Origin of the sequence: Pseudomonas sp. ChxA (assembly GCF_030263855.1) — a bacterium.
GTDB classification, from domain to species: Bacteria; Pseudomonadota; Gammaproteobacteria; order Pseudomonadales; family Pseudomonadaceae; genus Aquipseudomonas; species Aquipseudomonas fluorescens_CB.
The window spans coordinates 1141424-1199094 of sequence record NZ_JARPMK010000002.1 but is presented as its reverse complement, the minus strand read 5'-3'; the positions used below and the strand labels follow the sequence as shown (position 1 = coordinate 1199094).

Below are 57671 nucleotides of genomic sequence, written 5' to 3'. Positions count from 1 at the left end.
CTGCAGGAACTGACCGGAGATGTTGATGCCGTTTTCTGCGAAGACCTTGTTGATCTCCATCATCACGCCAGGGATGTTCTGGTGGATGTGCAGCAGACGGTGCTTGCCAGGGTGAGCCGGCAGCGCCACTTCCGGGAAGTTGACCGAAGACACCGAGGTACCGTTGTCGCTGTACTTGACCAGCTTTTCCGACACTTCCAGGCCGATGTTGGCTTGGGCTTCCGCGGTGGAACCGCCGATGTGCGGAGTCAGGATCACGTTGTCCAGGCCACGCAGCGGGCTTTCGAAGATGTCATCGTTAGAGCGTGGCTCTACCGGGAACACGTCGATAGCGGCGCCGATCAGGTGCTTGTCCTTGATCGCGTCGGCCAGGGCGTCCAGCTCAACCACAGTGCCGCGTGCCGCGTTGATCAGGATGCCGCCTTTTTTGATGGCGCGGATTTCCTTCTCGCCGATCATCCACTGGGTTTCAGCGGTTTCCGGTACGTGCAGGGTCACGATGTCGGACATCCCCAGCAGCTCGGTCAGGCTGGCCACTTGGGTAGCGTTGCCCAGTGGCAGCTTGGTCAGGGTGTCGTAGAAGAACACCTGCATCCCTAAGCCTTCAGCCAGCACCGACAGCTGCGTGCCGATCGAGCCGTAACCGACGATACCCAGCTTCTTGCCACGGATTTCGAAGGAATTGGCCGCGCTTTTGATCCAGCCGCCACGGTGGCAGGAAGCGTTTTTCTCAGGAATGCCGCGCAGCAACAGGATCGCCTCGGCCAATACCAGCTCAGCTACGGAGCGGGTGTTGGAGTACGGTGCGTTGAACACCGCGATACCGCGCTCGCGCGCAGCGTTAAGGTCGACCTGGTTGGTGCCGATGCAGAAACAGCCGACAGCCACGAGTTTCTTGGCGTGGTCGAAGATCTCTTCGGTCAGCTGAGTGCGGGAGCGAATGCCGATAAAGTGCGCGTCGGCGATCTTTTCCTTTAACTGGGCTTCCGGCAGAGAACTGGTGATGTACTCAATGCTGGAGTACCCAGCGGCTTTCAGTACGTCGACAGCCGATGGGTGGACGCCTTCCAGAAGAAGGAACTTGATCTTGCTCTTATCGAGAGAAGTCTTGCTCATCTGCGTAAACCTGTATCCCGGAGAAAAATGGCAGGGAATCGAGCAGTTAGTGCCTTGAATCAGTGCACAAGAGCTGACCCGGACGGCAGGAAAGCCGTCACCGCAGAACGCCCTTGGGCTCTGTCCTGCGGGGGCGGTATGCTAGCATACGTGCCCCGCTAAACACCCATTCCTGCGACGTGAAGCGTTCTCAGGATGACCATGAATTGTTCGAGAGTTCTGTCGATGACCCATCCTGCCCTGATTGATGAGCTGAAGACCCTGGTTGAGCCTGGCAAAGTGCTGACCGATGCAGACTCCCTGGAGGCTTACGGCAAGGATTGGACCAAGCACTTCGCGCCCGCACCGACCGCTATCGTGTTCCCCAAGACCATCGAGCAGGTGCAGGCCATCGTCCGTTGGGCCAATGCACACAAGGTGGCGCTGGTGCCATCGGGCGGGCGTACCGGCCTGTCGGCCGCTGCGGTGGCGGCCAATGGCGAAGTGGTCGTCTCGTTTGATTACATGAACCAGATTCTCGACGTGAACCTCACCGACCGTACCGCCGTGTGCCAGCCGGGCGTGGTCACCAAGCAATTGCAGAACGTCGCCGAAGAAAAAGGCCTGTACTACCCGGTGGACTTCGCTTCGTCGGGTTCGAGCCAGATTGGCGGCAATATCGGCACCAATGCCGGCGGGATCAAGGTGATTCGCTACGGCATGACCCGCAACTGGGTGGCCGGCATGAAAGTGGTCACCGGCAAGGGTGATGTGCTGGAACTGAACCGCGACCTGATCAAGAACGCCACCGGCTACGACATGCGCCAGCTGTTTATCGGCGCCGAAGGGACGTTGGGCTTTGTGGTCGAAGCCACCATGCGCCTGGACCGTGCGCCGAAAAACCTCACCGCGATGGTGCTCGGTACCACTGATTTCGACTCGATCATGCCGGTCTTGCACGCGTTCCAGAGCAAGCTGGACCTGACCGCCTTCGAATTCTTCTCCGACAAAGCCCTGGCCAAGGTCATGGGCCGTGGCGATGTGCCGGCGCCGTTCGAAACCGAGTGCCCGTTCTACGCGCTGCTGGAATTCGAAGCCACCACCGAAGAAGTCGCCAACCACGCCCTGGAAACCTTCGAGCACTGCGTAGAGCAGGGCTGGGTGCTGGACGGCGTGATGAGCCAGAGCGAAACCCAACTGCACAACCTGTGGAAACTGCGCGAGTACATCTCCGAGACCATTTCCCACTGGACGCCGTACAAGAACGACATTTCGGTAACTGTCTCCAAAGTGCCGGCGTTCTTGAAGGAAATTGACGCGATCGTCGGCGAACACTACCCGGACTTCGAAATCGTCTGGTTCGGCCACATCGGCGACGGCAACCTGCACCTGAACATCCTCAAGCCGGAAAATCTCAGCAAGGACGAGTTCTTCGCCAAGTGCGCTACCGTCAACAAATGGGTGTTCGAGACCGTCGAGAAATACAACGGCTCGATCTCCGCCGAACACGGCGTGGGCATGACCAAGCGTGATTACCTGACTTACAGCCGTTCCCCGGTTGAAATCGAATACATGAAAGCAGTGAAAGCGGTGTTCGACCCGAACGGGATCATGAACCCTGGCAAGATCTTCGCTGTTTAACCGCCCTGAAGGAGTCGTTTCATGAGCTACCAGCACAAGTATGTCGACGGCACCAACATCCACTTTCCCCTGGGCAAAGTGGTGTGCATCGGGCGTAACTACGCCGAACACGCCAAGGAACTGGACAACCCGGTGCCGACCGAGCCGTTGCTGTTCATCAAGCCGGGCAGTTGCGTGGTCGCGCTGGAAGGCGGTTTCGCCATTCCGACCGAACGCGGCTCAGTGCATTACGAGGCGGAAATCGCGGTGCTGATCGGCAAGCCGTTGTCGACCAAACCCAGCCGTGAAGAAGTGTTGGACGCCATTTCCGGCTTCGCCCCGGCGCTGGATTTGACCCTGCGCGACAAGCAGGCCGAACTGAAAGCCAAAGGCTTGCCGTGGGAAATCGCCAAGTCCTTTGACGGCGCGGCGGTCATCGCACCGTTTGTGGTGAGCAGCACCTTTGCCGACGTGACCGACATCGGCATTCGCCTGACCATCAATGGCGAAGTGCGCCAGGACGGCAACAGCTCGCAGATGCTCAACCCGATCATCCCGATGATCCAGCACATGGCCGGCTGCTTCTCGCTGCAGGCCGGTGATGTGATCCTCACCGGCACCCCGGCGGGTGTAGGCCCGCTGAATGTGGGCGATGAGCTGGTGCTGGAATTGGGTGGCGGTAGCCGTTTCGAAAGCGTCGTTCGCTAAGAACCAGGCAAAACGGTCAAAAATGTGGGGGCGGGCTCGTGTGGGAGCTGGCTTGCCTGCGATAGCCTCGCCTCGGTCTAACTGAAAGACCGAGTCGTCTGCATCGCAGGCAAGCCAGCTCCCACACAAATCAGTTCCCACACTGGTTTACGCGCGCTTGGTTTTGCATTTTTTTCACACGCCATCCGGATAATCCCCAGCCTCCTGCGCGCAGGCCTGTTGATCCTGTGCTATCACCTAAAGCTGACTCTGCGGAAAAGCGCTCAATGGCCGTGTCCCTGCCTACCCTCACCTCCAAGCCCCGTTCACGTTTCGCCCTGCGCTGGTATTCCTGGCTGTTGCTGGTCGGGACCATTGTGTATGGCGTTGCCTGGGCGATGCATTGGGACGACCGTGGGGTGCTGTGGATCGCCGAGCGCTTCGAAACCCCGGCCGAACGCCAGGCCAGCGTGTGGCTGCCGGATTACCATGCGGTGATCGATGGCAAGTTGCTGCCGGGCATGGAAAAGGACGAGGCTTCGGACCTGTCCTATAACCCGCAGACCAAAACCCTGTTTTCCGTGATGGGCAAAAACCCCTTCCTGGTTGAGCTGAACCTGCAAGGCGACGTGCTGCGCAAGATGCCGCTCAACGGCTGGAACAACCCGGAAGGCGTCACCGTGATGGAAAACGGCCTGCTGGCCATTGTCGATGAGCGCATGCACACCCTGAGCGTGGTGAACGTCGACGCCAGCACCCAGCAACTTAACTACGCCGATTTCAAGCACTATGACCTTGGCCCGTCCAAGAACCAGAACAAGGCGTTTGAAGGTGTGACCTGGGACAAGCGCAACCAGCAGATCGTGCTCGGCGAAGAGCGCCCACCCGCGTTGTTCACCTGGAAAAGCGATGGCGCCACGCTGACCGGCGATAAGCAGAAGATCGCCAGCACCGAGTTGGACATGCGCAACCTCTCGGCCCTGGCCGTCGACCCGCGCACCGGGCATTTGCTGGTGTTGTCGGCCGATTCCCACCTCCTGCTGGAGCTGGACGAGCAGGGCGAGCAAGTCAGCTTCATGACCCTGCTCGGCGGCTTCAATGGCCTCAAACACACCATCCCGCGTGCTGAAGGCGTCACCATGGACGAAGCCGGCACTTTGTACATGGTCAGCGAACCCAACCTGTTCTATCGTTTCGAGAAGCAGAAATAGCCGACGATTACGTCGGATACTTCGCTATCAACGGCATTCGCCAGACAGTCGACTGCGTTTAAGTTTAAATTCAGACGGGCGTGATACTTATTCGCCACTTTTTGACTTTGAGCTTGCCTGATGCGTCGACTCGCCCGCCCCAAACCCGCGTTTTTTATCCTGTTGCTGCTCGCCCTGGTAATTGCCGGGGCGGTCGCGCAGAACTTTCGCTTGTTCGAGCGGGCATGGTTCAACCTTCAACACTGGCGCCATCCTGCCGATGAGCGCTCCATTGGCCTGAATGATTACCGGGTCAGCCTGGAAGCCAAGGTCATCGAAGGGCTCGACGATGACGTCTCGGCGCTCACTTACGACCCGATACGCAAAAGCCTGTTTACGGTGACCAACAAAAACGCCGAGCTGATCGAGCTGTCCCTGGACGGCAGGATCCTGCGGCGTATCCCGTTGGTGGGCTTTGGCGATGCCGAGGCAGTGGAGTTCATCAGTGACAACATTTATGTGATCAGCGATGAAGCCCAGCAGCGGCTGATCAAGGTGCACGTGAATGACGACACCCAATTTCTCGACGCCGCCGATGCGGAGCAGATGACCCTGGGCGTACACCTTGGCGGCAATAAGGGTTTCGAAGGGCTGGCCTATGACTCGGTGGGCAAGCGCCTGTTCGTGGCCAAGGAGCGCGACCCGATGCTGATTTACGAGGTACACGGGTTTCCCCATTTCAAACCGGAAAAAACCTACTCGGTGCATGTGATCAACAACCCCAAGCGCGATGCCGGGCTGTTTGTGCGCGACCTGTCGAGCCTGCAATACGACGAGCGCAGCGGGCATTTGCTGGCGCTGTCGGATGAGTCATTCCTGGTGTTGGAGCTGGACATCGATGGTCGCCCGTTAAGCAGTCTTTCCCTGCTCAACGGGCGCCATGGCCTGAAAAAACGCGTGCCTCAGGCCGAGGGGATCGCCATGGATGACGAGGGCTCGCTGTACCTGGTCAGCGAGCCGAACCTGTTTTACGTGTTCAAGAAGCCCTGATCAGAACATCCATTGCACGCCCAGCGAGTAGCCGGTCTGGCTGCCCTCGGCATGCCCAAGGCGGCTGTTGACCTCGGCGTATACGCCTAACTGCGGGGTGATCGCCAGCTGGCTGCCGATTTGTGCGCGGCCAAAGCTTTTGTCCACGTAACCCAGCTTGGCGGTGCGCGCCTGGCCATCGGCGCGGGCGGTTAACTGCAGGTCATCGAGGCGCCCATCGGCCAGTTCCTTGACCCAGGCGATGTCGCCGTAAGGCAGCAGGCTCAGGCCATAGGGCAGGGCGACCGCACCGCGCACGCGCCAGCCGAGGCTGGCTTCCAGAGAGTCGAAAGACTGTTCTTCGTACTCCAGCGCGGTGCGCAGGTTCTGTTTCTCGTGGAATTTATCGATGCGCGAGTGGCTGTAGTCCAGACCGGCAAACGGGCCGCTCTTGATTGCGCCGAAGTCGAAGTCATAACCGCCGAGTACGCGCGCGCCCAAGGACAGCGCGTCGGTGTTGCCGCTCAGTTGTTGATTGAGCAGCACCGGGCCGCCATTGGCTTGGATCAGCAGGTTGCGCTTGGCCTCAAAACGCGTATGGCCGGCGCTCAAATCGCCCGCCAGCCAGCTTGGCCCGCCATCGTTGAGCAAGGCATAGACCGCGGCCTGCCAGGTGTCGCTGTCGAGTTTGCCGCGTTGCTCCAGCTTGTCGCGACCATTGAGGTAGCTGAGGCTGGCGCCGATGTTCAGGCTGGAGGTGAGCTGGTAGTCGCCCAAGGCGTGTACGCCCAGGCGTCGTGCGTCGCGGTTGAGCGGGCTGTCGAAGCCGCTGTCCGGGGTGTATTCGCCGTCCATGCCGATTTCGCCATCGAAGCTTCCGACCTCGCGGCTGGCCGCTTGCAAGGTCAACCAACGGCGATCATGCAGGCGCACCATGGCCTGATGCTGGCGTTGCAGGTTGTCCTGCATGTTGCGCGCAACGGCGCCACCCGAGGCGGTCGAGGCCAGCAGGTCGGCGTTGGTCAGCTCCAGCACCAGGCGGCTGAGCAGGCGCGAGTAATCGCGCAGGCGCTGGTCGATGCGTTCCTGGCCGAAGGCATTGGTCAGCACGGTTTTGTTGTCTTCTGCCGGGTCGTGCCAGGTGGAGCCGCCGGGGATTTTCGGGTTGTTGGTCTGGGTGTAGCCGTCCAGATCGCCCAGCTCCCAGTTGGTGGCTTCGATGTACAAAATCGGGATCTTCAGTGGTTCGAACGGCTCGCCGTCACTGCAGCAGCCGGTGCCCTTGGGGTATTGCGGGTCCAGGCCGGGGTTGGTGAACAGTGGGATGTTCAATTCCTTGGCGATCTGGAAGGTGTGTTCGCGCAGCGATGCCAGCGCGGGGTTGGCGGTGCTGTTCTGGCCGGCGTGGGCGTACATCATGTCGCCGGTGATCAGGCTGTCGAGGTTGATCATCGCCAGCATGTTCGCGCGTTGGCTGGCGCTGAGCGAGTCGACAAAGGCTTTGGAGCCGCGCAAGCCTTCTTCTTCGGCGCCGAAGGCGACCACTTGCAAGCCGTTTTCCAGCTGCAAGCCGCCAAGGTTCTTCGCCACTTCGGTCAACACGCTGGCGCCGGAGCCATTGTCGTCCAGGCCTTGCAAGGTCGGGCGGCCAAAGTAAGTGTCGAAGTGCGCGCCAATCACCACGTATTGCGGTTTAGTGCCCGCAGCATAGGCCACCACGTTTTGCGCAGCACGGCTGCCGTTGTTCCAGGTGAAGTTCTGGCGACTGAGGCTGTAGGCCGAACCCATCTGGCTTTGCATCCAATCCGCCGCGCCGGCGAAATTGGCCGTGCCGCGATACCGACCGGGGTAATCGTTGATCAACTTTTCCAGGGTGGTATTGGCGTGCTGGCCGTAATCGTAGGCCTGGGTTTGCGCCGACAGCAGGCTGCCGACCACGCTGATCGCGAGGGCGAGGGGCTTTATCACAAGGTCTTCCTTGAGGTGATTGAAGTTTTCTGGCCCAGACCCTTTGCACAATGCGCGCCTCATTCCATGGGCGAGCGCGAAGTGGCGCATTGTTAAACGCGTGGGTCGCCTGACTGTAATTTGTAACGGATTTGATACCAATAAAGGCGCGGGATGCCGTGACGTGGCGCACGGTTTTGGGCGGGGGTGCTGCGAAAAGTAGCGGTTTTGTTACACGGATCTTCTAAGCGATGAGGCCTCCTGTGGGAGCTGGCTTGTGTGGGAGCCGGGATTGCCCGCGATGCAGACGCCTCGGTCTTTAAGTCAGACCGCGGTGATGCTATCGCAGGCAAGCCAGCTCCCACATAAAGCCAGGCAATGCGTTTTAGACCTTGAGGGTTTTCACGCCTTCAGAAGTGCCCAACAGCAATACATCCGCCGGGCGCGCCGCGAACAGGCCATTGGTCACCACGCCAACGATCGCATTGATCTGCTTCTCCAGCTCCACCGGGTTGGTGATCTGCATGTTGAACACGTCAATGATGATGTTGCCGTTGTCGGTCAGCACGCCTTCGCGGTACACCGGGTCGCCGCCCAGTTTAACCAGCTCGCGGGCCACGTGGCTGCGGGCCATCGGGATCACTTCCACCGGCAGCGGGAAGGCGCCGAGCACCGGCACCAGCTTGCTGGCGTCGGCGATGCAGATAAAGGTCTTGGCTACGGCTGCTACGATCTTCTCGCGGGTCAGGGCTGCGCCGCCGCCTTTGATCAGGTTCAGGTGCTCGTCGCTTTCATCGGCGCCGTCGACGTAGAACTCCAGGTCGCTCACGGTATTGAGCTCGTACACTGGAATGCCATGGCCTTTGAGGCGCGCGGCGGTGGCTTCGGAGCTGGCCACGGCGCCATCGAATGCGCCCTTGTGCTGGGCCAGCGCGTCGATAAAGCAGTTGGCGGTGGAGCCGGTGCCGACACCGACGATGCTTTTATCGTCGAGTTTAGGAAGGATTAAATCGACAGCGGCTTGGGCCACTGCCTGTTTGAGTTGATCCTGGGTCATGCGGGCTCCGGAACGGGCGGGGAGTTATCGAGGGCGGCGAGTATAACCCAACAAAACCTCGGGATTCGTGTGGTCGCCCGGCCAAAAGCCGGGTTAGACTCCTTGGCCCTGCCCAACTCGCCCAGTGATTCCCGCCGATGCTTGAACAGTACGTCAAAAAGATCCTTACCTCGCGCGTTTACGACGTTGCCGTAGAAACCCCATTGCAGACCGCTCGCCAGCTCTCCGAGCGGCTGGGCAACAAGGTCTGGCTCAAGCGTGAAGACTTGCAGCCGGTGTTCTCGTTCAAGATTCGCGGTGCCTACAACAAGCTCACGCAACTGAGCGCCGAAGAACGCGCGCGCGGTGTGGTCACCGCCTCGGCGGGCAACCACGCCCAGGGCCTGGCCCTGGCGGCCAAGGTGCTGGGGGTGAAAGCCACCATCGTGATGCCCAAGACCACCCCGGAAATCAAGGTTGAAGGCGTGCGCTCGCGGGGCGGCAAAGTGGTGCTGCACGGTGATTCCTTCCCGGAAGCCCTGGCCTACTCGCTCAAACTGGTCGACGAAAAAGGCTACGTCTACATTCACCCCTACGATGATCCTCACACCATTGCCGGGCAGGGCACCGTGGCGATGGAGATTCTGCGCCAGCACCCAGGGCCTTTGGACGCGATTTTCGTACCCGTGGGCGGCGGCGGGCTGATCGCCGGGATTGCGGCGTACGTGAAATACCTGCGCCCGGAAATCAAGATCATCGGCGTCGAACCGGACGACTCCAACTGCCTGCAAGCCGCCATGGCCGCAGGCGAGCGCGTGGTGCTGCCGACGGTCGGCATCTTTGCTGATGGCGTGGCGGTGGCGCAGATCGGCCAGCACACCTTTGATATCTGCAAAGACTATGTAGACGAAGTGATCACCGTCAGCACCGACGAAATCTGCGCGGCCATCAAGGACATCTACGACGACACCCGCTCCATCACCGAGCCTGCAGGCGCACTGGGCGTGGCGGGCATCAAGAAATACGTGGAAACCCGTGGCGTAACCGGGCAGACCCTGGTGGCCATCGACTCCGGCGCCAACGTCAACTTCGACCGCCTGCGCCATGTGGCCGAGCGCGCCGAACTGGGTGAAGGCCGCGAAGCCATCATCGCCGTGACCATCCCCGAGCAGCCGGGCAGCTTCAAGGCGTTCTGCGAGGCCGTGGGCAAGCGTCAGATCACCGAATTCAACTACCGCTACCACTCCGGCCGCGAGGCGCACATCTTCGTGGGCGTGCAGACTCACCCGGAAAACGACCCGCGCAGCGCGTTGATCGCTAGCCTCACCCACCAGGGTTTCCCGGTGCTGGACCTGACCGAAAACGAGCTGGCCAAGTTGCATATTCGCCATATGGTTGGCGGCCATGCGGCCAAAGTCAGCGACGAGCTGGTGTTTCGCTTCGAATTCCCCGAGCGTCCGGGCGCGCTGTTCAACTTTCTTAACAAATTAGGCGGGCGCTGGAACATCTCGATGTTCCACTATCGCAACCACGGCGCGGCCGACGGCCGTGTGGTCGCAGGCCTGCAAGTGCCGGCAGATGAGCGCCACCTGGTGCCGGCCGCGTTGGCAGAAATCGGCTACCCGTATTGGGATGAGAGCGAAAACCCGGCTTACCAGCTGTTCCTCGGTTGAGCGACTACGCTGACTGGGCGGCCTTTAAGGAATCAAGACCATGGAAACGCTGACTACCCTCAAGGTTATCCACATCACCGCCACCGTGTTGCTGTTGCTCAGCGGCCTCGGGCTGGCGGTACTGGCCTGGCGCAAACGCAGCGCCGGCCCGACGGTTACCGTGCAACGCCCCTGGGCGTTCGTGTGGTTGCTGATGGGGGTTTGCGTGGTGAGCATGCCGTTCACCGGCTGGTGGCTGGTGCATCTGCTCGGCTGGCCGCTGGGGCAAACCTGGATTTTGGGTTCCAGCATTCTTTACACCGTGGCGGCACTGGCGTGGTTCTGGCTGGTGGCGCGGCTTAATCGCCTGCGCAAGGGCGAGGGCGGTAGCCTGAATTTCACCCTGGTACTGGCAGTGGTCAGCCTGGTGGGGTTTGTGGCGATTGCCGGGTTGATGGGTGCCAAGCCGGTTTAACGGCATGAATATCCTGCTCGTCGGCGCCACCGGTTTTGTCGGTGGCCACTTGGTGCGCGCCCTGCAGCAGGCTGGGCACAATGTGATCGCGACGTGTCGCAAGCCTGTCAGTCAGGGCTGGCCAGGGGTGCAATGGCAGGCGCTGGATTTGGGCCGGTTGGCTGCCGACCCAGGTTGCTGGGTGTTTCCTGAGTCGGTCGATTTAGTCATCAATGCGGCGGGGTTGCTGAGCGTGGATGCGGCCGAGCTGAGCCGCGTCCAGGATCAGGGCGCCCGCGTGCTGTTTGATCTGGCCGCTCGGCACGGTGTACGGGTGTTGCAGATCTCTGCCCTCGGCGCCTCAGCGCAATCCGATGTGCCATTTCTGGCCAGCAAAGGTGCTGCCGACGACTATCTGCTGGGCCTGGGCATACCCGCCGTGGTGCTGCGGCCTTCGCTGGTGGTGGGCGAGGGTGGCGCCAGCAGCGCCTGGTTGGCGGGGCTGTCGCCCTGGCCGCTGATTCCATTACTGGATCTCAACGCTCAACTGCAGCCGGTGCATATCGACGACCTCGTCGGGGCGGTGCTGGCCGTGTTGCGCCAGTGGCCCGCCGAATCAATGGTACTGCCGTTGGTGGGGCCAGCGCCGATGCGGCTCGCTCAAGTCATTGATCACCTGCGCGTGGCTCAAGGCTGGCGCGCAGGCCGATACCTGCAAGCGCCATTGCTGGGGTTGGGCGGCTGGCTGGGTGATCGCCTGGGCTGGCGCGCCTTGAACGCTCAAAGTATCGCCCTGGCTCAACGGGATAATGTCGCCGACCCCGAGGTGCTGGCGTCGGTCTGCGGCTACACCGCCGCGCCGCTCGCCTCGCGCCTGCAAGGCTGGCCCACGGCGGCCCAAAGCAGCCAGCGCACCATTCGCCCGCTGATGCTGGCGGTATTGGTGCTGATCTGGCTGGGTACGGCGGCGGTCTGCGTTGGGCCGGGCTACGCCTGGGGCCTGCGCATCATGGCTGAGGCCGGTGTGCAGGGCACCTGGGCGACAGTGGCCGTGATCGCCGGGGCGGTGTGTGATGGCCTGTTGGGCCTGGGGTTGCTGGTGGCGCGCTGGCGCAGGCCGGCGCTGATCCTGCAATTGCTGTTGATGGGCAGTTATACCGTGATTATCAGCATAGTCCTGCCCCATTACTGGTTTGATCCCTACGCGGCAGTCGCCAAAAATCTGGTACTCATGGTGGCGACCCTTTGGCTGCTCTGGACTGAGCCTTCTCTGGATTGAATTTTTTTTGACCGAGCCCCACCGATGAGCGCTTACCTGCTGTTGAAAACCCTGCATATCCTGTCCTCGACCATCCTGTTTGGCCTGGGTGCGGGCTCGGCGTATTACGCCTTGCGCGCCTGGCGCAGCGGCAAGGTGGAAGTGATCGCGGTAACCTTCAAACATCTGGTGTTCGCGGATTGGGCATTTACCACGACCACGGCGGTTTTTCAGCCGTTGAGTGGCATCGGCTTGATGTACCTGGCGGGCTGGTCGATGCAGCAGAGCTGGTTGCAGTGGACGTTTGCGTTGTATGTGCTGGCGGGTGTCTGCTGGCTGCCGGTGGTGTGGCTGCAGATTCGAGTGCACAAGATGGCGGAGCAGGCGCTGCGCGATGGCACGGCGATGCCGATCAAGGCCGCGACCTATATGCGCTGGTGGTTTGGCCTGGGCTGGCCGGCGTTTCTGGCGTTTCTGGTGATTTTCTATTTGATGGTGGCCAAGCCGATGTAGGGCTTGGGATCGAGGTGACTTCATCGCAGGCAAGCCAGCTCCCACATTTAGATCTGTGAATACATCCAAATGTGGGAGTTGGCTTGCCTGCGATGGCGTCATCAGCCGCGCAGGGTAATCACCGGCCAGCCACGTTTTTCAGCTTCAGCGCGCAAATTGGGGTCCGGATCCACCGCCACCGCATGCGCTACTTGCTCCAGCAACGGCAAGTCATTCATCGAATCGCTATAGAAGTAGCTGTCTTCCAGGCTGTACCCGGTTTCTTCCAGCCAACGGTTCAGGCGCGTCACTTTACCTTCACGGAAGCACGGGATATCCGTGCTGCGCCCGGTATACCGGCCGTTTTCCATCTCGCACTCTGTGGCGATCAGGGTTTCAACCCCCAGCAACTCGGCAATCGGCGCGGTCACGAAACGGTTGGTGGCGGTAATGATTACCAGGTTGTCGCCAGCGGCGCGGTGTTTGGCCAGCAGCTCCATGGCGAGCGGCAGCATCAGCGGGGCGATGCAGTCGCGCATGAAGTCGCGGTGCCATTCGTCGAGCTGGGCCATCTCGGTGCGGCCGAGGATCTCCAGGCTGAAGTTCAGGTAGGCGGCATTGTCCAGCTTGCCGGCCAGGTAGTCCTGGTAGAACTCGTCGTTGCGAGCTTTGTAGGCCACCGGGTCAAGAATCCCACGCTCACACAGGTAATCGCCCCACGCGTGATCGCTGTCACCGCCGAGAAGGGTGTTGTCCAAGTCGAATAAAGCCAGGCGCATTGCAGTTACTCGCTGAAAAGTCTGTAAAAAGGCGTCCAGAATACGGTCTTTTCACAAGAGTGCACATAAGGTAAGAAGCCTCGTTGCCGCTGGAACAACCTTTGTGGAACAATGCGGCGACATGCGTTTGCGAGGTTGTTGCCGTGATCGACCCCGATGGTTTCCGTCCTAATGTCGGGATTATTCTTACGAATGATGCCGGACAGGTGCTATGGGCTCGCCGAATCAACCAAGATGCCTGGCAGTTTCCTCAAGGCGGAATCAACCCCGACGAAACCCCTGAAGACGCCTTGTACCGTGAGTTGAATGAAGAAGTCGGCCTTGAGCGCGAAGATGTGCAAATTCTGGCCTGTACCCGAGGCTGGTTGCGCTATCGTTTGCCGCAACGCCTGGTACGTACCCACAGCCAACCGCTGTGCATCGGCCAGAAGCAGAAATGGTTTCTTTTGCGCCTGATCTCCAACGAGCAGCGGGTGCGGATGGATTTGACCGGTAAACCGGAGTTCGATGGCTGGCGCTGGGTCAGCTATTGGTACCCGTTGGGCCAGGTGGTGACATTCAAGCGCGAGGTTTATCGTCGCGCTCTCAAAGAGCTTGCCCCGCGCCTTTTAGCGCGCGACTGACGACGGAGTTCGACCCCGAGCCATGCTCAATACGCTGCGCAAGATCGTCCAGGAAGTTAACTCCGCCAAGGATCTCAAGGCGGCGTTGGGGATTATTGTGTTGCGCGTCAAGGAAGCCATGGGCAGCCAGGTCTGCTCGGTTTACCTGCTGGACCCAGAGACCAACCGTTTTGTGCTGATGGCCACCGAGGGCTTGAACAAGCGCTCCATCGGCAAGGTCAGCATGGCGCCCAATGAAGGTCTGGTGGGCCTGGTGGGGACGCGTGAAGAACCCCTGAACCTTGAAAACGCGGCCGATCACCCGCGTTATCGCTACTTTGCCGAAACCGGTGAAGAGCGCTACGCCTCGTTCCTCGGCGCACCGATCATTCACCACCGCCGCGTCGTCGGCGTGTTGGTCATCCAGCAAAAAGAGCGTCGCCAGTTCGACGAAGGCGAAGAAGCCTTCCTCGTGACCATGAGCGCGCAGCTTGCCGGGGTTATTGCCCACGCCGAGGCGACCGGTTCGATCCGTGGCCTGGGCCGTCAGGGCAAGGGCATCCAGGAAGCCAAATTCGTCGGCGTGCCAGGTTCGCCGGGCGCTGCGGTCGGTACGGCGGTGGTCATGCTGCCACCGGCCGACCTCGATGTGGTGCCGGACAAGACCGTCGACGACATCGACGCTGAAATCAAACTGTTCAAGACCGCTCTGGAAGGCGTGCGCGCCGACATGCGCAACCTGTCGACCAAGCTGGCCACGCAACTGCGCCCCGAAGAGCGCGCGTTGTTCGACGTGTACCAGATGATGCTCGACGACGCGTCCCTGGGCAACGAAGTCAAAACCGTGATCAAGACCGGCCAGTGGGCACAGGGCGCGCTGCGCCAGGTGGTCACCGATCACGTCAACCGTTTCGAACTGATGGACGACGCCTACCTGCGTGAGCGCGCCTCGGATGTGCGCGACCTCGGCCGCCGTCTGCTGGCCTACCTGCAGGAAGACCGCACCACCAACCTGGTTTACCCCGACAACACCATCCTGATCAGTGAAGAACTGACCGCCACCATGCTCGGCGAAGTGCCAGAGGGCAAACTGGTGGGTTTGGTGTCGGTATTGGGTTCGGGTAACTCCCACGTTGCGATCCTGGCTCGGGCCATGGGTATTCCGACGGTAATGGGCCTGGTGGACCTGCCGTATTCAAAGGTCGACGGCATCGACATGATCGTCGACGGCCATCGTGGCGAAGTCTTTACCAACCCCAGCGAGCTGCTGCGCAAGCAATACGCCGAGGTGGTGGAAGAAGAGAAACAACTGGCGCTGGGCCTCGATTCGTTGCGCGAACTGCCGTGCGTAACCCTCGATGGCCACCGTGTGCCGCTGCTGGTCAACACCGGCTTGCTGGCCGATGTGGCCCGAGCGCAACAGCGCGGCGCTGAAGGCGTGGGGCTGTACCGCACCGAAGTGCCGTTCATGATCAACCAGCGTTTTCCGAGCGAGAAGGAGCAGCTGGCGATTTATCGCGAGCAACTGTCCGCCTTCCACCCGTTGCCGGTGACGATGCGCAGCTTGGACATTGGCGGCGATAAGTCACTGTCGTATTTCCCGATCAAGGAAGACAACCCCTTCCTTGGCTGGCGCGGCATCCGTGTAACCCTCGACCACCCTGAAATTTTCCTCGTCCAGACCCGTGCCATGCTCAAGGCCAGCGAAGGCCTGAACAACCTGCGCATCCTGCTGCCGATGATCTCCGGCACGCACGAGCTGGAAGAGGCGCTGCACCTTATCCACCGCGCCTGGGGCGAAGTGCGCGACGAGGGCGCCGACGTACCGATGCCGCCGATTGGCGTGATGATCGAAATCCCGGCGGCGGTGTACCAGGCCAAAGAGCTGGCGCGGCAGGTGGACTTCCTGTCGGTCGGTTCCAACGACCTGACCCAATACCTGCTGGCGGTAGACCGCAACAACCCACGGGTGGCCGACCTCTACGATTACCTGCACCCGGCGGTGCTGCAAGCCTTGCAACATGTGGTGCGCGACGCCCATGCCGAAGGCAAACCGGTAAGTATCTGCGGCGAAATGGCCGGCGACCCGGCGGCGGCGGTGCTGTTGATGGCGATGGGCTTTGACAGCCTGTCGATGAACGCCACCAACTTGCCGAAGGTAAAGTGGATGTTGCGCCAGGTTGAACTGAGCATGGCCAAGGACCTGCTGGCCGAGTTGATGACCATCGACAACCCGCAAGTTATCCACAGCTCGCTGCAACTGGCGCTGAAGAACCTGGGGCTGACACGGATGATCAACCCGGCATCTGCGAAAACCCTCTAAACCGCTATCGCAGGCAAGCCAGCTCCCACATTTGACTGTGTTCGCAGTTCAAAATGTGGGAACTGGCTTGCCTGCGATAGCGTCAGTCCAAACATCATCAAATGTTCAGCTCTACTTCACCCAACCGCCCACCCAGCGGCCCGAAACTACGCTCCACCATCCGCCGCGTCCCATCGGCATTCACAATCAGCGCCGTACTCGCCCGCGTCCCATAACTGGGGCTGGCGATAAACACGCTGGAGAGCAGGCTCTCGGTCGCCAAGCCCACGCCGGTATCCGGCAAGTCGGCAAATGGCGCAGTCTGCGGGTCGCTCAAAATATCCAGCAAGGCCTGCGGCTGCGGGTTCTCCAGCAACTCACTCAACGCCGCCCTGGCCTTGAGCAATTTGGGCCAGGGCGTATTCAGCCCGGCATTCGACAGCCCATAAACCCCAGCCTCCAACCGCGTAGGCTCGGTCTGATTGGCGTTGTAATGCCACAGCTCATCCCGCGTACCCACCAGCAGGTTAAACCCGGAATATTCAATCGAACGGCCATTAACATCAGCGAGATAGTCGTCAATGGGCAGCGATCCACTGAGAAAACGCGCCACCAACTCCCCGCGTGACTTGCGCGCCGGTGGCTGGTGCGGGTCGCGAATATTGGTCAGCGCAGCAAAACGACCGTCGGCGTTCACCCCAAGCCAAGTACCGCCCGCCTCCTGGTCGCGACCGGCGTAGACATGCGGCGCATCCGGCCACTGAGCCAGCGGCAGGCTGGGGCGGGCGTAGAACTCATCACGGTTGGCCGCGACAATCAGCGGCTGGGCGTGGCCCGGCCGCCAGGCGAAAACAATCAGGCACATAGGCGTTCCCTTTGTGTTTTGCTCACTCTACCCATACAACGGATGGCTATCCATCGTATCGAAGTTGGGCCGAGCGCCTTCCATCCGTTAACATGCTGGGCTACTGGGCGCGTGTTGACTTTTAATTTCGAAACGGCGGCTTAATTTGAAATTGCGGCTGTAACGCAGGCTTAATCCCACACCGGCATGGTCCGGTGCGCCATGACTAATGATTTAACGAGGAGTCGCAATGCTGCCTTACCCGCAGATCAACCCGGTGGCCGTGGCCATCGGTCCGCTGCAAATCCACTGGTACGGGTTGATGTACCTGATCGGCATCGGCGGTGCCTGGCTGCTGGCTTCCCGGCGCTTGAACCGTTTCGACCCGACCTGGACCAAGGAGAAGCTCTCCGACATGGTCTTCTGGATGTCGATGGGCGTGATCGTCGGCGGACGCCTCGGGTATGTGCTGTTCTACGATCTTCCGGCCTATATCGCCAACCCGACGCTGATTTTCGAAGTGTGGAAGGGTGGCATGGCGTTCCACGGCGGCTTTGTCGGTGTGATGATCGCCGCATGGTGGTTCGGCCGCCGCAACGGCAAGTCGTTCTTCCAACTGATGGACTTCGTCGCACCGTTCGTGCCGATTGGCCTGGGCGCCGGGCGTATCGGTAATTTCATCAACGCCGAGTTGTGGGGCAAACCGAGCGACGTGCCGTGGGCCATGGTGTTCCCACCCTTCAGCGACCCGGCGCAACTGCCGCGCCACCCGTCGCAGCTCTACCAGTTCGCCCTGGAAGGTGTGGCGCTGTTCCTGATTCTTTATATCTTCTCGCGCAAGCCACGCCCAACTATGGCGGTTTCCGGCATGTTTGCGTTGTTCTACGGGATCTTCCGCTTCATCGTCGAGTTCGTCCGCGTGCCGGATGCGCAGCTGGGCTACCTGGCGTGGGGTTGGCTGACCATGGGGCAGATCCTCAGCATGCCGATGATCCTGGCGGGCCTGGGCCTGCTGTGGTGGGCTTACAATCGCCCGCAAGGCATCAAGAACGCAGCGCTTTAAATTCGAATGCCGAGGCTTTTGCGAGCCTCGGCTTCTTTGATACGGGTAAAAACATGAAGCAATATCTCGAACTACTGAACGACGTCGTGACCAATGGATTGACCAAGGGCGATCGCACCGGCACCGGCACCAAAGCCGTGTTTGCCCGTCAGTATCGGCATAACTTGGCCGACGGCTTCCCGCTGCTGACCACCAAGAAGCTTCATTTCAAAAGCATCGCCAACGAATTGATCTGGATGTTGAGTGGCAATACCAACATCAAGTGGCTGAACGAAAACGGCGTGAAAATCTGGGACGAATGGGCCACCGAAGACGGCGACCTCGGCCCGGTATACGGCGAGCAGTGGACCGCCTGGCCCACCAAGGACGGCGGCACCATCAATCAGATCGACTACATGGTCGACACGTTGAAGAACAACCCCAACAGCCGTCGCATCCTCTTCCACGGCTGGAACGTCGAATACCTGCCGGACGAAACCAAGAGCCCGCAGGAAAACGCGCGCAACGGCAAGCAAGCCCTGCCGCCGTGCCACCTGCTGTACCAAGCGTTTGTGCATGACGGCCATCTGTCGATGCAGTTGTACATCCGCAGCTCCGATGTATTCCTCGGCCTGCCGTACAACACCGCCGCGCTGGCGTTGCTGACCCATATGCTGGCCCAGCAATGCGACCTGATCCCGCACGAGATCATCGTCACCACCGGCGACACCCATGCCTATAGCAACCATATGGAACAGATCCGCACCCAGCTGGCGCGCACGCCGAAGAAGCTGCCGGAACTGGTGATCAAGCGTAAGCCGGCGTCGATCTATGACTACAAGTTCGAAGACTTCGAGATTGTGGGCTACGACGCCGATCCAAGTATTAAAGCCGACGTCGCCATCTAAAGACCGCCTCGGTCAAAAATGTGGCAACTGGCTTATGTGGGAGCTGGCTTGCCTGCGATAGCCATAGGTATCTACACAACGTTTGAAGGCAGCCAATTTCTCCTGTGGCGAGCAGGCTTGTCCTGCGTTGGGCTGCGAAGCAGCCCCTAACCCAGACGCTGAGTTCTTTCAGGAAAAATGCGCTGCCTTTACTGGGGCCGCTTCGCAGCCCAACGCAGGACAAGCCTGCTCGCCACAACAACCCACCTGTCGCAGACTTCGTGTTAACCGGTTGTGTAGATACCTATGCTGCTATAGCGGAGTGTCAGGCGATACAAATGCCTCTGACCCACCGCCATCGCAGGCAAGCCAGCTCCCACAGTTGTTTTGTGTGCACCTTAATGCCCATGGCTTCTGCCCACATGCGAAGGCTCGGCCTCGCTGGCCGCCACACTGCCGCTGACCTCCAGCCGCTGCAAAATCCCGCATTGATCCAGATCCGGTCCGCCGCCGCAGCGTTGGCGCAGGTCGAGCAATTGCACCTGCAACGCCAACAGCCCATCGATCCGCGCTTTCACATGGTGGATATGCTCGTCGATCAACGCATTCACACTCTCGCACTGGTCCTGCGGGCTGTCGCGTAGCCCCAGCAGGCTGCGGATTTCTTCAAGCGTCATGTCCAGGCTGCGGCAGTTGCGGATAAAGATCAGCCGTTCGGTGTGCGCCTGGGTGTACACGCGATAATTGGCGTCGGTGCGTGCCGGTGGCGGCAGCAGGCCTTCTTTCTCGTAATAACGGATGGTTTCCACCTGACAATCGGTCAGTTTGGCCAATTCGCCGATCTTCATCGCAGCAATCTCCAAATGGGTGCTTGACCCTATAGTGGCTACAGGGTCTTTACTTGGCAACAGGCACCTTTACGGACGCGACAGAATGAGCGATTCCATCCACACCCCGAAAAAACATGATCACCCGCACGATCATGCTCATGCTCATGACCATGCTCATGACCATAGCCACGAACATGGACACGACCACGGCGCCAAGCTGACGCCGGTCAAAAAGCATGAGCATGGCAGCCATGGCGATTCCTGCTGTTCCAGCAAGGCAGCGCCTGCTGTGGTCACGCTGGACGAAGCGCCGACGGCCGGCTCGCGCCTGAGCACCTTTCGCATCGAGGCCATGGACTGCCCCACCGAGCAGACGCTGATCCAGAACAAACTGGGCAAGCTCGCCGGTGTGCAGCAGCTGGAATTCAACTTGATCAACCGCATCCTCGGCGTCACCCATGACCTGCCGAGCACTGCGCCGATCATCGCGGCGATCAAATCCATCGGCATGCAGGCCGACCCTATAGAAGAGGGGACGCCTGCTGCCGCGCCGCCTGCCAAGAAGCATTGGTGGCCGTTGGCGGTGTCCGGCGTAGGCGCGTTGGGCGCCGAGGTGCTGCATTTTACGGGTGTGGCACCGACCTGGGTGATTGCCCTGGTGGCGCTGGTGTCGATCCTCAGCGGCGGCCTCACCACCTATAAGAAGGGCTGGATCGCCCTGAAAAACCTCAACCTGAACATCAACGCGCTGATGAGCATCGCGGTGACCGGCGCGATCCTGATCGGCCAGTGGCCGGAAGCGGCCATGGTGATGTTCTTGTTCACGGTGGCTGAGCTGATCGAAGCCAAGTCTCTGGACCGTGCGCGTAACGCCATCAGCGGCTTGATGCAGATGACGCCGGAACAGGCTACGGTGCAGCAGGCCGACGGTTCGTGGCTCGAACAGGAAGTAAAAAGCATTGAATTGGGCGCTATCGTGCGGGTAAAACCCGGCGAACGCATTGGCCTGGACGGTGAAGTCACCGCCGGTCAATCCACCATCGATCAGGCGCCGATCACCGGCGAAAGCCTGCCGATTGAAAAGACCGTGGGCGATAAAGTCTTCGCCGGCACCATCAACCAGGCCGGTTCCCTTGAATACAAGGTCACCGCAGCGGCCAACAATTCGACCCTGGCGCGCATCATTCACGCGGTGGAGCAGGCCCAGGGCGCACGGGCGCCGACCCAGCGCTTTGTCGACAGCTTCTCGAAGATCTACACCCCGGCAGTCTTCCTGTTTGCCTTGGGCGTGGCGATTATCCCGCCGCTGTTCATGGCCGGCGTGTGGTTCGACTGGATCTACCGCGCCCTCGTATTGCTGGTGGTCGCGTGCCCATGCGCCCTGGTGATTTCCACCCCGGTGACCATCGTCAGCGGCCTGGCGGCTGCGGCGCGCAAAGGCATCCTGATCAAGGGCGGCGTGTACCTGGAGGGCGGTTACAAGCTCGACTACCTGGCCCTCGACAAGACCGGCACCATCACCCACGGCAAACCGGTGCAAACCGATTACCTGGCGCTGTTCCCCAACGTCGAAGACAGCGCACCCGCCCTGGCGGCCAGCCTGGCCGGGCGCTCCGACCACCCGGTGTCGCTGGCCATCGCCAAGGCAGCTGTGGATAAAAATCTGCCAAGCCACGTTGTGGATAACTTCGAGGCGCTGGCCGGTCGCGGTGTGCGTGGCGACATCAATGGCGAAACCTACCACTTGGGCAACCACCGTCTGGTGGAAGACCTGGGCCTGTGCTCGCCGGCGTTGGAAGAAAAGCTGTTCGCCCTGGAAAAACAAGGCAAGTCCGTGGTACTGCTGCTCGACAAGTCCGGGCCGCTGGCGTTGTTCGCCGTGGCCGACACGGTAAAAGACAGCAGCCGCGAAGCTATCCAGCAACTGCACGAACTGGGCATCAAGACCCTGATGCTCACCGGTGACAACACCCACACCGCCCAGGCGATTGCGGCGCAGGTTGGCATCGATCAGGCCCAGGGCGACCTGCTGCCCACCGACAAGCTGCAAGCCATCGAAACCCTCTACGGCCAAGGCCACCGGGTGGGCATGGTCGGCGACGGCATCAACGACGCTCCGGCCCTGGCCCGCGCCGAAATCGGCTTTGCCATGGCCGCAGCCGGCACCGACACGGCGATCGAGACCGCTGACGTGGCGTTGATGGACGATGATCTGCGCAAGATTCCGGCATTCATTCGTCTGTCGCGGCAAACGTCGAGTATCCTCAAGCAGAACATCGCCCTGGCGTTGGTGATCAAGGCGATCTTCCTGGCGGTCACCTTCTTGGGCATGGCGACCATGTGGATGGCGGTGTTCGCGGACATGGGCGTAAGCCTGCTGGTGGTGTTCAATGGTCTGCGCCTGTTGCGCAAATAGAGGATGAGAGGGCGGTGTGCTGAGTGCTGAGTTAAAGGCGTTTTTTATGGTCGCCCGCCTGGGCAGCATTACCCAGGCGGCGAAAAAACTCGGCTTGAGCCAGCCCACCGTCACTACCCAGATTCGCAACCTGGAAAGCCAATACGGCGTTGAACTGTTCTACCGCGGCGGGCGGCGCCTCACTGTCAGCGACGACGGCGCGCGCTTGCTGCCGATGGTCAAGGTGCTGTTGCAGCAGGAAGCCGATATCGAGTTTTTCCTGCGCAATACTGGCCAGGTCCAGGGCGCCTTGAGGATTGCCGCCACGGCGCCGTACTACATCCTTGATCTGGTCAAAGCCTTTCGTGAACGCCTGCCCCATGTGGACGTCTCGGTGGAAATCGGCAATTCCCAACAGGTGCTCGAGGCGCTGGACGATTATCGCGTCGATGTCGCGGCCTCCTCGCAACTGCTCGAAGACCCACGCCTGATCCGTCGCGTGCTGGGCACCGACCCGCTGGTGCTGGCGGTGCATCGCAATCATCCCCTGGCCAAGCTTGAGCATGTGCCGCTGAGCGCGCTGGCCGGGCACACCTTGCTGATGCGCGAGGCCGGTTCCACCACGCGACGGCTGACTGAAGATATGTTGCACGGCGCTGGCGTGAGTTACGGGCCGTTACTGGAAATCGGCAGCCGTGAGTCGATTCGTGAAGCGGTGCTGCGCAATATCGGCATCAGCATCATCGCCCGCCAGGAAGTGCCCCATGACCCGCAACTGCGGGTGCTGACCATCGAGAATGCACCGCAGATTCCCGAGTATTTGTACTGCCTCAAAGAGCGCAAAGGCGCGCGGTTGCCGGCGGCGTTTCTGGGGTTGGCGCAGGAAATGTCGCCACTCTGATCGTGTCGCGCCACAAGGGGAGCCGGTCCTACACAAATCCACCAATACCACTATCACTGCCTTTTGCCTTTCTGCCACAAGAGGGACGCATTGCCCGCCTAGCATGACCTTCATCAGTTTGATGAGGTGCCTTGCATGAACACAGCCCTGACCCAACCCGGCGCGCCAATGAAGGTGCGCGGTATCCAGAAACGCTTCGGCGCCTTCACCGCGCTGGACAACGTGTCCCTGGAAGTCGCTGCCGGCGAGCTGGTGTGCCTGCTAGGCCCGTCCGGCTGCGGCAAGACCACCTTGCTGCGCTGCATCGCCGGCCTGGAGCGCCAGGACAGCGGTGAGCTTTACCTGGGCAACCGCGATGTGTCCCTGCTGCCGCCGCAGGCGCGGGACTACGGCATTCTGTTCCAGTCCTACGCGCTGTTTCCCAACCTGACCGTCGAAGCGAACATCGGCTACGGCCTCACCGGCAGTGGTCGCGACGAAGTGCGCAAGCGTGTCGGGCAGATGCTTGAACTGGTCGGCTTGGTCGGCAGCGAAAAAAAATACCCCGGCCAACTCTCCGGCGGCCAACAACAGCGCGTCGCCCTGGCTCGCGCCCTGGCACCGGCGCCGTCATTGCTGCTGCTGGATGAGCCCATGTCGGCCCTCGACGCCCGTGTGCGCGAGCATCTGTGTACCGAGCTGCGCCAATTGCAGCGGCGCCTGGGCATTACCACGCTGATGGTCACCCACAACCAGGACGAGGCCATGCTGATGGCCGACCGCATCGCCGTGATGAACAACGGTAAGGTCGAGCAGTACGCCACGCCTCAGGAAATTTACGACCGCCCGGCCACGCCGTTCGTGGCGGAGTTTGTCGGCCAGGGCAACTGGCTGCCGTTCAGCCGCAGCAGTGACAGCCATGCCCAGGTCGGCGGCTTGCACATGCGCCTGGATGACAGCGCCAGCAAGGCCAGGTCCGGCCGCTTGTTCTGCCGCCCGGAAGCCATCAGCGTCAACCCGCTGGTGCATGAAGAAAACCTGTTCCCGGCCAAGGTCCGCGAAATAACCTTCCTCGGCAACCGCTGCCGCATGAGCTTTGAGCTGGAGCAATTGCCTGGCCACCCGCTGTTGGCCGAACTGGCCCCCGAAGCCATGCCGCGCCTGGGCGCGCAGGATATCTGGGTGGCTTTGCCGCCGCGCAGCCTGCAGGTGTTTGCCTGAGATGGCTGCTGATATGAGTCTGCCGATACCCGACCACGTGGCTCGTCAGGTTTCCCGCGCTGAGCTTGGCGACCGCATTTTTGTTGTCGGCGGCAAGCTGCTTTGGTTACTCCTGCTGGGCATGGCGGTGTTGTTGCCGTTGCTGGCGATCTTCTGGCGCGGCTTCAGCAGCGAAGCCGGGCAGGGCGGCGGGCTGGTCGCGGCGCGGGAGCTGGTAACCAGCGAAAACTTCCATTGGCTGTTGGGCAATAGCCTGAAAGTTTCCCTCAGCGTGGCGGCCATCGTCGTACCGCTGGCCTACCTGTTTGCCTACGCACTGCAACGCACGCTGATCCCCGGCAAGCCGATCTGGCGCGGCCTGTCACTGCTGCCATTGATGGCCCCGTCGATGTTGCCGGGTATTGCGCTGGTCTATCTGTTCGGCAACCAGGGCATGTTGCGTGGTTTGCTCTCGGACAATATCTACGGCTTCTGGGGCATTGTGCTGGGTGAAGTGATCTACACCTTCCCACACGCCTTGATGATTCTGCTGTCGGCGCTGTCCCTGGCGGATGCGCGCCTGTTCGATGCCGCCTCCAGCATGGGCGCCAGCCCGGCCCGAGCGTTTCGCAGTATTACCTGGCCGGCCACGCGTCAGGCGGTATTCGCGGCGTTTTGCCTGGTGTTCACCCTGACCATCACCGACTTCGGCGTGCCCGTGGTGGTGGGTGGCGATTATCAGGTATTGGCGCTGGAAGCCTACAAGGCGGTGGTCGGCCAGCAACAGTTCGGTCGCGGCGCCTTGATCGGCATGGTGTTGTTGCTGCCGGCGCTGTTCAGCTTTGCTGTGGATGCCTGGCTGCGCCGCCGTCATGGTGACGCCATGAGCGGCCGCGCCCAGGTGTTCCAACCGGCGCCGTCGCGCTTACGGGATGGCTGCTACCTGGCGATTGTGCTGTTGATTTGCGCCGTGTTGCTGCTGGTGTTCGGCATGGCGGTGTACTCCTCGCTGGTGAAGTTCTGGCCGTACAACCTGTCTTTATCGCTCAATCACTACCAGTTTGAAGACACCGCCGGCGGCGGCTGGCTGGCGTATCGCAACAGCCTGACCATGGCGCTGTGCACCGCGCTGATCGGTAGCGTACTGATCTTCACCGGCGCCTACCTGATGGAAAAGACCAAGGGCCAGAAAGGCCTGAACCTGGCGCTGCGCATGCTCAGTTTTGTGCCGATGGCCGTGCCCGGCTTGGTGCTGGGCCTGGGTTACGTGTTCTTCTTCAACCTCAACGGCAACCCGCTGCACGTGTTCTACGGCACCATGACGTTGCTGGTGGTATGCACCATTGCGCACTACCTGACCACCGCGCAAATGACCGCAACCACCGCGTTGCGCCAACTGGATGCCGAGTTCGAAGCCGCTGCGCTGTCTCTGAAGGCACCGCTGTACCGCCACTATCTGCGCGTCACCGTGCCGATCTGCCTGCCGGCGTTGCTGGACATCGTGCGCTATCTGTTTGTGTCGGCGATGACCACCGTGTCCGCCGCAATCTTCCTCTACAGCCCCGACACCATCCTTGCCGCCGTCGCCGTGTTGAACATGGACGACGCCGGCAATGTGGGCGGCGCCGCGGCCATGTCGACCCTGATCCTGTTCACGTCGGCCGGCGTCTCGCTGCTGCTGGCGTGGGCCTCACGTGGCGCCTTGCGCCGCTCCCAAGCCTGGCGCCAAACCGCGCCCGGCCAATAAAAATCCCTGAAGGAGGTGCTTCATGTTCAAGCCCTTGGCCCTGGCCGCTGCTTTGCTCAGCGCATTCAGCCTGAATGCCTTTGCCGCTAAAACCGAGTTAACGGTGTACACGGCCCTCGAAGCCGAGCAGTTGAAGACCTACAAGCAGGCCTTCGAAAAAGCCAACCCGGATATCGACATCAAGTGGGTGCGTGACTCCACCGGTATCATCACCGCCAAGCTGCTGGCTGAAAAAGCCCGCCCGCAGGCGGATGTGGTGTGGGGGCTGGCTGCCTCCAGCCTGGCGATTCTCGACCAGCAGGGCATGCTGGATAACTACGCGCCCAAGGACTTGGACAAGATCGGCAAAAACTACCGCGACGCCGCCAACCCTCCGGCCTGGGTCGGCATGGACGTGTGGGCTGCGACCATTTGTTTCAACACCGTCGAAGCCGAGAAACAAGGCCTGACCAAGCCGGTGAGCTGGCAAGACCTGACCAAGCCTGAGTACAAGGGCAAGATCGTGATGCCGAATCCGGCGTCGTCCGGCACCGGCTTTCTGGATGTGAGCGCCTGGCTGCAGACCTTCGGCGAGAAGCAGGGCTGGCAGTACATGGATGACCTGCACCAGAACATCGGCCAGTACGTTCACTCCGGCTCCAAGCCGTGCAAGCTCGCGGCTTCCGGGGAATTCCCGATTGGTATTTCGTTTGAATACCCGGCCGTGCAGCTCAAACGCCAAGGCGCGCCGCTGGACATCATCCTGCCCAAAGAAGGCCTGGGCTGGGACATCGAAGCGACTGCCGTGATCAAGGGCACCAGCCACGCCGATGCGGCGAAGAAACTCGCTGACTTCTCCGCCAGCCCCGCTGCGATGGAGCTGTACAAGGACAACTTCGCCGTCCTCGCCCAGCCGGGTATCGCCAAGCCGCAGACCGAATTGCCGGCTGACTACGAACAGCGCCTGATCAAGAACGACTTCGCCTGGGCCTCGAAAAACCGCGACAGCATCCTGACTGAATGGCGCAAGCGCTATGACGGCAAGTCCGAGAAGGTAGCGGGTCAGTAAGGTTTTCGTTTTGATGATCGTTCCCACGCTCCGCGTGGGAATGCCGCCCTGGACGCTCCGCGTCCGCTCATGGAAGTCGTGACGCAAAGCGTCACTGGATGCATTCCCACGCAGAGCGTGGGAACGAGAGGAACACATGAGTAGCGATCTGTTAATCATCGGCGCCGGCATCCTCGGGCTGTCCCACGCCTACGCCGCCGCCAAACGCGGCCTCAAGGTCAAGGTCTTCGAGCGCAGCGCCACACCGCTGGGCGCCTCCGTGCGCAACTTCGGCCAGGCACTGGTCACCGGCCAACCCCCAGGGCCGATGCTCGACCTGGCACGGGAAAGCCGTGATATCTGGGGCCAATGGGCAAAGGTGGCGGGCTTGCAGCTCAAGCGCAACGGCTCCTACCTGTTCGCCCGCACCGAAGCCGAAGAACATCTGCTGGAAGCCTTCTGCGCTGGCCGGGCGCAAGAACACGACTACAACGTCGAGCTGCTGCAAGGCGCGGCGATGAAAGATCTGTACGGCGGCCAGTTTCGCCATCACCGTGCCGCGCTGCATGGCAAGGATGATCAGCAACTGTATTCGCGCGAAGCGATTCCGGCGCTGATCAATTATCTGGCCCAGGAATTGAAGGTGCAGTTCTATTTCTCCACCCTGGTGCGCGACGTTGAGCCTGGCCAGGTACACACCACCGCGGGCAGCTTTCGCGGTGAGCAGGTCATTGTGTGCTCCGGTCATGACTACCAAACCTTGTTGGCCGATTCGATGGCCGGGCTCAACCCGAGCATCTGTCGCCTGCAAATGCTGCGCGCCCGGCCTGCGCTCAACCTGAACCTGCAACACGCATTGCTCACGGGCCTCAGTTGCGTGCACTACGGCGCGTTTGCCGACCTGCCGGAAGCTGCGCCGGTGCAGGCGCAGATCTTGCGCGAAGCGCCGCATTTGCAAGAGCATGGGATTCACTTACTGATCAGTCCGACACCGCAGGGCGAGCTGATCATCGGCGACTCCCATGACTACGGCAGCGACGCATCGCCGTTCAATGCCGAGCAAGTCGATGACTGGCTGATCGAGTTGGCGGAGCAGACGCTGGGCTGCAAAATCCAGGTAGTGGAACGCTGGCAAGGTGTGTATGGCTCTCGCGGCCCGGCGCCGTTTTCATTCCTGCGTGCGGCGCCGGGCGTGAGCGCGGCGTTGATGCACTCCGGCGTAGGCATGAGCGTTGGCCCGGCGATGGCCGAGCGAAATATCACAGCATTGTGGGGAAGTGCATGATGAACCCGGAACAGACCATCGCCGAAGTCTTCGGCTTATACGAACAGCACGGCGCGGCCGATTACATCGGTGAGCCGGTGTCGCAGATCGAACATATGTCCCAGGCTGCGCAGTTGGCCATGGCCGAGGGCTTCGACGATGAAGTGGTGCTGGCGGCGTTTTTCCACGACATAGGGCATCTCTGCGGCCAGGGCGGCGAGAACATGGGCGGTTATGGCGTGGTCAGCCACGAGCGCCTGGGCGCGGATTATCTACGCCGCGCAGGTTTCAGCGAGCGCATGGCCAAGTTGGTGGAGTATCACGTGCAGGCCAAGCGCTACCTGACCTTCAGTCAGCCGGACTACTACGCGCGCTTGAGCGAAGCCAGCCGCCGTACGCTGGGTTACCAAGGTGGTGTGATGACAGCCGAAGAGGCGCGCGCCTTTGAACAAGACCCGCTTTGCGCCGTCAGTTTGCGCATGCGCCATTGGGATGAACAGGCTAAGGAAATGCACGTGCCGCTGCTGGATTTGCAAATACTCAAAGCCAAGGCTTCAAGGCTACTAGTTGCGTAGACAGGCCTTACGCGAAACGCAGATGCGCCATCTGGAACACTGCTTGCTACGTCAATAAGGTGCTTGCTTCTTCAACTTAAGGAGCAACGCCGATGCGCTATTTAAAAACTATCGCTCAGAGCAAGAGCTGCCATGGCCCCGCTGATACCGTCGTCCTGCAGTTTTATCAACATCACGCCGACTGCCCGGATGAAATGATTTACGAGTTCATCGGTGTGGATACGACAGCTGATGGTGAGGTGGATTTTTTGCAGTTGGGCGATCTGAATCCTCACGCCCACCTCGAAGCATTGGACCTGGATATACGCAAGCTTGGGGCCTTTGCCAATAGCTGCTTGAAGCTCAACTGGTTTAACGCAGAGGGCCAATCGCAGCGATCGCTGGTCCTGTATGTCGACCATTTCGGCAAAACCAAACGGCCAAATGCGGTCAAGCTCGACTTCTTTGAAATCAGTGCGTCGGGAGGCAAAACGTCGTTGATCTACACGGCCGCTGCCTATGACGGTGACAGCGATGGCGTGTTGGAGTCATTTACCAACAGCGATATCGACCGTAGCGGGATGGCCAACAAGGCCGATAAGGAATTGACCCGCTCGCTCTGCACGGCCTTCCTGGCTTTGGCATGGTATGAGGTGTAACTGCGTTACCTATCACCAAGGCGTGCAGCCAAGATCTCGATCTGTTCTTGGCGCTCGGCCTGACTCAACCTGGCGTGAGGGTTGAGCGACGACCATTGCGGATGAGCGCGCGCCTTATGCAGCGGATCCGGCAGCTTGCCTTCGCGCCAGGTTTTGTCCTGCGGCGTGTCAACCTTGATGCTGTGCATCGCCGCATGGCCGCGCAGGTTCAGGGCCTTGAGCAGTTGACGTTGGCGCAGGGCGAGCAGGCGTAAAACGCTGTCGTCGACGGTCAGCTCGCGCTGGCCCTTGATCTTGCCCAGCAGGCGGCTGCCGTAGCTGCGTGCGGTTTGCAGCGCGCCACCGGCAATGGCACCGGCAATGGCGGCGGCGCCGAGGGTGAGACCGCCGACCAGCAGGTCCACACCCGCACCGGCTGCCGCGCCTGCGGCGATCCCGCCGCCGACCCGAACGCCGAGTTGTTTAAGGGTTTCGGGGTTGAACAGGTCATCGCCCCAGCGGCCGTCCAACAGCGGCAAGTCGCTGGCGGCGGCGTCCTGCGGGCGGAAGCCGAACAGTTTGAGCAACGCTTCCACACACTTTTGCTCGCGCTGGCGCACAGCCTTGCGCAAGTCGCTGATGGCTTGCTGTTCATCCTCGGTGACCACGCTGCGCCGGCATGCGGCGCAGTCGATCAACAATTCGGCGATCAAGCGTACGGCGCTTTGCTGGCGGGCCTGGCGATGAGCTTGCTGATCGAGGATCAGGCGTTCCAATTGCGGCCGTGAGTTTTCCAGCAGCAGTGCCAGGCTTTCATACAAGCGGCGTTCGCCATCTTCCGGCGGCGCCACGCTGTCGAAGCGCACCAGCGCATGCAGGCCGAGGCGGGCCAGGGCTTCGCGCCAGTCCGGCTCGCGGTGGTCGCTGCTGCTGACGAAGTTGAGCACCGGCAGTAATGGCTTGCCGCAACTGGCCAGCACTTGCAGCTCGTCGCGGTACTTGGCCAGCACTGGTTCGCGGGCGTCGATCACATACAAACCGGCGTCCGAGGCCAGCAGTTGGCGCAGCACTTTGGCTTCCTGTTCGAAACGCTGGCGGGCTTCGCTGCCTTCCAGGAACCGCGCCAGGCGAGCCGGACCATCGAGGCGTTCGCCGGGTCGGTCCAGGCGTTCGAGGTAATCGAGCAGGGCGATGGTATCTTCCAGGCCGGGCGTGTCGTACAACTCCAGCAAGGCTTCGCCATCGACCGACAGGCGCGCGCCTTCGACATGGCGGGTGGTGCTGGGGCGATGGGAGACTTCGCCAAAGCCCACATCACGGGTCAACGTGCGCAGCAGCGAGGTCTTGCCGACATTGGTGTGGCCGACCACGGCGAGCTTCAGCGGTTTAGTCATGACCGGTCTCCAGCCAGTTCAGCGGCGCACAGTCGGCGAAAGGCAGCTCCAGCTGTTGCAGCGCGGCGTGCCAGTCGCCCAGGCGCTCGGCGTCCAGCGCCTGGCCGGGTGGCGCCTGCAACAGCCATACGCGGGTGGCGGTGGCGCTGCGGGCCAGCTCGGCGATCAACGCCAGGCTGCCGCGATCCGGCGAGCGGCGCGGGTCACAGGCGATGGCCAGGCGTGCGGGCGGGAAGCGCGTGAGTTGTTCCAGCAGTTTGTGGCGCGACTCACGGCTGTCGAGGATGCCGGCGTTCTTGACGCTGCTCGGCAGCTTGGGCGGCCACGGGTGCTGATCGTCGAGTTCGATGGCCACCAGCAGGGCGCCGTTGCTTTCCAGCTCGCTGATGCCGCCGGTGATGTGGTGCAGTTGTTCGGGCGCGGCGTCGTTGACGCCCAGCCGTTCACTGCTCGGCGTCAGACGTTCGCGCAGTTGGCTGTAGCCGGGCAGGTTGAAGTCCAGGCGCAACGCAGCGCGCCCGCGTTTCCAGCGCCACAGGCACAGCAGGGCGAGGAGCAATCTGGGCAGCAGGCCGTACACCAGCAGCACGCCTACCAGCCACGCGGCCCAGGCTTGGCGGGCGCTTTCGATATTCAGGGCCGAGTCGCCGCTGGCGCGGATCATCTCCACCGTCGGCACATTAAAGCCCAGCAAGGCGGGCAGGCTGCCGAGGGCTTGGGTCACGGCAACAAAGGTATCGGCGCCGAGGATGGTGGTTTCCCACACAAAACCGTAACGCCGCGTGGCCAGCAGTGTCAGCAGAATCACCATGGCGCTGAGCAGCGCCAGCAACCACAGGCTGTTGACCAGCACACCCACGGCCCAACGATTGAGTTTCTGGCGCTGCAACAACAGCAGCAAGGCTGGCGCCAATTGCGCGGCTTTGGCATCGCGGGCAAGCTTTTCGCTGAGCCACAACCACAGTCGCCCGAGGCTGGCGCTGTGTTCACCGGCAAACAGCAAGCCCAAGGCCCAGCTGATTAACAGGATCAGGTTCAAGCCGAGCAGGCTGCCCAAGGCCCAGAACACGTTTACCGGCGTCAGGCCATTACCCAAGGCGGCAAAGGCCAGCCCGGCGCCACTGATAACCGCGACCACCGCCAGCAGCACCAACGCCAAACGAGCGCCTTGCAGCCAGCGGGTGAGGGCGGCAGTCAGCCCATCGCGCTCGGCCAGGTGCAGGGCACGCTGCTGGATGCGCGTCGGCAAATCGCCACCGGCCGTGCGCGCCAGGCGGTTGGCTTCCAGGTCCTCCAAAGGGCCTGCGTGTTCTTCGCGCAGGCGCACGGTTTCGGTCAGCCAGAGTGTGTGCAGCGGGTTCAGTGCAGTCACGCGCCGTCCTGTTGAGCAAGTGAGCTTGGAGCATAACCGCAGACTCGTGGCTCTGGTATTCTCGTCGGCATGAAAAAAACTCTCCCTTTAAGCCTGATCGCAGCCCTCGGTGAAAACCGCGTGATCGGCGTCGACAACAGCATGCCCTGGCATTTGCCGGGGGATTTTAAATATTTCAAGGCCACCACGCTCGGCAAGCCGATCATCATGGGGCGCAAGACCTGGGATTCCCTGGGCCGACCGTTGCCGGGGCGCTTGAACATTGTGGTCAGCCGTCAGACCGGCTTGGCGCTCGAAGGTGCGGAAGTTTTTCCGTCACTGGACGCGGCGGTTGAGCGGGCTGAAGCCTGGGCGCTGGAACAGGGCGTGGATGAGCTGATGCTGATCGGCGGTGCGCAGCTGTATACGCAGGGGCTGGAGCAGGCGGACCGCCTGTATTTGACGCGGGTGGCGTTGAGCCCGGAAGGCGATGCGTGGTTTCCGGAGTTTGATTTGAACCAGTGGAAGCTGGTGTCGAACGTCGAGAACCTGGCTGAAGGCGATAAGCCTGCCTACAACTTCGAAGTATGGGAAAAAGCCTAAAGATCTGGCGCGCTTAATGTGGCGAGGGAGCTTGCTCCCGCTGGAGAGCGAAGCGCTCCCCAAGATTCTAGGGCCGCTACGCAGCCCAGCGGGAGCAAGCTCCCTCGCCACAGAGGCAGTGTTAAACCTGCGCTAACTCAGCATGCTCATCGGCATCCAGCAGCGCTTTATCCGTCTGGCCCATGACCTGGCTGGTAATCGCCCCGGCCGTCATCGAACCGTTCACGTTCAACGCCGTGCGGCCCATGTCGATCAACGGCTCCACGGAAATCAGCAGCGCCACCAGTGACACCGGCAAGCCCATCGCCGGCAGCACGATCAGCGCGGCGAAGGTTGCACCGCCGCCCACGCCTGCCACACCGGCCGAACTCAAGGTCACAATCGCCACCAGCGTCGCGATCCACAGCGGATCCAGCGGGTTGATGCCCACGGTCGGTGCAACCATTACCGCCAGCATGGCCGGGTAGAGACCGGCGCAACCGTTCTGGCCGATGGTGGCGCCAAACGAGGCGGCAAACCCGGCGATGGATTGCGGAATGCCCAGACGACGGGTCTGCGCTTCAATGCTCAGCGGAATGGCCGCTGCGCTGGAGCGGCTGGTGAAGGCAAACGTCAGCACCGGCCACACCTTGCGGAAGAACCGCAGCGGGTTGATCCCGGCCAGCGACAGCAACAGGCCATGCACCACAAACATCAGGCCCAGCGCCAGGTACGAAACCACCACAAAGCTGCCGAGCTTGATGATGTCTTGCAGGTTGGAGCCGGCGACCACTTTGGTCATCAGGGCCAGCACGCCGTACGGCGTCAGCTTCATCACCAGGCGCACCAGGCGCATCACCCAGGCTTGCAGGGTGTCGATGGCGTTGAGCACTTTCTGGCCTTTTTCCACGTCATCCTTGAGCAGTTGCAGTGCGGCAACCCCCAGGAATGCAGCGAAAATCACCACGCTGATGATCGACGTCGGCTTGGCGCGCGCCAGGTCGGCAAACGGGTTGGCCGGCACAAATGACAGCAGCAACTGCGGGATATTCAGGTCGGCCACCTTGCCGGCGTAATCACTCTGGATCACATGCAGGCGTGCCATCTCCTGGGTGCCCGCCACCAGACCTTCGGCGGTAAGGCCGAACAGATTGGTCAGGCCGATACCGATCAGCGCCGCAATCGCGGTGGTGAACAGCAGCGTGCCGATGGTCAGGAAGCTGATCTTGCCCAGGGACGAGGCGTTGTGCAGGCGCGCCACAGCACTGAGGATCGAGGCGAACACCAGCGGGATCACGATCATTTGCAGCAGTTGCACGTAGCCATTGCCGACCAGATCAAACCAACTGATCGAGGCCTTTAGCACCGGGTTGTCGTCGCCATAAATGGTGTGCAACACCGTGCCGAACACCACGCCCAATACGAGTGCAAACAGCACCTTCTTGGCGAGGCTCCAGTTCGTGTGACGGGTTTGTGCTAGGCCCAGCAACAGGGCCACGAACACCAGTAAGTTGAGAATCAGGGGCAGATTCATTGAAGCTCCGTTGAGAAGGCAGCCAATCGCGTGAGCCTGCGATTGCGAACCGGGAAGCCTAACAGTTTGAAATATATTGATTTAATACCAATATGGAATTGCGACTGTCGTTTTTGGAATAAGCATTTGACGCTCAGGCACATGCCCTTGGCGTTATCACGACGCAAGCGGTCGTGCTCGGGCGATAACTGTCATACAGATTTGTTAGCGTCGATGTCTTTCACTCAGGGAGAAAACGCTTATGAAGCTCGCGCCAAAACTACTTGCCGCCGCCTTCTGCCTCGGCCTCGTCAGCCAGGCATTTGCCGCCACCGAGTTGAAACACTGGCCGGCGCCTGCCGCCGAGCAACTGAACAAGATGATTGCCGCGAATGCCAACAAGGGTAACTTCGCGGTGTTCGACATGGACAACACCAGTTACCGCTACGACCTCGAAGAGTCCTTGTTACCCTACATGGAAAACAAGGGCCTGATCACCCGCGAGAGCATGGACCCGTCGCTGAAGCTGATGCCGTTCAAGGACACCGCCGACCACAAGGAAAGCCTGTTCAGCTACTACTACCGTCTTTGCGAAGTCGACGACATGGTCTGCTACCCATGGGTTGCGCAGATTTTCTCGGGCTTCACCCTCAAGGAACTCAAGGTCCAGGTGGACGAGCTGATGGCTTCCGGCAAGCCGGTGCCGGTCACCTACTTTGAAGGCGACGTGGTGAAGAAGTCTGAGGTGCAGCCGCCGAAAGTCTTCACCGGCCAGGCCGAGCTGTACAACAAGCTGATGGAAAACGGCATCGAGGTATATGTGATGACCGCCGCCTCCGAGGAGTTGGTGCGCATGGTCGCCGCCGATCCGAAGTACGGCTACAACGTCAAACCCGAGAACGTGATTGGCGTGAGCACCCTGCTCAAGGACCGCAAGACTGGCGAGCTGACCACGGCGCGTAAGCAGATCACTGCGGGCAAATACGACGAGAAGGCCAACCTTGGCCTGGAACTCACGCCGTACTTATGGACACCGGCAACCTGGATGGCCGGTAAGCACGCAGCGATCCTGACCTACATCGACGAGTGGAAAAAACCGGTGATCGTCGGCGGTGATACACCGACCAGCGACGGTTACATGCTGTTCCACGATGTGGATGTGGCCAAGGGCGGCATTCACTTGTGGATCAACCGCAAGGACAAATACATGACTCAGCTCAACGGCATGATGGCCAAGCACGCGGCGGCGCAGGCCAAGGAAGGGCTGCCGGTGACGGCGGACAAGAACTGGGTGATCGTGAAACCTGACGAAATTCAGTAATACCGAGGCGCCTGCTTCGCGAGCAAGCCCGCTCCCACATTCGACCGCATGCTCATGTTGGAACTCGGTCAAGTGTGGGAGCGGGCTTGCTCGCGAAAGCAGTGTGCCAGGCCATACATGAGTCGGCTGGCCCACCGCCATCGCAGGCAAGCCAGCTCCCACAGTTGATCGCTGTTGTCTGGGGGAGTTTTATTCAGACAAAAAAATGCCCCGCACATGGCGGGGCATTTTTATGCGCGGGGCTTACAGACCTTCAAGCATCGCCTTGTTACGCACAGCACCTTTGTCGGCGCTGGTGGCCAGCAGGGCATAAGCCTTCAGCGCGGTGGTGACTTTGCGCGGACGCTTCTCCACCGGCTTCCAGCCTTTCTTGTCCTGCTCGACCCGGCGTGCAGCCAGTTCTTCGTCGCTGATCAACAGATTGATCGAGCGGTTCGGAATGTCGATCAGCACCTTGTCGCCATCCTGTACCAGACCGATCGCGCCGCCGGCAGCGGCTTCCGGCGAGGCGTGGCCGATGGACAGGCCCGAAGTACCCCCGGAGAAGCGACCATCGGTCAGCAAGGCGCAGGCTTTGCCCAGGCCTTTGGACTTCAGGTAGGACGTCGGGTAGAGCATCTCCTGCATACCCGGGCCGCCTTTAGGGCCTTCGTAGCGGATGATCACGATGTCGCCTTCTTTTACTTCGTCGGCGAGGATGCCGCGAACCGAGCTGTCCTGGCTTTCGTAGATCTTGGCGCGGCCTTCAAAGACGTGGATGGATTCATCCACACCGGCGGTTTTCACCACGCAGCCATCCAGCGCAATGTTGCCGTACAGCACGGCCAGGCCGCCTTCTTGCGAGTAGGCGTGCTCGACACTGCGGATGCAGCCGTTTTCACGGTCGTCATCCAGGGTTTCATAGCGGGTCGACTGGCTGAACGCGGTTTGCGTCGGAATGCCCGCCGGGCCGGCTTTGAAGAAGGTGTGAACGGCTTCGTCGTCAGTCTGGGTGATGTCCCACTTGGCGATGCCTTCGGCCAGGGTTTTGCTGTGCACGGTCGGCAGGTCGGTGTGCAGCAGGCCACCACGGGCCAGCGAACCGAGGATCGAGAAGATCCCGCCGGCGCGGTGCACGTCTTCCATGTGGTACTTCTGGATGTTCGGCGCGACTTTGCACAGCTGCGGCACGTGGCGCGACAGACGGTCGATGTCGCGCAGGTCGAAATCGATCTCGGCTTCCTGGGCTGCAGCCAGCAAGTGCAGGATGGTGTTGGTGGAACCGCCCATGGCGATGTCCAGCGTCATGGCGTTTTCGAACGCCTTGAAGTTGGCGATGTTGCGCGGCAATACCGACTCATCGTTGTCGTGGTAGTAGCGCTTGCACAGCTCGACGATGGTGCGGCCGGCCTGCAGGAACAGCTGCTCGCGGTCACTGTGGGTGGCCAGCGTGGAACCGTTGCCCGGCAAGGCCAGGCCCAGGGCTTCGACCAGGCAGTTCATCGAGTTGGCGGTGAACATGCCTGAGCACGAACCGCAGGTCGGGCAGGCGCTGCGCTCGTATTCCGCAACCTTCTCGTCAGAAGCGCTGGAATCGGCGGCGATGACCATGGCGTCGACCAGGTCGAGGCCGTGGGAGGCGAGCTTGGTTTTGCCGGCTTCCATCGGGCCGCCGGAGACGAAAATCACCGGGACGTTCAGGCGCAGGGCGGCCATCAGCATGCCGGGGGTGATTTTGTCGCAGTTGGAGATGCACACAATGGCGTCGGCGCAGTGGGCGTTGACCATGTATTCCACGGAGTCGGCGATGATCTCGCGGCTCGGCAGGGAATACAGCATGCCGTCATGGCCCATGGCGATGCCGTCGTCCACGGCGATGGTGTTGAATTCTTTCGCTACACCGCCGGCGCGTTCGATTTCGCGGGCGACCAGCTGGCCGAGGTCCTTGAGGTGGACGTGGCCCGGTACGAACTGGGTAAACGAGTTGGCAATCGCGATGATCGGCTTTTTGAAGTCGTCATCCTTCATCCCCGTGGCACGCCACAATGCGCGCGCGCCGGCCATGTTGCGGCCGTGGGTGGATGTTTTCGAGCGGTAATCTGGCATGGAGCACTCCGGGCGGCTAATCAGGTAACTACTAATCAGGTACTACTGGGGAGTGAGCTTCTATTGACGTCTGGAACACTCAGAAAATGGCCGTGTGTCCAAAAGTTGCCACTCGCGTCGCGGGATCGCCGCTTGCTTGGGCCTCGAGCTCATAAACCCGCCGGGGGATGACTGGCGATGAATAGCGTCGATTCTACACCGCTGGTGGCGGGAGGGAATGGCCAGGTGAGAGCGCCGGATCGGGTTGCTGACGATTATTAACCCGTCTGTCGGTATCAGATTATTCACCTTAGCCAGTCGATGGGGGCCTATTGCGGGCAATATCGGGCATCAAAGATGCTCTTCGAAACCCGCAGGCCTCGGCCAGTGCTTCGTCGCAAAGGACTTTGAATGTCAGGCATCAATCGTTTTACAGGCGTTTATCTGCTGATCGGCTTGCTCCAAGGGCTCGTGTTCTACTACTCCGAGCAGTTCAATCGCCTCAGCAATACGCTGATTTTTGTCGTGTATGCCGTGATCTGGGTGGGTGGCACGATGTGGCAGTTGCTGGGGATAAGAGCCTCGCAATGGCGGGCTCTGCTGCCTGTGCTGGTGTTTACCACGTTGGTGGGTGGCATAACGTTGTGGGTCAGCTACAGCGCCGAAGCGCTAGGGAACGGCCGCTGGGTGATTTATTTCTGGTACATCTGCCTGGTGTTGCTCAGTTGTATCAGTGCCGGGTTTTTACTGGCCCGGTCTTCGGCCAGGGGGCAGCTCTGGCGGTATGAAGATGTGTCCCGGCACGCCTGGAACAGCGTGCTCATCGTGCTGTTTGCCTTGATCCTGGTGGGCGTTTTTCTGCTGCTGCTCATGTTCTGGAACCGGTTGTTCCTGATGGTGGGCAGCGAAGGGTTTGAACACTTGTTTTGGAGCGAGCTGTTCTTGTGCATCAGCCTCCCGCTGGTATTCGCCCTGGGCATGCACTTGGGGGTGTTCAACGAGAACGTTGTCGACCAGATACGCAGTATGTTGTTTGGAGCCTGCCGACTATTGCTGCCTCTGGTTGCGCTGATCAGTGTGTTGTTGATTTTGGCGCTACCTTTCAGCGGGCTCAAGCCTATATGGGCAACGGGCTATGCAACACCGGCTTTGCTGCTGTTGGCCGGTGTCCAGTTGTGCCTTGTCAATGGAGCGTTCCAGGCGGGCGGCCGACCCGGGCCATACCCTCAATGGCTAAGGCGCTGTATTGGGGCAAGCTTGCTGTGTTTGCCGATTCTTGCTGCATTGGCGGTTTATTCGAGCTGGTTAAGGGTTGAGCAATACGGCTTGTCACCGCACCGCTTTATCGCACTACTACTTGGGGGGCTGTGTGGTGTGTATGGGTTGGCGGCGGTGTGGGCGATGGTTTTGCGCTCGCCGGTTTGGCTGCGCAACTTGCGTGCGACTAACCCGATACTGGCCCTACTGTTTGCTGCACTGTTGGTGCTGATGAATACGCCGCTCCTTAATCCGGTGCAACTCAGTGTCGACGATCAAATACGGCGCTTGCTCGACGGGCGTACCAACGCCGAAGCCTTTGATATGCACTACCTGCGTTTTGGTCTGCAGAATGCCGGCGAGGAGGCTTTTGCCAAGTTGCAGGCAGACTTGCAGCAAGAGAACATTTTGAATCCGGAGGCGCGCAGCGTCTTGCGCGAGAAAGTGGGCGCCACTGAACTGAGTTTTTTCGGCCCGGACTCGAGGGAGTAGGCTCATTGGCCAAGCCGCGTGATGGGCCGGTGCGATCCAGCGATGGGCGGTTAGCTCCCTTGATGGGTGAACCCTAGCGGCGTCCGGCGCGTCTGTTTGTCAGTATTGCCCACAGGCTGAGTCCGATAAAACTTAAGGCGATTGTCATAAGCAAATGACCGCCGGCTTGGGCCAGTGCCGCACTGCTGACAGCGGCGGTGAGGAACATGATGCTGTTACCTGCGGACGCCGCAGTGCCGGCGCTGCTTGAGAACAGCAGCATCGCCGCGGAGATGGCGGCCGGTCGAACCAGGGTGACGGCCAGAGCGCTGATCAACATGGGGATAAGCAGCGTCACGGTGCTGATGGCTTCAAAGCTGATGATCAGCATGAGCAATATACCCGCGACGAGCAGTAATCCGAGGCCGATGTTGATTTGCCGGGGCAGCGAGATACGTTTTTGCAAGTGCGATGCCGCCACGCCACCCAGTAGATAGGCGATGCCGTACACCATCAGCACCAGGGCATATTGGTATTCCGAGAGCTTCAACGTATCCATGAAGATCAGCGGTGTCACGCTAATCAGCGCGAAGTAACAGGCAAATACCAACGCGGCGATCCACCAGTAACGCAGGAAATCTCGGTTGGCTGCGACGGCTTTTAATGTGCCGATGATCGACACCGGCGCACGGTGTGGGCTGGCTGATTTGGAAGGCAGAATGCAGAAGGCGTGAATCAGCATGCCCAGCGCCATCAACGCAAAGCCGTAGAAGCTGCCTTGCCAGTCGAAGGTGGTTTGCAGCCAGGAGCCGATCAGCGGCGAGAGCGCCACAAACGAGCCGCTCAGGGTCATGTAGTAAAGACGCACGCGGGCGCGGTCCTGTTCTTCGAACAGGTCTTCGACCAGCGCATGGCCCAATACGAAAAAGCCGCAACCCATGGCCTGTACGCTGCGAAACAACAGGAAGGTCAGGTAGTCCGACGCGAACGCGCAACCCATCGCGCCGAGGATCGACAGCGTAATGCAGCCGATCAGCACTTCCTTGCGGCCCCATTTATCCGACAGCGGGCCTGCAATCAATTGGGAAATTGAAAACACCAGCGTGAACAGACTGATCGACAGTGCGATTTCTGCGGTAGGTGTGTCGAACCTGGCAGCCAGCGCGGGAAAAGAGGGCAGCAGAATGTTGATCGGGAAGAAACTGATCAGGGAAATGCAGGTAATGAGGATGAAACGGGAGAGGTGGAGCCCAGACATTGTTTTTGTTTTCCGGAGTAATTCCAGAAACCGATACTAGTCTGCGAAATGTGGAATTCAATCAAAACCGTTGAAGGACGGTTTGTGTCGGAAAAATGTGGGAGCGGGCTTGGCCGCGATGGCTGAGTGTCAGTCAACAAACTCGTCAACAGGCCCACCGCTATCGCAGGCAAGCCAGCTCCCACATTTGATCTGCGTGTTACTTAGCTATTAGGCAGCAACCGGCACGTAATGCTCTTGATATAGCGCGTCTCGGCAATCGCCGGGTGCACCGGATGGTCCGGGCCCTGGCCGCCGCGTTCGAGCATCTGGATATTGCGGTCCAGGTGACGGGCGCTGGTCAGCAGGATGTTTTGCAGGTCGTCTTCCGGCAGGTGCATCGAGCAGGAGGCGCTGACCAGGATGCCGTCCTTGCTGAGCAGGCGCATGGCTTGCTCGTTCAGGCGGCGGTAGGCGCCTTCACCGTTTTTCATGTCTTTTTTGCGTTTGATGAAGGCCGGTGGGTCGGCGACGATCACGTCGAAGCGTTCTTCGCTGGCTTTGAGTTCCTTGAGGGCTTCGAACACGTCGCCTTCGATGCAGGTCATCTTCTCGGCAACACCGTTCAGCGCGGCGTTGCGTTCTACGCCGTCGAGGGCGAAGGCCGAGGCGTCGACGCAGAACACTTCACTGGCACCGAACGCTGCAGCTTGCACGCCCCAGCCGCCGATATAGCTGTACAGGTCGAGTACACGTTTGCCTTTGGCGTAGGGGGCCAGGCGGGCGCGGTTCATACGGTGGTCGTAGAACCAGCCGGTTTTCTGGCCCTGGATCACCGGGGCTTCGAATTTCACGCCGTTTTCTTCCAGCGCGACCCACTCCGGCACCAGGCCGAACACGGTTTCGACGTAGCGGTTGAGGCCTTCGGCATCGCGTGCGGCGGAGTCGTTCTTGAACAGGATGCCGCTTGGCTTGAGCACTTGGGTCAGGGCGGCGATCACGTCTTCTTTATGCGCTTCCATGGTCGCCGAGGCGATCTGTACCACCAGGATGTCGCCGAAACGGTCGACCACCAGGCCCGGCAACAGGTCGGAATCACCGTAGACCAGGCGGTAGAACGGCTTGTCGAACAGGCGGTCACGCAGGGACAGGGCGACGTTGATGCGGTGCACCAGCAGCGATTTATCCAATGGCAACTTGATGTCGCGCGACAGCAGGCGTGCGCAAATCAGGTTGTTCGGGCTCATGGCCACGATGCCCAAAGTCTTGCCGCCGGCCGCTTCCAGGATAGCCTGGTCGCCTGCCTGGAAGCCGTGAAGTGGGGTGGCGGCCACGTCGATTTCGTTGCTGTAGACCCACAGGTGGCCGTTGCGCAAACGACGATCGGCGTTGGCTTTGAGACGCAGGCTTGGCAGGGACATGACGTCGCTCCGGAAAAAAGAGCGGGAGTATACCCTGTTGCGCCGTTATTCATGTGGGAGCTGGCTTGCCTGCGATGCAGGCGACTCGGTGTATCTGACGTACGGTGGTAATGCAATCGCAGGCAAGCCAGCTCCCACACAAGCCCAGAGCCCACATTCAAACCGGTTTTGAGGTGTCGGTCAGCTTCCCATAAAGGTTAGAATTCGCGCCTAGTCCAGAGTGTGTATTTATGTCCCCAGAGCTTTCCGCCGAGCAGATCCAACAGGCCCTGCAAGGCATCAGCGTGCCGCCTCAACCGCAAATCATGGTGGATTTGCAGATGGAGCAGTACATGCCCGACCCGGACCTGGAAGTGATCGCGCGGTTGATCTCCCAGGACCCAGGCCTGTCCGGCGCGCTGCTGAAGATCGTCAACTCGCCCTATTACGGCCTTAGCAACAAGATCGCCTCGATCCAGCGCGCGGTGAACCTGCTGGGCAGCCGCTCGATCATCAACCTGATCAACGCGCAGTCGATCAAGGGCGAGATGAGCGACGACACCATCGTCACCCTCAACCGCTTCTGGGACACCGCCCAGGACGTGGCCATGACGTGCCTTACCCTGGCCAAGCGTACCGGCTCGCAAACGGTCGACGAAGCCTATGCCTTGGGCCTGTTCCACGACTGCGGCGTGCCGTTGATGCTCAAGCGCTTCCCCAACTACATGGCGGTGCTGGAGCAGGCTTACGCGAATGCCGGCCCGGATTGCCGTGTGGTCGACACCGAGAACAACGCGTTCAACACCAACCACGCCGTGGTCGGCTACTACACCGCTAAATCCTGGCGCCTGCCGGAGCATGTCACCGACGCCATCGCCAACCACCACAACGCCTTGGCGATTTTCAGCGATGAGTCGTCGCGCAACCCGCAACTTAAAAACCTGTTGGCGATCCTCAAGATGGCCGAGCACATCTGCTCGTCCTACCGCGTGCTGGGCAACCAGTCGGCGGACCATGAGTGGGATGCCATCGGCCATCTGGTGCTGGATTACGTAGGCCTGTCGGACTACGACTTTGAAAGCCTGAAGCTGTCCATTCGCGAACTGGGCGCCCACTGACCCTTTAATCAAGAGATACACATGCCCGAGTTACCCGAAGTCGAAACTACCCGTCGCGGGATTGCGCCGCATCTGGAAGGCCAACGCGTCAGCCGTGTGGTGGTGCGTGAACGGCGCCTGCGCTGGCCGATCCCGGAAGACCTGGATGTGCGCCTGTCCGGGCAGCGCATCGTGCTGGTGGAGCGACGGGCCAAGTACCTGTTGATCAACGCCGAAGTGGGCACGTTGATCAGCCATTTGGGTATGTCGGGCAATTTGCGTCTGGTGGAGGTCGGCTTGCCGGCACTCAAGCATGAGCATGTGGATATCGAGCTCGAATCCGGCCTGGCCCTGCGCTATACCGACCCTCGGCGTTTCGGCGCGATGCTCTGGAGCCAGGACCCGCACAACCACGAATTGCTGCTGCGCCTGGGGCCGGAGCCGCTGACCGACCTGTTTGACGGTGAGCGTCTGTTCCAGCTGTCGCGTGGCAAGTCGATGGCGGTGAAGCCGTTCATCATGGATAACGCGGTGGTGGTGGGCGTGGGCAATATCTACGCGACGGAAGCGTTGTTTGCGGCGGGGATAGATCCGCGCCGGGCTGCGGGCGGTATCTCACGCGGGCGCTACTTGAAGCTGGCGATCGAGATCAAGCGCGTGCTGGCAGCGGCGATCGAGCGCGGGGGCACTACGTTGCGGGACTTTATCGGCGGCGACGGGCAACCGGGGTATTTCCAGCAGGAGCTGTACGTCTACGGCCGGGGTGGCGAGGCGTGCAAGGTTTGCGGGAGCGAGTTGCGCAATGTGGTACTGGGGCAGCGGGCGAGTGTGTTTTGCCCTAAGTGCCAGAGCTGATTGCTGGCTGATGGCTGATATCGCTATCGCAGGCAAGCCAGCTCCCACATTTGAATGTGTGAATACATTCAAGTGTGGGAGCTGGCTTGCCTGCGATGAGGCCTTTACAGGCAATAAATAGCTTCAGGCCTTACCGGTAATCAGCCGGTACTTCTCCATCAACTGTTCTTCCGTCTCAGGCCGTGCCTCATCCAGCGGAATGCAATCCACCGGGCACACTTGCTGGCACTGAGGTTCGTCGTAGTGGCCGACGCACTGGGTGCACAGGTTGGGGTCGATCACGTAGATCTCTTCGCCCTGGGAAATCGCAGCGTTCGGGCACTCGGGTTCGCAGACGTCGCAGTTGATGCAATCGTCGGTGATGATCAGGGACATGGAAACTCCTGCCAGGGCTGTCAGCCAGGGCATCTGAAAACTAATGCGCGCAATTGTGCCGCATTGGCGCCCGCAGTGCGAGCGTGAGGCAAGCCCGAATGTCGGTCGTTGCCTCTGTGGCGAGGGAGCTTGCTCCCGTTGGGCCGCGAAGCGACCCCGCTGTACTTTAAGCGATTAGGACTGCTGCGCAGTCCAGCGGGAGCAAGCTCCCTCGCCACAAAGAGCCTTACTTCTTGAAGCGCAGCGTCAGCGCGTCGGCCACGGCCGGGTGCACGAACTTGGTGATATCTCCGCCCAAAGCGGCAATTTCACGCACCAACGTCGAGGAAATGAACGAGTAACGTTCCGACGGCGTCAGGAACAGGCTTTCCACGTCCGGCGCCAATTGGCGGTTCATGTTGGCCAGCTGGAATTCGTATTCGAAGTCCGACACCGCACGCAGGCCACGCAGGAACACATTGGCGTTCTGCTCCTTGGCAAAGTGCGCCAGCAACGTCGAAAAGCCCACCACTTCCACGTTGGGCAGGTGCTTGGTGACCTCCTGCGCCAGCTCCACGCGCTGTTCCAGGGGAAACAGTGGGTTTTTCTTGGGGCTGGCGGCGACCGCGATGATCACATGGTCGAACAAGCGAGACGCACGTTCGACCAGATCGCCATGGCCTTTGGTAATCGGGTCGAAGGTACCTGGGTACAACACTCGGTTCATCGCGTCGTCCTGGCGGAGTCCGTTGGGGAACCGGATGGTATCGCAGCATTCCCGGTGGGCCAAGTCGACTTATGTAGATAGATACCGCGAATACCCGGTTTTTTCATGCTGTTTTCAGACGTTCGGCCAATGCTGTCGCCAGTTGCGCGGTCAACCCGTACACCGATAATTGTGGGTTGGCGCCAATGCTGGTGGGGAACAGCGAGCCGTCATGGATCGACAAGTTACGCAATTGATGATGGCGACCGAGGCTGTCGGCCACCGCGTTTTTCGGGTCTTCGCCCATGGCGCAACCGCCCATCACATGCGCGCTGCCCAGCGTGGTGCGGTGCAGTTCCAGGCTCAAGCCGTCGATCAGACTGCGTGCTTCGGCCAGGGTATTTACGTAACGTGCATCGTGATGCAACGGCTTGACCGACTTGGCGCCTGCCGCGAACTGAATCTCGGCCATGGTATGAAACGCACGGCGCAGGCCGTCCCAGGCGTAGTCCGAGACCTGATAGTCGAGCACTGGCGTGCCGTCGCCACGCAACTCCACCGCGCCGCCGGGGCTGTCGGGGTGAAAACCGTCGCGCAGCAGGGCGAGCATGGCGTGGGTGTGGGGCAACTGGCTCATGTCCAGCGCATTTCCGGTGCCGTAGCCACCGAACAACGTGCTGGCCAGGCCTGGATGCAGCGGCGGCGCTTCCAGTTTGTAGGACATTTTGCCGGTGGTGCCGTCCTGCCACTGGAAGTGGTCAGAATAGATCGACTGCGGCGCACCATAGAACGGGTTGATCACCTCGTCGAACTGCCCGGCGGAGAAGTTCACCAGGTGCAGGAAGGTACGCTTGCCCAGCCGCGAATGCGGGTCGGGCGCGTCCGAGCGCATCAGCAGCGCCGGGCTGTTGATGCCGCCGCCCGCCAGCACGTAATGCTTGGCCTTGACCGTGATTTTGCGCCCGGTAGGCGCCACGCAACGCTCATCCATGGCCACGCATTCGAGGCTGCTGATGCTGTCGCCGCTGTATTTCAGGTGCTCGGCGCGGGCCAGGTAAAGCAGTTCGCCACCCTTCTCCAAGGTCGAGGGAATGGTGGTCACCAGCATCGACTGCTTGGCATTAACCGGGCAACCCATGCCGCAGTAACCCAGGTTGAAGCAGCCGCGCACGTTGCGCGGGATCACGTGCCAGCTGTAGCCGAGTTTCTCGCAGCCTTTGCGGATCACATCATTGTTGGCATTCGGTGGAATGGCCCAGGGGGCGATGCCCAGGCGTTGTTCCATCTTTTCGAACCATGGCGCCATTTCGGCGCTGCTGTGGCCTTTGACCGCGTATTCACTGGCCCAGTGGGCGAGGGTGGCATCGGGTGTGCGAAAGCTCGAGGTCCAGTTGATCAGCGTGGTGCCGCCGACGGCACGGCCCTGCAGGATAGTAATCGCGCCGTCCTTGCTCATGCGGCCAATGCCTTCCTGGTACAGGCTGGCGTAGGCCTCGTCTTCAAGCAGCTTGAAGTCGCTGCTGGTCTTGAGCGGGCCTTCTTCGATCAGCAGCACTTTGTAGCCCGCAGCACTGAGGATCTCGGCGGTGGTGCCGCCACCGGCGCCGCTGCCGATAATGGCCACGTCGGCTTCCAGGGTCAGGTCATTGCTGAGGGCTGCGCCATTGTGGGTTTTCCAGCCACGGGCCAAGCCATCACGGAACAGATCGGGTACGGGCATAGAAGTGCACTCTTATTTTTATACGAAGTTGCATTCAGTGTGGGAGCTGGCTTGCCTGCGATAGCGGTCTGCCTGCTAATCATTCCTGGCTGATACACCGCTATCGCAGGCAAGCCAGCTCCCACATTGGGTCAGGTTGTCAGGTTTAGATCTTGGGTGGGCCGGGATACCCGCAATGCACCCATGACGCCGGCCGGAAGTACCAGGCCATGATCACCAGCTTGAGCAGCGAACCCTGGCCCATGCGCAGCAGGTTCAGGTAGCTGTTTTCCCAGCGGTGCAGGAAGTTGCGGATCTGATCGCTACTGGCGTTTTCCCAACTGCCCCAGATGCCGGTCAACGGGCCACGGGTGATGCCCATGCTCAGCACGTCGAACAACTGCTGGGTGAGCTTGAACATCTCCGGCGACAGGTTTTGCAGGCTGTAGTCGAGTTTTTTCAGGGTGTCTTCGATACCGGCGACCACCTCTTGAGCGCTGGCCGCACCTTCAAGCAACACCGGGATAATTGCGCGCAAAAACGGCAAGTCACTGCTGCGCAGCATGGCAAAGCCACTGGCCGGGGTGCTGCTGGAGCAGCCGCTGAGGCTGGCCCCCAAGCCGGCGGTGGCCAGGAACGCGCTGGCGCACAGGCCGATTTTCAGGACGCCGCGCCGTGACAGCGCAGGTGAATCAGTCAGGCTAGGGTTCATTGTTATTGTTATCCCGAGGGTGGCGGAATCAGCGGATAAACAGCTTCTGGATCAACTTCTGGATGGCTTTGCCGTAAGGCGGATAGATCAGCTTCGCCGCGTTCAGGCGCTGTTTGACCAGCACACCCTTGGCCTTGCTGAACGTGAGGAAACCTTCATGGCCGTGGTAATGGCCCATGCCCGACGGGCCGATGCCGCCAAAGGGCATATCGTCCTGGGCCACATGCAGCAGCGTGTCGTTGAGGCAAACGCCGCCGGAATGGGTTTCGTGGAGCACGCGGTTCTGTTCGCCCTTGTTGTAGCCGAAGTAATACAGGGCCAGTGGGCGAGGGCGCTGGTTGATGTAGGCAAACGCTTGGTCGAGGCCGCGGTAAGGCACGATAGGTAGCAGCGGGCCGAAGATTTCATCCTGCATCACCGTCATCTCGTCGCTGACATTCAGCAGCACGCTATGGGCCATACGCCGTGCCTGGCCTTGGTCATACAGCGCAATCAGGGTGGCGCCTTTGTCGGTGGCGTCTTTGACGTAGGCATTCAGCCGGGCCTGTTGCCGATCATTGATGATGGCGGTGTAGTCCGGGTTGTCAGCCAGGGTCGGATAAAACCCACGAACGGCGTTGCTGTAGGCCTCGACGAAACCTTCAACACGGTCTTCCGGGACCAACACGTAATCCGGCGCCACACAGGTTTGCCCGGCATTCAGGCATTTACCGAAGGCGATGCGCTCGGCGGCGTCCTTGAGTGGCACATCGGCGGAAACAATAGCCGGCGACTTACCACCCAGTTCCAGGGTGACCGGTGTCAGGTGCTCGGCGGCTGCGCGCATTACGTGCTTGCCGATACTGGTAGCGCCGGTGAACAACAGGTGATCGAAGCGTAATTTGGAAAATGCCATGCCCACTTCGGCTTCACCCAGCACCACGCACACCAGGTCTTCGGGGAAAATTTTCGCCAGCAGCGCCTTAAGCAGTTCGCCCGTGGCCGGCGTGGATTCACTGAGTTTGAGCATTACCCGGTTTCCCGCCGCCAAAGCCCCTACCAATGGGCCAATGGCCAGGTACAGCGGGTAGTTCCAGGGGACAATCACCCCGACCACACCCAATGGCTGGTAGATGACTTTGGCTGACGCCGGTTGGAAGGCGATGCCTACCGCACGCCGGGACGGTTTCATCCAGCCTTTGAGGTGTTTGCTGGCGTAGTGAATGCCATGCAGGCTGGGCATCAACTCGGCGAACAGGGTTTCGTCTGCGCTGCGGTGGCTGAAGTCCTGGCTGATCGCGCTGATCAGCGCCTGGCGTTCGTCGCTGAGCACGTCGCGCAAAGCCTTCAGCCATTGCTGGCGCTGCGCAGCTGGCGGCATCGGGTTGGCCGCATAGGCGCGACGTTGGGCGTCGAACAGGTCCTGGAGTTGATCCAGCGCCTGGGAATCTTGCAGGTAGGCAACGTTGGCAGACATGGCGCAGTTCCCGATTGTTATAGGTCTGCCTGGATTTTTAGAGTCATTGCTCTAAATTGTCAAATGTCATTGCAGCAACATGCGGATTTATCCTGACAAGGATAGGCCGTAAGATGCCCCATCACGTGTTCAGAAGCTGATCCCCTATGGCACCACGAGTAAAGACCAGCGAGCGCATTGTGCAAACCAGCCTGGAGCTTTTTAACCAGCAGGGTGAGCGCAGCGTCAGTACCAACCATATCGCCGCCCATATGGAAATTTCCCCGGGCAACCTGTACTACCACTTCCCCAACAAGCAGGCGATCATCGCCGTGCTGTTTCGTGAGTACGAAGCGCTGGTGGACAGTTTTCTGCGCCCGCCCCAAGGCCGCGCCGTTACCGTCGAAGACAAGCGTTTTTACCTGCAGGCCGTGCTGGCCGGCATGTGGCGCTACCGTTTCCTGCACCGAGACCTTGAACACCTGCTGGAAAGCGACCCGGAACTGGCCACCGGCTACCGGCGGTTTTCCCAGCGCTGCCTGATCCAGGGCGGCGCCATTTACCAAGGGTTTGTCGACGCCGGCATCCTTAATATGGACCCGGTGCAAACCGAGGCGCTGACCCTTAATGCCTGGATCATCCTCACCTCTTGGGTGCGTTTTTTGTGCACCACCAACGAAAACTCCGCGCACTTGAGCGCCGAAGCGATCAAGCGCGGCGTGTATCAGGTGCTGGTGCTGGAGGCGGGGTTTGTCACGCCCAAGGCGAAAGAGGCGGTGGATGCGCTGTTCAAAGAGTTTTACGTGCCGTTGAACCAGGCACTGGAAGAAGTGAAGTAGGACCTTTCCCGAAACTGTTCACAGGAGCCCGTCATGCCGCTTGCCCAACTGATCAGCCCCCAGCAATTGGCCGAGCGCCAGAAGGCCGCAGGGCTGGTGATCCTGGATTGTCGTTTTGCCCTCGAAGACCCGGACTACGGGCTGTGCAGCTATGCCGAAGGGCATATCGAAGGCGCGCAATATGCCGACTTGGAGCGCCATCTCAGTGGGCCGGTGACCAAAGGTGTGACGGGTCGCCACCCGTTGCCGGCGGCGGATACGTTGGTTGCACAGCTGCGGGCCTGGGGCATCAACGCCAATACCGACATCGTGCTGTACGACGACGGCCCCGGCGCCTATGCCGCCCGCGCGTGGTGGCTGCTGGCCTGGCTGGGTAAGCGTGACGCCGTGTTTATCCTCGACGGTGGCCTCAAGGCCTGGCACGCCGCCGGTTTCCCGTTGAGCCTCGATGCGCCGGTGGTTGAACCGGGAACCTTCGCCGGTACGCCGGACAACCGCCTGCTGCTGGACGCCGAGCATTTGCAAAAACGCCTGGGTGAGCCGGGCCTGACCTTGATCGACGCCCGTGCAGCGGCGCGTTTTCGCGGCGAGGTAGAGCCGATTGATCCGATTGCCGGGCACATTCCCGGTGCGCAATGTGCGGCGTTCAACGAAAACCTGGGCAGTGATGGCCGATTCCTACCGGCCGATCAGCTCAAACAGCGCTTCGCCGCGCAGTTGCAGGGCCGCTCACCGGATGAGCTGGTGGCGTATTGCGGTTCGGGCGTGACGGCGTGTCACAACTTGTTTGCCTTGAGTTTGGCGGGCTACCCGTTGGGCAAGTTGTATGCGGGGTCGTGGAGTGAGTGGATTACTGATCCGGCTCGGCAGATCGCAACCGGCGACTAAGCCGCCAGGCCTGAAAACCCTATCAAAAAGTGGGAGCTGGCTTGTGTGGGAGCTGGCTTGCCTGCGATGCAGACACCTCGGTCGTTCAGTTGAACCGAGGTGATGCTATCGCAGGCAAGCCAGCTCCCACACAAGCCAGCTCCCACACTGACCAGCGCCCATGTTTTTTAACCGTGTTGTGTCAGTAACCACTGCGGAATACGGCGCTCCAGGTAGTAGCTCGGGCGTTTCAACGTGCCATCTACAAACCCCACATGCCCACCCTTGGCCAACAACTCAAACTCAGTGCAATCCGACAGTTCACTGGCCTGCGGCAAGCTGTGGGCGAATACGAACGGGTCATCGGCGGCTTGGATAATCAGGGTTGGTGTGCGGATTTCGCCCAAGTAGTAACGGCTCGAGGCGCGACGGTAATAGTCCTCGGCACTGAGGAACCCGTGCAACGGTGCGGTCACCCGGCCGTCGAAGTCCCAGAACGTGCGCATTTTCTCCAATGAACCCAGGGCTTCCAGGGTTTTCAGCCCTTCGGCCCGGCCGTCCTGTACAAAGCGGCTTTGCTTGACGCGGATGTACGCCAACATCTCGCGCATGAAATGCTTTTGATACACCCGCGAAAAACCCAGCCCGATGCGATCGGCGCACTGGTCCAGTCGAAATGGCACCGACACCGCCGCTGCGCCTTGCAGCCCGGACGCCTCGCCGGTTTCGCCCAGGTGCTTGAGCAACACATTGCCGCCCAGCGAATAACCCACCGCATACAGCGGCGCCAAGGGTCGCTTGGCACGCAGATGGGCAATCGCCGCCGCCAGGTCTTCACTGGCGCCCGAGTGATAGCTGCGCGCCAACAGGTTCGGCTCGCCCGAGCAACCACGCCAATTCAAGGCGGCGCTGGCCCAGCCTTGGGCGGCGAGGGCTTTTTGCAGCCCGGCCACATAAGGCGAGTTGGACGAACCGGTCAGCCCGTGCAATACCAGCACCAATGGCGCTTGCGGATCATGGGGGCCATGCCAGTCGAGGTCGAGAAAGTCACCGTCGTCCAGCCACAGGCGTTCGCGTTGGCGTTCGATGTGAGTGGTGGGGCGCCACAGCGGACCCCACAGGGTTTGCAAGTGGGGGTTGCCGAGGCCGAAGGCGGGTTTGAACAGCTCAGAGGACGGGATCATGAAACTCTCGGTAGCAAGCGAACTCACTGTGGCAGGCGAGCTTATCGTGGCAAGCAGGCCTGGTGTGGCAAGCAGGCTTGGTGTGGCGAGCAGGCTTGCCCTGCGTTGGGCTGCGAAGCGGCCCCAATAAAGTCGCCGCATTCTATATGTAAGATCGCGGTGCCTGTAAAAGGGGCCGCTTCGCAGCCCAGCGGGAGCAAGCTCCCTCGCCACAGATGAAACCGGATCAGGCGGTAGTTTCGACCAACCGGTGCCACAACGCGTAATACACCCGACCGGATTTCTGCTCCCGGTGCAGGCGCCAGCTACCCGGCAGGCCGAGGGTAGACGGGGCGGTCTCGCTTTCAGTGTAGATCCACGCATCGGGTGCCAGCCACTGGCGCTCTTCCAGCAGCGCGCAAACAGTCGGCAACAGGTTCTGGTTGAACGGCGGATCGAGGAACACCACGTCGTATTCGCTGGCCGCCTGGGTTTCCAGGTAGCGCAGCGCATCGGCGGTCTGCACCTGGCCGGTGGTGCAGCGCAGTGTGCCGAGGTGTTCCTTGAGGCTGGACACCGCCACATTGCTGGCATCCAGCGCCTGGCCCTGGGCCGCGCCACGGGACAGCGCCTCCAGGAACAGCGCGCCACTGCCGGCGAACGGGTCCAGTACCTTGGCGCCGCCGATATACGGCGCGAGCCAGTTGAACAGGGTTTCACGCACGCGGTCCGGCGTTGGGCGCAGGCCCACGACGTCGGGGAAACTCAGCTTGCGGCTGCCCCATTCACCGCCAATGATGCGCAGTTGGCCCACACCGTTATGCACGTTGTGGACAGGTTTTTTCGGGCGAGATGAACTGGCCATTAATGCTCCGGAACCCCGAGCGGCTGCTCGGCGGGTTTATCAGTGGGGGGCGGTAGTGGCTTTTGCGCAATCGTCGGGCCGGCGGTCACGATGACCATCTTGTCGGCGCTCAAGTGTTTATTCATTGCAGCCTTGACCTGCTCTACGGTCAGGGCCTGGGATTGTTTCATGAAATCCTCAAGATAGCTCAGCGGCAGGTTATAGAAACCCATGGCGCCCAACTGCCCGACGATATCCGCGTTGCTTGCGGTGGACAGCGGGAAGCTACCGGCCAGCTCACGCTTGGCGTCGTCCAGTTCCTTTTGCGTCGGGCCGGTCTTGAGGTAATCGGCCAATACGTCTTCAACCAGGCGCAGGGTGCCGCCGCTCATTTCGGCGCGGGTCTGCAGGTTGATCATGAACGGGCCACGTACCTGCATCGGCGAGAAGCCGGAGTAAACGCCGTAGGTCAGGCCGCGTTTCTCACGCACTTCGCTCATCAAGCGGGTGCCGAAACCTCCGCCGCCGAGGATCTGGTTGCCCAGGGACAAGGCGGCGTAGTCCGGGTCGGCGCGGTCGATGCCCAGTTGCGCGAACAGCAAATGGGTTTGCTTGGACGGGAACTCGATATGGCTCAGGCCAGCTTTCGGCTCGGTCGGCTGGGCGATCTTGGCCAGGGCCGGGCCTTTGGGCAGCGATGCGGAGACCTTGGCCGTCATGGCCTCAGCTTCGGCGCGAGTCAGATCGCCCACCACGGCAATCACCGCATTGCCCGCTGCGTATGCTTTGGCGTGGAAGGCCTGCAGCTGCGCCAGGGTAATCGCCGGAATGCTCTCAGGCGTGCCTTCGCTCGGGTGTGCGTAAGGGTGGTCGCCGTACAAACGCTTGAACAGTTCAAGGCTGGCCAGCTTGCCCGGGTTCTGTTTCTGGTACTCAAAACCCGCAAGAATCTGGTTCTTGATGCGCGCCAGGGAGTCGGCCGGGAATGTCGGCTTGCCGATCACTTGGTCAAATAGCGCCAGGGCCGCGTCGCGTTTATCGCTGTCGCTCAGGCTGCGCAGGGACACCAACGCCATGTCGCGAAAAGCGCCGTTGCCGAAGTCGGCGCCCAGGCCCTCAAAGCCGCTGGCGATCTGGCTGACATCCTTGCCCGGTATGCCTTCGTTGAGCATGGCGTTGGTCAGCAACGCAACGCCGGGCGTGTTGCCGTCCTGGCTGCTGCCGGCGGCGAACAGGATGCGCATGTCGAACATCGGCAGTTCGTGGGCTTCGACGAACAGCACCTTGGCGCCTTCGGCGGTGGTCCAGGTTTGCACGTCGAGCTTGCGGTTGGTCGGCGCCTTGCCGTCCAGTTCCGCCAGGGATTGCAGCTTGTTGGCCGATTGCGCATTGTCCAGCGCCTGGCTGGCCACCGATTCACTCGGGCGCAGGAAGTACACGGCGCTGGCGGCGATCAGGGTGACGACGACCAGGCCGGGGAAAATCAGGCGGCTGCTTTTGCGATCACTCATGAGCGGTCTCCTCGGGCAAAACATGGGCGACGCTCAAACGTTCGCGGGTGAAATAGGTGCGTGCGGCTTTCTGGATATCTTCCGGGGTCACGCTTTGCAGGTCGGCAAGCTCGGTGTCCATGAGTTTCCAGGACAGGCCGACGGTTTCCAGCGAGCCGATGGCCGTGGCCTGGCTGGTGATGGAATCACGTTGGTAAACCACACCGGCAATCACTTGGGCGCGGATACGCTCCAGTTCTTCGGTGGTCGGCGGCTTGGCTTTCAACTCGTCGAGCAAACGCCACAGGCCGGCTTCGGCCTGGGCAATGGTCTTTTTCTTCTGTTGGTTCGGCGTGGCGCTCAATGTGAACAGGCTGTCACCACGGGTATAGGCGTCGTAGCTGGTGGAGGCGCCGGAGACCAGCTCTTCACCGCGCTCCAGTTGCTCTGAGATACGTGCGCTGTAGCCACCATCCAGCAGGGCCGACAGCAGGCGCAGGGCTTGCACCGAGCGCTTGTCTTCGGCAGTCGCAAGGCCCGGCACGTTGAAGCCGAGGATCACGCTCGGCAGTTGGGTCTGCACGTGCATGGTCAGCAAGCGCTCGCCAGGTTCGGCCAGTTCCAGCGGGATCTTGGCGGGTGGCACGTCACGCTTGGGGATTGGGCCGAAGTAACGTTCGGCGAGTTTCTTGACCTCATCCGGCGTTACGTCGCCGACCACCACCAGCGTGGCGTTGTTCGGTACATACCAGGACTGGTACCAGTGGCGCAGTTCTTCCACCTTCATGCGCTCAAGGTCAGCCATCCAGCCGATGGTCGGCGTGTGATAGCCGCTGGCCGGGTAGGCCATCGCCTTGAAGCGCTCGTAGGCCTTGGACATCGGGTTGTCGTCGGTGCGCAGGCGGCGTTCTTCCTTGATCACCTCGATTTCGCGGCTGAACTCATCGGCCGGCAGGCGCAGGCTGGCCATGCGGTCGGCTTCCAGCTCGAAAGCGACGCCCAGGCGGTCACGCGCCAGTACTTGGTAGTACGCGGTGTAATCGTCACTGGTGAAGGCGTTTTCTTCGGCGCCCAGGTCGCGCAGGATCAGCGAGGCTTCGCCGGGACCGACTTTGGCGCTGCCCTTGAACATCATGTGTTCCAGAGCGTGGGACAAACCGGTCTGGCCCGGGGTTTCGTAGCTCGAACCGACCTTGTACCAGACCTGGGAAACCACCACCGGCGCGCGATGGTCTTCGCGCACGACCACTTTAAGGCCGTTATCGAGGGTGAATTCATGGGTGGGTTGTGGGTCGGCAGCCAAGGCTGAAAGAGGCAGACAAACTGTGCTGAGCAGCAGGCCTGCGGCGCGGCGGGCTAGAGCATTCATTCGTGTTTTAACCTGTTGGGCTACCCGCTTGGTCTTAGCGTCGGCGGGCGAGGAGGTGCTAGGATACTGATCCCGTTTGGACAGGGCCACTGTGGCGGTCATCTTGTCCTGGTTTCAGTCGTAGGAATGTAGGAGTTGGCGCTGGGTTTCCCCGACGATCTTCTACTTTTCGCCGATTTTGTCGCTTCAGTCCTTTATTGAAACGATTTGTTGAGGCCTTTATTTACGCCTTACAAAATGTTGCGCATGAACAAGCGAGCGTTAAAGCAGTCTGTTCTGCATCGAATTTATTTACCGAGGCGCCCTGGCGCATCGCTACTTTGAGATAGCCGTCCTCCATGTTTGGTTCCAACGACGACAAGAAGAGCCCAGCTGCGGCTGGCGAGAAAAAAGGCCTGTTCGGATGGCTGCGCAAAAAGCCGCAGGAAACCGTCGTCGAACAGCCACAGGTTCAGCCTGAGCCGATTCCAGAACCCGTCATAGACGCTGAGCCGCCCGCGCCGGTGGTGTTGCCGATGGCCGAGCCGGTGTTGCAGCCGGTGGTTGAGGCGGAGCCTGAGCCTGAGCATAAACCGTGGTTGGAACTGCCGGTGGCTGAAGAGCCTGTGGCACTGGTTGAAGATGTACAGGCTGAGCACGTCACGCCGCCGATTCCTGTGGTTGTTGAGCCGGTTGCAGTGGTAGTCGAAGCGCCTGCGCCCATCATTGTTGAGCCTGAGCCTGAGCCTGAGCCTGAGCCTGAGCCTGCACCTGCACCTGCACCTGCACCTGCACCTGAGCCTGTTGTCGTTGCCGCTCCCGCCATTATCGAGCCGCCGGTTGCCCCGGAGCCTGTTGTGGCTGCCGTTGAAACCAGCAAAACCGGGTTCTTCGCCCGCCTCAAGCAAGGCCTGAGCAAAACCAGCGCCAGCATCGGCGAAGGCATGGCCAGCCTGTTCCTGGGCAAGAAGGTCATCGATGACGAACTGCTGGAAGACATCGAAACCCGTCTGCTCACCGCCGACGTGGGCGTTGAAGCCACTGCCGTGATCATCCAGAGCCTGACCCAGAAGGTTGCGCGCAAGCAACTGACCGACGCCGATGCGCTCTACAAATCCCTGCAGGCCGAACTGGCGGCGATGCTTAAACCTGTAGAAGCCCCGCTGGTGATTACGCCGAACAAGCCGTTCGTGATTTTGGTGGTCGGCGTCAATGGCGCCGGCAAGACCACCACCATCGGCAAGCTGGCCAAGAAGCTGCAGTCCGAAGGCAAGAAAGTCATGCTCGCCGCCGGCGACACCTTCCGCGCCGCTGCCGTGGAGCAGCTGCAGGTCTGGGGTGAGCGCAACAAGATCCCGGTGATCGCCCAGCACACTGGCGCCGATTCCGCCTCGGTGATCTTCGATGCCGTGCAAGCTGCCAAGGCTCGTAACATCGACGTGTTGATCGCTGATACCGCCGGTCGCCTGCATACCAAAGACAACTTGATGGAAGAACTGAAGAAAGTGCGCCGCGTGATCGGCAAGCTCGACGCCGACGCCCCGCACGAAGTGCTGCTGGTGCTTGACGCCGGCACTGGCCAGAACGCCATCAGCCAGGCCAAACAATTCAACCAGACGGTGCAACTGACCGGCCTGGCATTGACTAAGCTCGACGGCACAGCCAAAGGCGGAGTGATCTTCGCCCTGGCCAAACAGTTCGGGTTGCCGATTCGTTATATTGGTGTCGGTGAAGGCATCGACGACCTGCGCACCTTTGAAGCCGAACCCTTTGTACAGGCACTTTTCGCCGAGCGGGAGCGTTCATGATTCGATTCGAACAGGTCGGTAAACGCTACGCCAACGGGCATGTGGGCTTGCATGAGCTGAGCTTTCGAGTACGGCGTGGCGAGTTTCTATTTGTAACCGGCCACTCGGGCGCCGGTAAAAGTACGCTGCTGCGGCTGTTGCTGGCGATGGAGCGCCCGACCACCGGCAAGCTGCTGCTGGCCGGCCAGGATCTGGCGACCATCAGCAATGCACAGATTCCGTTCCTGCGCCGCCAGATCGGTGTGGTGTTCCAGAACCACCAATTGCTGTTCGATCGCACGGTGTTCAACAACATCGCTCTGCCGTTGCAGATTCTCGGCCTGTCCAAGGCTGAAATCGTCAAGCGCGTGGATTCGGCCCTGGAGCGCGTGGCGCTGTCGGACAAGACCGACCTGTACCCAGGCGACCTGTCC

General features: G+C 60.8%; 50 protein-coding genes (2 of these 50 running past the window's edge). 29 read left to right on the top strand and 21 right to left on the bottom strand.

What is annotated here, in order from left to right:
- A protein-coding gene (gene serA, locus P5706_RS31275; RefSeq protein ID WP_065902258.1) for a phosphoglycerate dehydrogenase crosses the window boundary here: on the bottom strand, positions 1-1116 show its 5' portion. The gene continues 114 nt to the left of window position 1, outside the view; the window shows 1116 of its 1230 coding nt (coding positions 1-1116); the start codon lies at positions 1114-1116; its stop codon lies off the left edge, out of view.
- 225 nt (positions 1117-1341) lie between these two features.
- Here serA and P5706_RS31270 point away from each other — a divergent pair, with 225 nt between their 5' ends.
- The 4 genes from P5706_RS31270 (at position 1342) to P5706_RS31255 (ending at position 5642) form a co-directional block, all read left to right on the top strand.
- Positions 1342-2736 (top strand): D-2-hydroxyglutarate dehydrogenase, encoded by a 1395-nt coding sequence (locus tag P5706_RS31270; RefSeq protein WP_200430477.1) that lies wholly within the window; start codon positions 1342-1344, stop codon positions 2734-2736.
- Positions 2737-2757: 21 nt separating this feature from the next.
- Positions 2758-3423: a fumarylacetoacetate hydrolase family protein gene (locus tag P5706_RS31265; protein ID WP_138813418.1), complete on the top strand. Its 666-nt coding sequence runs from the start codon at positions 2758-2760 to the stop codon at positions 3421-3423.
- A 266-nt stretch (positions 3424-3689) separates the two neighbouring features.
- Positions 3690-4613 (top strand): SdiA-regulated domain-containing protein, encoded by a 924-nt coding sequence (locus tag P5706_RS31260; RefSeq protein WP_285684270.1) that lies wholly within the window; start codon positions 3690-3692, stop codon positions 4611-4613.
- Positions 4614-4733: 120 nt separating this feature from the next.
- The gene (locus P5706_RS31255) at positions 4734-5642 is read left to right on the top strand and encodes an SdiA-regulated domain-containing protein (RefSeq protein WP_017139507.1); all 909 of its coding nucleotides are present in this window, start codon (positions 4734-4736) and stop codon (positions 5640-5642) included.
- Here the strand turns inward: P5706_RS31255 and P5706_RS31250 are convergent, their stop codons facing one another.
- Both P5706_RS31250 and rpiA read right to left on the bottom strand, forming a co-directional pair.
- A complete protein-coding gene (locus P5706_RS31250; RefSeq protein WP_285684268.1) occupies positions 5643-7589 on the bottom strand; it encodes an autotransporter domain-containing protein in 1947 nt (648 codons plus the stop codon).
- A gap of 364 nt (positions 7590-7953) precedes the next feature.
- Positions 7954-8625 (bottom strand): ribose-5-phosphate isomerase RpiA, encoded by a 672-nt coding sequence (gene rpiA / locus P5706_RS31245; RefSeq protein ID WP_285684266.1) that lies wholly within the window; start codon positions 8623-8625, stop codon positions 7954-7956.
- Positions 8626-8762: 137 nt separating this feature from the next.
- Here rpiA and ilvA point away from each other — a divergent pair, with 137 nt between their 5' ends.
- Genes ilvA through P5706_RS31225 form a run of 4 tightly spaced genes read left to right on the top strand, consistent with a single transcriptional unit; the run spans position 8763 to position 12481 of the window.
- Complete coding sequence (gene ilvA, locus P5706_RS31240) at positions 8763-10277, top strand: threonine ammonia-lyase, biosynthetic (protein WP_285684264.1); 1515 nt, start codon at positions 8763-8765, stop codon at positions 10275-10277.
- Between the two features lie 40 nt (positions 10278-10317).
- Positions 10318-10731 (top strand): DUF2269 family protein, encoded by a 414-nt coding sequence (locus tag P5706_RS31235; RefSeq protein WP_056857658.1) that lies wholly within the window; start codon positions 10318-10320, stop codon positions 10729-10731.
- A gap of 4 nt (positions 10732-10735) precedes the next feature.
- The gene (locus tag P5706_RS31230; RefSeq protein WP_285684261.1) at positions 10736-11989 is read left to right on the top strand and encodes an SDR family oxidoreductase; all 1254 of its coding nucleotides are present in this window, start codon (positions 10736-10738) and stop codon (positions 11987-11989) included.
- Between the two features lie 24 nt (positions 11990-12013).
- Complete coding sequence (locus tag P5706_RS31225; RefSeq protein ID WP_200430469.1) at positions 12014-12481, top strand: DUF2269 family protein; 468 nt, start codon at positions 12014-12016, stop codon at positions 12479-12481.
- 101 nt (positions 12482-12582) lie between these two features.
- On the opposite strand, the gene P5706_RS31220 is transcribed toward P5706_RS31225, so the two are convergent.
- A complete protein-coding gene (locus tag P5706_RS31220) occupies positions 12583-13239 on the bottom strand; it encodes a histidinol-phosphatase (RefSeq protein WP_285684258.1) in 657 nt (218 codons plus the stop codon).
- Between the two features lie 143 nt (positions 13240-13382).
- On the opposite strand from P5706_RS31220, the gene P5706_RS31215 reads away from it, so the two are divergent.
- Together P5706_RS31215 and ptsP are read left to right on the top strand one after the other, a co-directional pair.
- Entirely contained in the window at positions 13383-13862 is a 480-nt protein-coding gene (locus P5706_RS31215) for an RNA pyrophosphohydrolase (RefSeq protein WP_003176750.1), read from the top strand.
- Positions 13863-13884: 22 nt separating this feature from the next.
- A complete protein-coding gene (ptsP, locus tag P5706_RS31210) occupies positions 13885-16164 on the top strand; it encodes a phosphoenolpyruvate--protein phosphotransferase (RefSeq protein WP_017139499.1) in 2280 nt (759 codons plus the stop codon).
- Between the two features lie 97 nt (positions 16165-16261).
- Here ptsP and P5706_RS31205 read toward each other — a convergent pair whose 3' ends face one another.
- Positions 16262-17008: an NRDE family protein gene (locus P5706_RS31205; protein WP_285684255.1), complete on the bottom strand. Its 747-nt coding sequence runs from the start codon at positions 17006-17008 to the stop codon at positions 16262-16264.
- 229 nt (positions 17009-17237) lie between these two features.
- On the opposite strand from P5706_RS31205, the gene lgt reads away from it, so the two are divergent.
- Both lgt and P5706_RS31195 read left to right on the top strand, forming a co-directional pair.
- A complete protein-coding gene (lgt, locus tag P5706_RS31200) occupies positions 17238-18050 on the top strand; it encodes a prolipoprotein diacylglyceryl transferase (RefSeq protein WP_017139497.1) in 813 nt (270 codons plus the stop codon).
- Positions 18051-18103: 53 nt separating this feature from the next.
- The gene (locus P5706_RS31195) at positions 18104-18937 is read left to right on the top strand and encodes a thymidylate synthase (protein WP_017139496.1); all 834 of its coding nucleotides are present in this window, start codon (positions 18104-18106) and stop codon (positions 18935-18937) included.
- Positions 18938-19314: 377 nt separating this feature from the next.
- Here the strand turns inward: P5706_RS31195 and cadR are convergent, their stop codons facing one another.
- Positions 19315-19764, bottom strand: a complete 450-nt coding sequence (gene cadR / locus P5706_RS31190) for a Cd(II)/Pb(II)-responsive transcriptional regulator (RefSeq protein WP_053258516.1) — start codon at positions 19762-19764, stop codon at positions 19315-19317.
- 85 nt (positions 19765-19849) lie between these two features.
- Between cadR and P5706_RS31185 the strand changes: the two genes are divergently transcribed.
- The 8 genes from P5706_RS31185 to P5706_RS31150 all read left to right on the top strand — a co-directional run bounded on the left by P5706_RS31185 (position 19850) and on the right by P5706_RS31150 (position 29472).
- A complete protein-coding gene (locus P5706_RS31185) occupies positions 19850-22162 on the top strand; it encodes a heavy metal translocating P-type ATPase (protein WP_285684250.1) in 2313 nt (770 codons plus the stop codon).
- A gap of 16 nt (positions 22163-22178) precedes the next feature.
- The gene (locus P5706_RS31180) at positions 22179-23042 is read left to right on the top strand and encodes a LysR family transcriptional regulator (protein WP_285684248.1); all 864 of its coding nucleotides are present in this window, start codon (positions 22179-22181) and stop codon (positions 23040-23042) included.
- Positions 23043-23177: 135 nt separating this feature from the next.
- Positions 23178-24242 (top strand): putative 2-aminoethylphosphonate ABC transporter ATP-binding protein, encoded by a 1065-nt coding sequence (locus P5706_RS31175; protein WP_058422030.1) that lies wholly within the window; start codon positions 23178-23180, stop codon positions 24240-24242.
- A gap of 1 nt (position 24243) precedes the next feature.
- On the top strand, positions 24244-25968 hold the full coding sequence (locus tag P5706_RS31170; protein WP_200430465.1) for a putative 2-aminoethylphosphonate ABC transporter permease subunit: 1725 nt from the start codon (positions 24244-24246) through the stop codon (positions 25966-25968).
- A 22-nt stretch (positions 25969-25990) separates the two neighbouring features.
- Positions 25991-27016 (top strand): putative 2-aminoethylphosphonate ABC transporter substrate-binding protein, encoded by a 1026-nt coding sequence (locus P5706_RS31165; protein WP_138813431.1) that lies wholly within the window; start codon positions 25991-25993, stop codon positions 27014-27016.
- A gap of 136 nt (positions 27017-27152) precedes the next feature.
- A complete protein-coding gene (locus P5706_RS31160; protein WP_285684242.1) occupies positions 27153-28280 on the top strand; it encodes a TIGR03364 family FAD-dependent oxidoreductase in 1128 nt (375 codons plus the stop codon).
- Complete coding sequence (locus P5706_RS31155) at positions 28280-28834, top strand: phosphonate degradation HD-domain oxygenase (protein ID WP_285684945.1); 555 nt, start codon at positions 28280-28282, stop codon at positions 28832-28834. Before P5706_RS31160 ends, P5706_RS31155 begins: the two co-directional genes overlap by 1 nt.
- A gap of 92 nt (positions 28835-28926) precedes the next feature.
- Positions 28927-29472 (top strand): hypothetical protein, encoded by a 546-nt coding sequence (locus tag P5706_RS31150; protein ID WP_285684240.1) that lies wholly within the window; start codon positions 28927-28929, stop codon positions 29470-29472.
- Positions 29473-29477: 5 nt separating this feature from the next.
- Here P5706_RS31150 and P5706_RS31145 read toward each other — a convergent pair whose 3' ends face one another.
- Together P5706_RS31145 and P5706_RS31140 are read right to left on the bottom strand one after the other, a co-directional pair.
- Entirely contained in the window at positions 29478-30845 is a 1368-nt protein-coding gene (locus P5706_RS31145; RefSeq protein WP_285684239.1) for a DUF3482 domain-containing protein, read from the bottom strand.
- Complete coding sequence (locus P5706_RS31140) at positions 30838-32217, bottom strand: DUF2868 domain-containing protein (RefSeq protein WP_285684237.1); 1380 nt, start codon at positions 32215-32217, stop codon at positions 30838-30840. Before P5706_RS31140 ends, P5706_RS31145 begins: the two co-directional genes overlap by 8 nt.
- Positions 32218-32286: 69 nt before the next feature.
- On the opposite strand from P5706_RS31140, the gene P5706_RS31135 reads away from it, so the two are divergent.
- Positions 32287-32799 (top strand): dihydrofolate reductase, encoded by a 513-nt coding sequence (locus P5706_RS31135; RefSeq protein WP_200430459.1) that lies wholly within the window; start codon positions 32287-32289, stop codon positions 32797-32799.
- A 121-nt stretch (positions 32800-32920) separates the two neighbouring features.
- Here the strand turns inward: P5706_RS31135 and P5706_RS31130 are convergent, their stop codons facing one another.
- Positions 32921-34312, bottom strand: a complete 1392-nt coding sequence (locus tag P5706_RS31130) for an L-cystine transporter (protein ID WP_285684235.1) — start codon at positions 34310-34312, stop codon at positions 32921-32923.
- A 241-nt stretch (positions 34313-34553) separates the two neighbouring features.
- On the opposite strand from P5706_RS31130, the gene P5706_RS31125 reads away from it, so the two are divergent.
- On the top strand, positions 34554-35612 hold the full coding sequence (locus P5706_RS31125; RefSeq protein ID WP_017139480.1) for an HAD family hydrolase: 1059 nt from the start codon (positions 34554-34556) through the stop codon (positions 35610-35612).
- A gap of 243 nt (positions 35613-35855) precedes the next feature.
- Here the strand turns inward: P5706_RS31125 and ilvD are convergent, their stop codons facing one another.
- On the bottom strand, positions 35856-37697 hold the full coding sequence (gene ilvD, locus P5706_RS31120) for a dihydroxy-acid dehydratase (RefSeq protein WP_285684232.1): 1842 nt from the start codon (positions 37695-37697) through the stop codon (positions 35856-35858).
- 390 nt (positions 37698-38087) lie between these two features.
- Here ilvD and P5706_RS31115 point away from each other — a divergent pair, with 390 nt between their 5' ends.
- On the top strand, positions 38088-39425 hold the full coding sequence (locus P5706_RS31115; protein ID WP_285684229.1) for a DUF4153 domain-containing protein: 1338 nt from the start codon (positions 38088-38090) through the stop codon (positions 39423-39425).
- A gap of 73 nt (positions 39426-39498) precedes the next feature.
- On the opposite strand, the gene P5706_RS31110 is transcribed toward P5706_RS31115, so the two are convergent.
- Both P5706_RS31110 and P5706_RS31105 read right to left on the bottom strand, forming a co-directional pair.
- The gene (locus P5706_RS31110; RefSeq protein WP_285684227.1) at positions 39499-40662 is read right to left on the bottom strand and encodes an MFS transporter; all 1164 of its coding nucleotides are present in this window, start codon (positions 40660-40662) and stop codon (positions 39499-39501) included.
- Between the two features lie 203 nt (positions 40663-40865).
- Positions 40866-42062, bottom strand: a complete 1197-nt coding sequence (locus P5706_RS31105; RefSeq protein ID WP_003213799.1) for a class I SAM-dependent rRNA methyltransferase — start codon at positions 42060-42062, stop codon at positions 40866-40868.
- 284 nt (positions 42063-42346) lie between these two features.
- Here P5706_RS31105 and P5706_RS31100 point away from each other — a divergent pair, with 284 nt between their 5' ends.
- Complete coding sequence (locus tag P5706_RS31100) at positions 42347-43159, top strand: HDOD domain-containing protein (RefSeq protein WP_200430510.1); 813 nt, start codon at positions 42347-42349, stop codon at positions 43157-43159.
- Positions 43160-43180: 21 nt separating this feature from the next.
- Positions 43181-43993 carry a bifunctional DNA-formamidopyrimidine glycosylase/DNA-(apurinic or apyrimidinic site) lyase gene (mutM, locus tag P5706_RS31095; protein ID WP_017139476.1) on the top strand — a complete coding sequence of 271 codons (813 nt, stop codon included), beginning with the start codon at positions 43181-43183 and terminating at the stop codon, positions 43991-43993.
- A gap of 123 nt (positions 43994-44116) precedes the next feature.
- Here the strand turns inward: mutM and P5706_RS31090 are convergent, their stop codons facing one another.
- From P5706_RS31090 to P5706_RS31070, 5 genes are all read right to left on the bottom strand, one after another.
- Positions 44117-44368, bottom strand: a complete 252-nt coding sequence (locus P5706_RS31090; protein WP_029300613.1) for a YfhL family 4Fe-4S dicluster ferredoxin — start codon at positions 44366-44368, stop codon at positions 44117-44119.
- A gap of 226 nt (positions 44369-44594) precedes the next feature.
- Positions 44595-45074, bottom strand: a complete 480-nt coding sequence (gene coaD / locus P5706_RS31085) for a pantetheine-phosphate adenylyltransferase (RefSeq protein ID WP_003195136.1) — start codon at positions 45072-45074, stop codon at positions 44595-44597.
- Positions 45075-45177: 103 nt separating this feature from the next.
- On the bottom strand, positions 45178-46773 hold the full coding sequence (locus P5706_RS31080; RefSeq protein WP_285684218.1) for a GMC family oxidoreductase: 1596 nt from the start codon (positions 46771-46773) through the stop codon (positions 45178-45180).
- 145 nt (positions 46774-46918) lie between these two features.
- Positions 46919-47464, bottom strand: coding sequence for a twin-arginine translocation pathway signal protein (locus P5706_RS31075; RefSeq protein WP_200430452.1), 546 nt, complete (start codon positions 47462-47464; stop codon positions 46919-46921).
- Positions 47465-47492: 28 nt separating this feature from the next.
- The gene (locus tag P5706_RS31070; RefSeq protein WP_285684214.1) at positions 47493-48920 is read right to left on the bottom strand and encodes a coniferyl aldehyde dehydrogenase; all 1428 of its coding nucleotides are present in this window, start codon (positions 48918-48920) and stop codon (positions 47493-47495) included.
- Between the two features lie 146 nt (positions 48921-49066).
- Here P5706_RS31070 and P5706_RS31065 point away from each other — a divergent pair, with 146 nt between their 5' ends.
- Both P5706_RS31065 and P5706_RS31060 read left to right on the top strand, forming a co-directional pair.
- A complete protein-coding gene (locus tag P5706_RS31065) occupies positions 49067-49738 on the top strand; it encodes a TetR/AcrR family transcriptional regulator (RefSeq protein WP_285684212.1) in 672 nt (223 codons plus the stop codon).
- 33 nt (positions 49739-49771) lie between these two features.
- Positions 49772-50626 carry a sulfurtransferase gene (locus P5706_RS31060; protein ID WP_285684209.1) on the top strand — a complete coding sequence of 285 codons (855 nt, stop codon included), beginning with the start codon at positions 49772-49774 and terminating at the stop codon, positions 50624-50626.
- A gap of 167 nt (positions 50627-50793) precedes the next feature.
- Here the strand turns inward: P5706_RS31060 and P5706_RS31055 are convergent, their stop codons facing one another.
- The 4 genes from P5706_RS31055 to P5706_RS31040 all read right to left on the bottom strand — a co-directional run bounded on the left by P5706_RS31055 (position 50794) and on the right by P5706_RS31040 (position 55471).
- Positions 50794-51789 carry a hydrolase gene (locus P5706_RS31055; protein WP_285684207.1) on the bottom strand — a complete coding sequence of 332 codons (996 nt, stop codon included), beginning with the start codon at positions 51787-51789 and terminating at the stop codon, positions 50794-50796.
- A gap of 226 nt (positions 51790-52015) precedes the next feature.
- Positions 52016-52633: a 16S rRNA (guanine(966)-N(2))-methyltransferase RsmD gene (rsmD, locus tag P5706_RS31050; RefSeq protein ID WP_138813451.1), complete on the bottom strand. Its 618-nt coding sequence runs from the start codon at positions 52631-52633 to the stop codon at positions 52016-52018.
- Entirely contained in the window at positions 52633-54123 is a 1491-nt protein-coding gene (locus P5706_RS31045; RefSeq protein WP_285684205.1) for a M16 family metallopeptidase, read from the bottom strand. The genes rsmD and P5706_RS31045 overlap by 1 nt, the downstream gene beginning before the upstream one ends.
- Positions 54116-55471, bottom strand: a complete 1356-nt coding sequence (locus P5706_RS31040) for a M16 family metallopeptidase (RefSeq protein ID WP_200430447.1) — start codon at positions 55469-55471, stop codon at positions 54116-54118. The genes P5706_RS31045 and P5706_RS31040 overlap by 8 nt, the downstream gene beginning before the upstream one ends.
- A gap of 338 nt (positions 55472-55809) precedes the next feature.
- Between P5706_RS31040 and ftsY the strand changes: the two genes are divergently transcribed.
- Positions 55810-57258, top strand: coding sequence for a signal recognition particle-docking protein FtsY (gene ftsY, locus P5706_RS31035; protein ID WP_285684202.1), 1449 nt, complete (start codon positions 55810-55812; stop codon positions 57256-57258).
- A protein-coding gene (ftsE, locus tag P5706_RS31030) for a cell division ATP-binding protein FtsE (protein WP_003213784.1) crosses the window boundary here: on the top strand, positions 57255-57671 show its 5' portion. 255 nt of this gene lie beyond the right edge of the window; 417 of the gene's 672 nt are visible here — the first part of the coding sequence; it begins with the start codon at positions 57255-57257; the stop codon falls past the right edge of the window. The genes ftsY and ftsE overlap by 4 nt, the downstream gene beginning before the upstream one ends.

Coding starts and splice junctions, on each gene's coding strand:
- ftsY (WP_285684202.1), top strand. CDS start 55,810: ATGTTTGGTTCCAACGACGACAAGAAGAGCCCAGCTGCGGCTGGCGAG.
- P5706_RS31220 (WP_285684258.1), bottom strand. CDS start 13,239: ATGCGCCTGGCTTTATTCGACTTGGACAACACCCTTCTCGGCGGTGAC.
- P5706_RS31185 (WP_285684250.1), top strand. CDS start 19,850: ATGAGCGATTCCATCCACACCCCGAAAAAACATGATCACCCGCACGAT.
- P5706_RS31065 (WP_285684212.1), top strand. CDS start 49,067: ATGGCACCACGAGTAAAGACCAGCGAGCGCATTGTGCAAACCAGCCTG.
- P5706_RS31070 (WP_285684214.1), bottom strand. CDS start 48,920: ATGTCTGCCAACGTTGCCTACCTGCAAGATTCCCAGGCGCTGGATCAA.
- P5706_RS31135 (WP_200430459.1), top strand. CDS start 32,287: ATGAAAAAAACTCTCCCTTTAAGCCTGATCGCAGCCCTCGGTGAAAAC.
- P5706_RS31150 (WP_285684240.1), top strand. CDS start 28,927: ATGCGCTATTTAAAAACTATCGCTCAGAGCAAGAGCTGCCATGGCCCC.
- P5706_RS31205 (WP_285684255.1), bottom strand. CDS start 17,008: ATGTGCCTGATTGTTTTCGCCTGGCGGCCGGGCCACGCCCAGCCGCTG.
- P5706_RS31110 (WP_285684227.1), bottom strand. CDS start 40,662: ATGTCTGGGCTCCACCTCTCCCGTTTCATCCTCATTACCTGCATTTCC.
- P5706_RS31170 (WP_200430465.1), top strand. CDS start 24,244: ATGGCTGCTGATATGAGTCTGCCGATACCCGACCACGTGGCTCGTCAG.
- lgt (WP_017139497.1), top strand. CDS start 17,238: ATGCTGCCTTACCCGCAGATCAACCCGGTGGCCGTGGCCATCGGTCCG.
- P5706_RS31165 (WP_138813431.1), top strand. CDS start 25,991: ATGTTCAAGCCCTTGGCCCTGGCCGCTGCTTTGCTCAGCGCATTCAGC.
- P5706_RS31105 (WP_003213799.1), bottom strand. CDS start 42,062: ATGTCCCTGCCAAGCCTGCGTCTCAAAGCCAACGCCGATCGTCGTTTG.
- P5706_RS31060 (WP_285684209.1), top strand. CDS start 49,772: ATGCCGCTTGCCCAACTGATCAGCCCCCAGCAATTGGCCGAGCGCCAG.
- P5706_RS31160 (WP_285684242.1), top strand. CDS start 27,153: ATGAGTAGCGATCTGTTAATCATCGGCGCCGGCATCCTCGGGCTGTCC.
- P5706_RS31090 (WP_029300613.1), bottom strand. CDS start 44,368: ATGTCCCTGATCATCACCGACGATTGCATCAACTGCGACGTCTGCGAA.
- rsmD (WP_138813451.1), bottom strand. CDS start 52,633: ATGGCCAGTTCATCTCGCCCGAAAAAACCTGTCCACAACGTGCATAAC.
- P5706_RS31115 (WP_285684229.1), top strand. CDS start 38,088: ATGTCAGGCATCAATCGTTTTACAGGCGTTTATCTGCTGATCGGCTTG.
- rpiA (WP_285684266.1), bottom strand. CDS start 8,625: ATGACCCAGGATCAACTCAAACAGGCAGTGGCCCAAGCCGCTGTCGAT.
- P5706_RS31075 (WP_200430452.1), bottom strand. CDS start 47,464: ATGAACCCTAGCCTGACTGATTCACCTGCGCTGTCACGGCGCGGCGTC.
- P5706_RS31130 (WP_285684235.1), bottom strand. CDS start 34,312: ATGAATCTGCCCCTGATTCTCAACTTACTGGTGTTCGTGGCCCTGTTG.
- P5706_RS31230 (WP_285684261.1), top strand. CDS start 10,736: ATGAATATCCTGCTCGTCGGCGCCACCGGTTTTGTCGGTGGCCACTTG.
- P5706_RS31270 (WP_200430477.1), top strand. CDS start 1,342: ATGACCCATCCTGCCCTGATTGATGAGCTGAAGACCCTGGTTGAGCCT.
- P5706_RS31255 (WP_017139507.1), top strand. CDS start 4,734: ATGCGTCGACTCGCCCGCCCCAAACCCGCGTTTTTTATCCTGTTGCTG.
- P5706_RS31235 (WP_056857658.1), top strand. CDS start 10,318: ATGGAAACGCTGACTACCCTCAAGGTTATCCACATCACCGCCACCGTG.
- coaD (WP_003195136.1), bottom strand. CDS start 45,074: ATGAACCGAGTGTTGTACCCAGGTACCTTCGACCCGATTACCAAAGGC.
- P5706_RS31080 (WP_285684218.1), bottom strand. CDS start 46,773: ATGCCCGTACCCGATCTGTTCCGTGATGGCTTGGCCCGTGGCTGGAAA.
- ptsP (WP_017139499.1), top strand. CDS start 13,885: ATGCTCAATACGCTGCGCAAGATCGTCCAGGAAGTTAACTCCGCCAAG.
- P5706_RS31040 (WP_200430447.1), bottom strand. CDS start 55,471: ATGAATGCTCTAGCCCGCCGCGCCGCAGGCCTGCTGCTCAGCACAGTT.
- P5706_RS31225 (WP_200430469.1), top strand. CDS start 12,014: ATGAGCGCTTACCTGCTGTTGAAAACCCTGCATATCCTGTCCTCGACC.
- cadR (WP_053258516.1), bottom strand. CDS start 19,764: ATGAAGATCGGCGAATTGGCCAAACTGACCGATTGTCAGGTGGAAACC.
- P5706_RS31260 (WP_285684270.1), top strand. CDS start 3,690: ATGGCCGTGTCCCTGCCTACCCTCACCTCCAAGCCCCGTTCACGTTTC.
- P5706_RS31195 (WP_017139496.1), top strand. CDS start 18,104: ATGAAGCAATATCTCGAACTACTGAACGACGTCGTGACCAATGGATTG.
- P5706_RS31175 (WP_058422030.1), top strand. CDS start 23,178: ATGAACACAGCCCTGACCCAACCCGGCGCGCCAATGAAGGTGCGCGGT.
- ilvA (WP_285684264.1), top strand. CDS start 8,763: ATGCTTGAACAGTACGTCAAAAAGATCCTTACCTCGCGCGTTTACGAC.
- P5706_RS31125 (WP_017139480.1), top strand. CDS start 34,554: ATGAAGCTCGCGCCAAAACTACTTGCCGCCGCCTTCTGCCTCGGCCTC.
- P5706_RS31155 (WP_285684945.1), top strand. CDS start 28,280: ATGAACCCGGAACAGACCATCGCCGAAGTCTTCGGCTTATACGAACAG.
- P5706_RS31145 (WP_285684239.1), bottom strand. CDS start 30,845: ATGACTAAACCGCTGAAGCTCGCCGTGGTCGGCCACACCAATGTCGGC.
- P5706_RS31265 (WP_138813418.1), top strand. CDS start 2,758: ATGAGCTACCAGCACAAGTATGTCGACGGCACCAACATCCACTTTCCC.
- P5706_RS31055 (WP_285684207.1), bottom strand. CDS start 51,789: ATGATCCCGTCCTCTGAGCTGTTCAAACCCGCCTTCGGCCTCGGCAAC.
- ilvD (WP_285684232.1), bottom strand. CDS start 37,697: ATGCCAGATTACCGCTCGAAAACATCCACCCACGGCCGCAACATGGCC.
- mutM (WP_017139476.1), top strand. CDS start 43,181: ATGCCCGAGTTACCCGAAGTCGAAACTACCCGTCGCGGGATTGCGCCG.
- P5706_RS31045 (WP_285684205.1), bottom strand. CDS start 54,123: ATGAGTGATCGCAAAAGCAGCCGCCTGATTTTCCCCGGCCTGGTCGTC.